56 protein-coding genes, 1 tRNA gene, 1 pseudogene and 1 riboswitch (1 of these 59 running past the window's edge) are annotated in these 57671 nt (G+C 44.1%); of the genes and pseudogenes, 29 read left to right on the top strand and 29 right to left on the bottom strand.

All coding sequences use genetic code 11. The features are described from left to right. The coding region (locus VK179_01845) for an ATP-binding protein (protein ID HLO57458.1) at window positions 1–378 on the top strand (378 nt) is incomplete at its 5' end. On the opposite strand, the gene VK179_01850 is transcribed toward VK179_01845, so the two are convergent. Continuing rightward, window positions 367–1203: a cyanophycinase gene (locus tag VK179_01850; GenBank protein HLO57459.1), complete on the bottom strand. Its 837-nt coding sequence runs from the start codon at window positions 1201–1203 to the stop codon at window positions 367–369. The two genes, VK179_01845 and VK179_01850, sit on opposite strands and share 12 nt — an antisense overlap. Further along, the gene (gene cphA, locus VK179_01855) at window positions 1160–3871 is read right to left on the bottom strand and encodes a cyanophycin synthetase (GenBank protein HLO57460.1); all 2712 of its coding nucleotides are present in this window, start codon (window positions 3869–3871) and stop codon (window positions 1160–1162) included. Before cphA ends, VK179_01850 begins: the two co-directional genes overlap by 44 nt. Window positions 3872–4021: 150 nt before the next feature. Between cphA and VK179_01860 the strand changes: the two genes are divergently transcribed. Beyond that, window positions 4022–4870 carry a cyanophycinase gene (locus VK179_01860; protein ID HLO57461.1) on the top strand — a complete coding sequence of 283 codons (849 nt, stop codon included), beginning with the start codon at window positions 4022–4024 and terminating at the stop codon, window positions 4868–4870. 107 nt (window positions 4871–4977) lie between these two features. After that, the gene (locus VK179_01865; GenBank protein HLO57462.1) at window positions 4978–5853 is read left to right on the top strand and encodes a HAMP domain-containing sensor histidine kinase; all 876 of its coding nucleotides are present in this window, start codon (window positions 4978–4980) and stop codon (window positions 5851–5853) included. Here the strand turns inward: VK179_01865 and VK179_01870 are convergent. Beyond that, window positions 5833–6717 (bottom strand): annotated as a pseudogene (locus VK179_01870) (isoaspartyl peptidase/L-asparaginase). The gene VK179_01865 and the pseudogene VK179_01870 overlap by 21 nt on opposite strands. Before the next feature lie 686 nt (window positions 6718–7403). Here VK179_01870 and VK179_01875 point away from each other — a divergent pair. From VK179_01875 to VK179_01970, 20 genes are all read left to right on the top strand, one after another. Next, window positions 7404–9875, top strand: a complete 2472-nt coding sequence (locus VK179_01875) for a sodium-translocating pyrophosphatase (protein HLO57463.1) — start codon at window positions 7404–7406, stop codon at window positions 9873–9875. Window positions 9876–10051: 176 nt separating this feature from the next. Further along, entirely contained in the window at window positions 10052–10597 is a 546-nt protein-coding gene (locus VK179_01880; protein ID HLO57464.1) for a 4Fe-4S dicluster domain-containing protein, read from the top strand. A 2-nt stretch (window positions 10598–10599) separates the two neighbouring features. After that, window positions 10600–11442: a CoB--CoM heterodisulfide reductase iron-sulfur subunit B family protein gene (locus VK179_01885; protein HLO57465.1), complete on the top strand. Its 843-nt coding sequence runs from the start codon at window positions 10600–10602 to the stop codon at window positions 11440–11442. A 5-nt stretch (window positions 11443–11447) separates the two neighbouring features. Further along, complete coding sequence (locus tag VK179_01890) at window positions 11448–13448, top strand: CoB--CoM heterodisulfide reductase iron-sulfur subunit A family protein (protein ID HLO57466.1); 2001 nt, start codon at window positions 11448–11450, stop codon at window positions 13446–13448. A 10-nt stretch (window positions 13449–13458) separates the two neighbouring features. Then, the gene (locus tag VK179_01895; protein HLO57467.1) at window positions 13459–13908 is read left to right on the top strand and encodes a hydrogenase iron-sulfur subunit; all 450 of its coding nucleotides are present in this window, start codon (window positions 13459–13461) and stop codon (window positions 13906–13908) included. Beyond that, window positions 13901–14701, top strand: coding sequence for a hypothetical protein (locus VK179_01900; GenBank protein ID HLO57468.1), 801 nt, complete (start codon window positions 13901–13903; stop codon window positions 14699–14701). Before VK179_01895 ends, VK179_01900 begins: the two co-directional genes overlap by 8 nt. Window positions 14702–14706: 5 nt before the next feature. Next, window positions 14707–15726, top strand: coding sequence for a 4Fe-4S dicluster domain-containing protein (locus VK179_01905; protein ID HLO57469.1), 1020 nt, complete (start codon window positions 14707–14709; stop codon window positions 15724–15726). Continuing rightward, window positions 15723–16562 (top strand): FAD/NAD(P)-binding protein, encoded by an 840-nt coding sequence (locus tag VK179_01910; protein HLO57470.1) that lies wholly within the window; start codon window positions 15723–15725, stop codon window positions 16560–16562. The genes VK179_01905 and VK179_01910 overlap by 4 nt, the downstream gene beginning before the upstream one ends. Window positions 16563–16665: 103 nt before the next feature. Next, on the top strand, window positions 16666–17016 hold the full coding sequence (locus tag VK179_01915; protein ID HLO57471.1) for an NADH-quinone oxidoreductase subunit A: 351 nt from the start codon (window positions 16666–16668) through the stop codon (window positions 17014–17016). 11 nt (window positions 17017–17027) lie between these two features. After that, on the top strand, window positions 17028–17585 hold the full coding sequence (locus tag VK179_01920) for an NADH-quinone oxidoreductase subunit B (GenBank protein ID HLO57472.1): 558 nt from the start codon (window positions 17028–17030) through the stop codon (window positions 17583–17585). 4 nt (window positions 17586–17589) lie between these two features. Next, a complete protein-coding gene (locus VK179_01925) occupies window positions 17590–18042 on the top strand; it encodes an NADH-quinone oxidoreductase subunit C (GenBank protein HLO57473.1) in 453 nt (150 codons plus the stop codon). Further along, window positions 18042–19169, top strand: a complete 1128-nt coding sequence (locus tag VK179_01930; GenBank protein ID HLO57474.1) for an NADH-quinone oxidoreductase subunit D — start codon at window positions 18042–18044, stop codon at window positions 19167–19169. The genes VK179_01925 and VK179_01930 overlap by 1 nt, the downstream gene beginning before the upstream one ends. Window positions 19170–19383: 214 nt before the next feature. After that, a complete protein-coding gene (gene nuoH, locus VK179_01935; GenBank protein HLO57475.1) occupies window positions 19384–20472 on the top strand; it encodes an NADH-quinone oxidoreductase subunit NuoH in 1089 nt (362 codons plus the stop codon). 3 nt (window positions 20473–20475) lie between these two features. Beyond that, entirely contained in the window at window positions 20476–20955 is a 480-nt protein-coding gene (locus VK179_01940) for a 4Fe-4S binding protein (GenBank protein HLO57476.1), read from the top strand. After that, window positions 20955–21461, top strand: a complete 507-nt coding sequence (locus tag VK179_01945) for an NADH-quinone oxidoreductase subunit J (protein ID HLO57477.1) — start codon at window positions 20955–20957, stop codon at window positions 21459–21461. Before VK179_01940 ends, VK179_01945 begins: the two co-directional genes overlap by 1 nt. A gap of 169 nt (window positions 21462–21630) precedes the next feature. After that, entirely contained in the window at window positions 21631–21948 is a 318-nt protein-coding gene (gene nuoK / locus VK179_01950) for an NADH-quinone oxidoreductase subunit NuoK (protein ID HLO57478.1), read from the top strand. 20 nt (window positions 21949–21968) lie between these two features. Continuing rightward, window positions 21969–23885, top strand: a complete 1917-nt coding sequence (gene nuoL / locus VK179_01955; GenBank protein HLO57479.1) for an NADH-quinone oxidoreductase subunit L — start codon at window positions 21969–21971, stop codon at window positions 23883–23885. Between the two features lie 15 nt (window positions 23886–23900). Then, complete coding sequence (locus VK179_01960; protein HLO57480.1) at window positions 23901–25415, top strand: NADH-quinone oxidoreductase subunit M; 1515 nt, start codon at window positions 23901–23903, stop codon at window positions 25413–25415. Window positions 25416–25450: 35 nt separating this feature from the next. Further along, the gene (locus VK179_01965) at window positions 25451–26851 is read left to right on the top strand and encodes an NADH-quinone oxidoreductase subunit N (GenBank protein HLO57481.1); all 1401 of its coding nucleotides are present in this window, start codon (window positions 25451–25453) and stop codon (window positions 26849–26851) included. Window positions 26852–27036: 185 nt separating this feature from the next. Continuing rightward, window positions 27037–27618, top strand: a complete 582-nt coding sequence (locus tag VK179_01970; GenBank protein ID HLO57482.1) for a YceI family protein — start codon at window positions 27037–27039, stop codon at window positions 27616–27618. Here VK179_01970 and VK179_01975 read toward each other — a convergent pair. Continuing rightward, window positions 27615–28367 (bottom strand): hypothetical protein, encoded by a 753-nt coding sequence (locus VK179_01975; protein ID HLO57483.1) that lies wholly within the window; start codon window positions 28365–28367, stop codon window positions 27615–27617. The genes VK179_01970 and VK179_01975 overlap by 4 nt on opposite strands. A gap of 214 nt (window positions 28368–28581) precedes the next feature. Between VK179_01975 and VK179_01980 the strand changes: the two genes are divergently transcribed. The 3 genes from VK179_01980 to VK179_01990 all read left to right on the top strand — a co-directional run bounded on the left by VK179_01980 (window position 28582) and on the right by VK179_01990 (window position 30528). Then, the gene (locus tag VK179_01980; GenBank protein HLO57484.1) at window positions 28582–29496 is read left to right on the top strand and encodes a J domain-containing protein; all 915 of its coding nucleotides are present in this window, start codon (window positions 28582–28584) and stop codon (window positions 29494–29496) included. A 10-nt stretch (window positions 29497–29506) separates the two neighbouring features. Next, window positions 29507–29809 carry a chaperone modulator CbpM gene (locus VK179_01985; protein ID HLO57485.1) on the top strand — a complete coding sequence of 101 codons (303 nt, stop codon included), beginning with the start codon at window positions 29507–29509 and terminating at the stop codon, window positions 29807–29809. An 86-nt stretch (window positions 29810–29895) separates the two neighbouring features. Then, window positions 29896–29994: riboswitch (TPP riboswitch) on the bottom strand. 162 nt (window positions 29995–30156) lie between these two features. Beyond that, complete coding sequence (locus tag VK179_01990) at window positions 30157–30528, top strand: hypothetical protein (GenBank protein ID HLO57486.1); 372 nt, start codon at window positions 30157–30159, stop codon at window positions 30526–30528. Here VK179_01990 and VK179_01995 read toward each other — a convergent pair whose 3' ends face one another. The 19 genes from VK179_01995 to VK179_02085 all read right to left on the bottom strand — a co-directional run bounded on the left by VK179_01995 (window position 30529) and on the right by VK179_02085 (window position 47333). Then, window positions 30529–32694 (bottom strand): glycogen debranching N-terminal domain-containing protein, encoded by a 2166-nt coding sequence (locus VK179_01995; GenBank protein ID HLO57487.1) that lies wholly within the window; start codon window positions 32692–32694, stop codon window positions 30529–30531. An 8-nt stretch (window positions 32695–32702) separates the two neighbouring features. Continuing rightward, window positions 32703–33761, bottom strand: coding sequence for a glycosyltransferase family 4 protein (locus VK179_02000; protein ID HLO57488.1), 1059 nt, complete (start codon window positions 33759–33761; stop codon window positions 32703–32705). 38 nt (window positions 33762–33799) lie between these two features. Further along, window positions 33800–34783: a permease gene (locus VK179_02005; GenBank protein HLO57489.1), complete on the bottom strand. Its 984-nt coding sequence runs from the start codon at window positions 34781–34783 to the stop codon at window positions 33800–33802. 58 nt (window positions 34784–34841) lie between these two features. Next, the gene (sigZ, locus tag VK179_02010; protein ID HLO57490.1) at window positions 34842–35405 is read right to left on the bottom strand and encodes an RNA polymerase sigma factor SigZ; all 564 of its coding nucleotides are present in this window, start codon (window positions 35403–35405) and stop codon (window positions 34842–34844) included. Then, complete coding sequence (gene arsB / locus VK179_02015) at window positions 35402–36448, bottom strand: ACR3 family arsenite efflux transporter (GenBank protein ID HLO57491.1); 1047 nt, start codon at window positions 36446–36448, stop codon at window positions 35402–35404. Before arsB ends, sigZ begins: the two co-directional genes overlap by 4 nt. Before the next feature lie 7 nt (window positions 36449–36455). Further along, a complete protein-coding gene (arsM, locus tag VK179_02020) occupies window positions 36456–37259 on the bottom strand; it encodes an arsenite methyltransferase (protein HLO57492.1) in 804 nt (267 codons plus the stop codon). Further along, the gene (locus VK179_02025; GenBank protein HLO57493.1) at window positions 37256–37681 is read right to left on the bottom strand and encodes an arsenate reductase ArsC; all 426 of its coding nucleotides are present in this window, start codon (window positions 37679–37681) and stop codon (window positions 37256–37258) included. Before VK179_02025 ends, arsM begins: the two co-directional genes overlap by 4 nt. Continuing rightward, window positions 37678–38451, bottom strand: coding sequence for an NAD(P)-binding domain-containing protein (locus tag VK179_02030; protein ID HLO57494.1), 774 nt, complete (start codon window positions 38449–38451; stop codon window positions 37678–37680). The genes VK179_02025 and VK179_02030 overlap by 4 nt, the downstream gene beginning before the upstream one ends. A 19-nt stretch (window positions 38452–38470) precedes the next feature. Further along, window positions 38471–39505, bottom strand: a complete 1035-nt coding sequence (locus VK179_02035) for a permease (GenBank protein ID HLO57495.1) — start codon at window positions 39503–39505, stop codon at window positions 38471–38473. A 2-nt stretch (window positions 39506–39507) separates the two neighbouring features. Next, window positions 39508–40209, bottom strand: coding sequence for an aromatic aminobenezylarsenical efflux permease ArsG family transporter (locus VK179_02040; protein ID HLO57496.1), 702 nt, complete (start codon window positions 40207–40209; stop codon window positions 39508–39510). A gap of 11 nt (window positions 40210–40220) precedes the next feature. Further along, a complete protein-coding gene (locus VK179_02045) occupies window positions 40221–40613 on the bottom strand; it encodes a nitrophenyl compound nitroreductase subunit ArsF family protein (GenBank protein HLO57497.1) in 393 nt (130 codons plus the stop codon). A 22-nt stretch (window positions 40614–40635) separates the two neighbouring features. Further along, on the bottom strand, window positions 40636–40929 hold the full coding sequence (locus VK179_02050) for a helix-turn-helix transcriptional regulator (GenBank protein HLO57498.1): 294 nt from the start codon (window positions 40927–40929) through the stop codon (window positions 40636–40638). 1 nt (window position 40930) lies between these two features. Continuing rightward, entirely contained in the window at window positions 40931–41179 is a 249-nt protein-coding gene (locus VK179_02055; protein HLO57499.1) for a thioredoxin family protein, read from the bottom strand. 378 nt (window positions 41180–41557) lie between these two features. Beyond that, entirely contained in the window at window positions 41558–42082 is a 525-nt protein-coding gene (locus VK179_02060; GenBank protein HLO57500.1) for an isoprenylcysteine carboxylmethyltransferase family protein, read from the bottom strand. Between the two features lie 122 nt (window positions 42083–42204). Further along, window positions 42205–43080 (bottom strand): NAD(P)-dependent oxidoreductase, encoded by an 876-nt coding sequence (locus VK179_02065; protein HLO57501.1) that lies wholly within the window; start codon window positions 43078–43080, stop codon window positions 42205–42207. Window positions 43081–43375: 295 nt separating this feature from the next. After that, window positions 43376–43462, bottom strand: a tRNA-Ser gene (locus VK179_02070). Window positions 43463–43577: 115 nt separating this feature from the next. Then, window positions 43578–44213, bottom strand: coding sequence for a VTT domain-containing protein (locus tag VK179_02075; GenBank protein HLO57502.1), 636 nt, complete (start codon window positions 44211–44213; stop codon window positions 43578–43580). A gap of 126 nt (window positions 44214–44339) precedes the next feature. Then, a complete protein-coding gene (locus VK179_02080; protein ID HLO57503.1) occupies window positions 44340–46394 on the bottom strand; it encodes a M13 family metallopeptidase in 2055 nt (684 codons plus the stop codon). Window positions 46395–46508: 114 nt separating this feature from the next. Then, window positions 46509–47333: a glycoside hydrolase family 16 protein gene (locus VK179_02085; protein HLO57504.1), complete on the bottom strand. Its 825-nt coding sequence runs from the start codon at window positions 47331–47333 to the stop codon at window positions 46509–46511. A gap of 64 nt (window positions 47334–47397) precedes the next feature. Here VK179_02085 and VK179_02090 point away from each other — a divergent pair, with 64 nt between their 5' ends. Beyond that, window positions 47398–48588, top strand: a complete 1191-nt coding sequence (locus VK179_02090; GenBank protein HLO57505.1) for a hypothetical protein — start codon at window positions 47398–47400, stop codon at window positions 48586–48588. Here the strand turns inward: VK179_02090 and VK179_02095 are convergent. Continuing rightward, window positions 48492–49232: a DUF998 domain-containing protein gene (locus VK179_02095; protein ID HLO57506.1), complete on the bottom strand. Its 741-nt coding sequence runs from the start codon at window positions 49230–49232 to the stop codon at window positions 48492–48494. The two genes, VK179_02090 and VK179_02095, sit on opposite strands and share 97 nt — an antisense overlap. Next, window positions 49233–51800 (bottom strand): phosphatidylglycerol lysyltransferase domain-containing protein, encoded by a 2568-nt coding sequence (locus VK179_02100; protein ID HLO57507.1) that lies wholly within the window; start codon window positions 51798–51800, stop codon window positions 49233–49235. Between the two features lie 84 nt (window positions 51801–51884). Here VK179_02100 and VK179_02105 point away from each other — a divergent pair, with 84 nt between their 5' ends. Beyond that, window positions 51885–52205: a multidrug efflux SMR transporter gene (locus tag VK179_02105; protein ID HLO57508.1), complete on the top strand. Its 321-nt coding sequence runs from the start codon at window positions 51885–51887 to the stop codon at window positions 52203–52205. A 222-nt stretch (window positions 52206–52427) separates the two neighbouring features. On the opposite strand, the gene VK179_02110 is transcribed toward VK179_02105, so the two are convergent. Next, window positions 52428–53453 carry a trypsin-like peptidase domain-containing protein gene (locus tag VK179_02110; protein HLO57509.1) on the bottom strand — a complete coding sequence of 342 codons (1026 nt, stop codon included), beginning with the start codon at window positions 53451–53453 and terminating at the stop codon, window positions 52428–52430. Window positions 53454–53554: 101 nt separating this feature from the next. On the opposite strand from VK179_02110, the gene VK179_02115 reads away from it, so the two are divergent. Beyond that, entirely contained in the window at window positions 53555–55411 is a 1857-nt protein-coding gene (locus VK179_02115) for a LysM peptidoglycan-binding domain-containing protein (GenBank protein ID HLO57510.1), read from the top strand. Here the strand turns inward: VK179_02115 and VK179_02120 are convergent. The 3 genes in view from VK179_02120 to zwf are tightly spaced (at most 2 nt apart) and all read right to left on the bottom strand, a layout consistent with a single transcriptional unit that may run on beyond the window. Then, window positions 55403–56746, bottom strand: coding sequence for a deoxyribodipyrimidine photo-lyase (locus VK179_02120; protein ID HLO57511.1), 1344 nt, complete (start codon window positions 56744–56746; stop codon window positions 55403–55405). The two genes, VK179_02115 and VK179_02120, sit on opposite strands and share 9 nt — an antisense overlap. Then, window positions 56739–57485: a 6-phosphogluconolactonase gene (gene pgl / locus VK179_02125; protein HLO57512.1), complete on the bottom strand. Its 747-nt coding sequence runs from the start codon at window positions 57483–57485 to the stop codon at window positions 56739–56741. The genes VK179_02120 and pgl overlap by 8 nt, the downstream gene beginning before the upstream one ends. Window positions 57486–57487: 2 nt before the next feature. Continuing rightward, window positions 57488–57671: the end of a glucose-6-phosphate dehydrogenase gene (zwf, locus tag VK179_02130; protein HLO57513.1), read on the bottom strand. The gene runs 1334 nt beyond the window's last position; only the last 184 of its 1518 coding nucleotides appear in the window; the start codon falls outside the window, past its right edge; it ends in the stop codon at window positions 57488–57490.

Raw genomic sequence — 57671 nt, forward strand, 5'->3', positions numbered from 1 at the left:
GCCATTTATGCTGATAAAAATATGGTGAATACCATTGTCCGGAACCTGATCAGCAATGCACTCAAGTTTTCATACCGGTCGGGCAAAATAAGAATAACCGCGTTTCCGGATCATGAATTTGTGGTAGTTTCCATCAGGGACAATGGCATGGGTATTCCCGCCGATAAAATTGATAAATTATTCAGGATTGATACCAAGTTCTCCATGCCTGGAACTGAAAAGGAACAGGGAACCGGACTTGGGCTGAAGCTCTGTAAAGAGTTCGTTGAAAAACAGGGAGGAAAAATATGGGTTCAGAGCCACGAAGATCAGGGTTCTGAGTTTTGTTTTACGGTGGCAAAAAAAACGAATCCCAAAGATGTTACTTCATTCAAGTAATCTGAATTTACGCGACTTTATTAAATAAGCCACACCTTCGGCAAGAATGTGCATGCGAATGTTTTCGATAAAAACCGGTTCCTTATCTGCAATTCTTGAATAATTGCTGTTCTTTGTCCGGTCAGATTCAAAGATTGTAACGGTTCCTGAACCTATGGCCCTCATTTCATTTCCTTTTGTGATAACCAGTGCCGTGTCTTCACTTAAACCGATTCCTACACAATCCGGTTTTTGAATAGTGGCTTCAATGAGCCTGGCAAATCTTCCACGGTTCAGAAAATGAGTATCTATAATTGTGTTTGGTATAAATGAAAATCCACCGTTTAGTTTAATCAATCCCTTTATTACAGAGCCTTCACTGGCACCGCTATAAATCATATGTTCGGATAAAATCATGGCCCCGGCGCTGGTTCCGGCAATCGTGAAATTCTCATTTTCGTAACGGCTCCTGAGGATCCTCAGGAATTCGGTGTTCATCAGCATATCCTTTAATTTAACCTGGTCACCTCCTGAAATAAATATCCCATCTGATTCCGTCAGTTTTTTAAGGCTTCCTTTATCATCCAGGTCTTTTTTGGTATTGGCAATTATGGCATCAATTTTCAGGTCAAGCCGGGCAAAGGCATCCCTGTAAATCCTGATCATTTCTTCCTGGCTCTTGCTGGCAATAGGAACTACAACAATGGAGGGATGATTGCCCCTTATTTCACGGATGATATCTTTCAAAACGCCGTTCTTGAAATCGATATGCTGGTCTTCCCTTGGTGCATCACTTTTAGCTTCATGGCCTCCTATAGGTATTAACTTTCCTTTTGGTATATTCATATACATTGTTTTTTCCTACCCTTAGCACATACCTGTTTTCCGGTACAAAATCAGGAACGAAATCATCATGTTTCGATTTAAAATCTTCCGCTATTTTGTGACAACGGCTGATGTCTTCAGCCATCAAAACAATCAACGTTCCTTCTGTGGCATTGGAAAGGGCATAACTTAAGGCGTCATGTTCGCGGGGAATGATTTCGATAAACATGTTTCTTTTCCTTTCTCTAATTCCGGCATGCAGCAGATCAATGATTTCCCTTGGTTTGCGTCCTCTTGTGTCCTCATCTATCCTGATGATAATCTTGTCAAAGAGTTCAGCTGAAATTTTGCCTACGTTAATAATATCCGAATTACGCCTGTCCCCCGGGGCGGTTATGATTCCTACTTTTTCACGGGCCTGTGTCTGTTTAACCAGTGTTCCCAGCGCTGAAATTCCGTGGGGGTTATGAGCATAATCAATGATCAGGCTGAAATTCCTGAATGAAATCATATTTAATCTTCCGGGTGTATTTTCATAATTGGGTTCGAAGGATCTCAGTGCTTTTTTAATGATGTCTACAGGCACATTATAATAGAGAACGGCCAGAAGAGACGCCATTGCATTTTCAATATTGAAAATTGCCTTGCCGTTAAAGGAAAGAGGTATGTTGATGACATTTTCTTCAAACAGAACCCTGGTACCTTCCGAAATGATAATCCTGTTCCCTGAATAAACAGCGGTCAACCCGCCTTTACGCATATGATCCTGGATTCGCCGACTTTTAGGATTTATACTGAAAAGGGCAACAGGGCACGACACGTTTTCTATCATGGCATAGGTGTATTCGTTGTTTTCATTCAGAATGGCGAGGCCATCAGGCTTTACGCTTTCCGGCACAATGGATTTGACCTTTGCCATTTCCTCAATGCTGTTAATATCCTTGAGCCCAATGTGATCTTCGGCCACATTGGTCACAATGCCAACATCACACTTGTCAAATGCCAGGCCCGACCTTAACATGCCTCCCCGTGCCGTTTCGAGAATAGCGAAATTCACTGACCGGTCTTTTAATACCGTCATGGCACTGTTGAAACCGGTACAATCGCCCTTTTCAACCAGGTTGCCGTTTATGTATATTCCGTCGGTAGTAGTGCATCCGGTTATATATCCTGCTGTTCTGGCTATATGGGCAATAAGTCTCGATGTGGTTGTCTTACCGTTTGTTCCTGTAATGGCTATAATCGGAATGCGACCGTTTTCCTTCCCCGGGAAAAGCATATCAATTACAGGTTTCCCTACATTCCTTGATTTTCCTGTCCATGGATGGGTGTGCATTCTGAATCCGGGAGCTGCATTCACTTCAATAACAACAGGCTTTCCTATATCCGCCGGTTGTGAAATATCTTCAGCGATCAGGTCGATTCCGCAAATATCAAGACCGGTTTGTCGTGCCGTTCGTTCGGAAAGCATCCTTATTTCCGGATGAACCTGGTCGGTAACATCTTCGGAGGTTCCGCCCTGGCTCAGATTAGCCGTATATTTCAATATAATATTTCTACCCCTTGCCGGTATGGAATCAAGAGTAACCGATTGCGCCCGAAGCAACGATTCAGTAGAGTGATCAATTTTTATCCGGGTAAGAACATTCTCATGGTCAATTCCCCTGTCCGGATGACGATTTGCTTTTTCAATCAGCTGCATCACCGTATCCTGGCCATTACCGGTTACCATTGCAGGGGTTCGCAATGCGACAGCAATAAGTTTGCAGTCGATTACAAGGAGCCGGTAATCATTACCAGTATGATACCGTTCAACCAATACGGAATCCGAATACTTCAACGCCTCTTCGAAACAGGATAGCGCTTCATTCATTTCATTGATGTTCACGGCCACACCTTTGCCCTGGTTGCTGTTGAGCGGCTTAATCACAACCGGAAAACCAATTGATTCGATTACTTGTGAGGCCTCCTGTACCGTATGAACGATTTCTCCTTCCGGTACAGGTATGCCTGAAGACCTTAACAGGATTTTTGTCCTGAATTTATCACCAGCCAGGTCAACTGCAATGTTGCTTGTGTTTTCAGAAATAGTGGCATCAATCCTTCTTGATTTTGCGCCGTATCCCAATTGTACCAGGGTGGCATTATCAAGCCTTATAAACGGAATGTCTCTTTCGACAGCTGCATTAATGATGGCTTGGGTGCTTGGGCCCGGACTGTCTTTAAAATAGATCTCCCTCAACCGTTTGATTTCTTTCTCTATGGCATAATCCCTTCCGGCAGCCAGGGCTTCGGCAATTCTAACTGCCGCTTCACCGGCATATATCCCCGCCCGTTCAATCTCGTACGAAATAGCCAGGTTATATACTCCGGTTTCACCCGTGCTCCTCGTTTTACCGTAATTCACTTTCATTCCGGCCATGTTCTGCAATTCAAGGGCAATATGTTCCACAATGTGTCCCATCCATGTCCCTGTTTTTAATCGCTCAAAAAAACCGCCTGTCCTTCCTTCAGAACAATGGTGATCGTTTAGTCCGGGCATTGCCGCAGCAATCCTGTCAAAGAAGCCCGGTATTTTGTTTGACGGCAGATTTTCAAATTTGCCTATGTTGAGTCGGATTGCAATAACTTTATGGCGGATAGACCAGTAGTTGGGACCCTTAAGTACCCTGATATCCTGAATTTCCATTCTTTAAAACCTTTGGTTTACCTAATAACTGCATATGAGATGCCAATTTAAAACCCGGCCTGAACAAATCATGCCGGAGGTGGTTTCATAAAAACACTTGTACATCGGGGTTTGTTAAGGGAATTCGAAAAAATAAACTGCAGGTAAAGCATGGGTATAAACGGAATGATCATAGCCATAGGAGGTAATGAGGATAAAGGATTGAGAAATACAAAACGCCTGCATGTGCAGGAAACCGATCTCGACTTTGCGACTTCCGGTATACTGTGCCGCATACTTTCCGAACTCGATAATGATCATGCTCCTGTTGAAATTATCACCAGCGCATCGGGGATTCCTGAAAAAGTGGGAAAAAACTATATAAAAGCCTTCAGAAAACTCGGTCATAAAAAGGTGAACGTACTTGATATCGGTGATCGCGAGGATGCAGAAAAGCCGGATATTATTAAGCATATTGAAGATGCGGCCTGCATTATGTTTTCAGGCGGCGACCAGTTTAAACTTATAAGCACGTTAAAAGAAACCCCTGTTGCCCGTATATTGAACCAGCGCTATATGAATGATAAAATAGTGATAGCGGGCACCAGTGCGGGAGCTATGGCCATGCCCGACCTCATGATCTACCCGGGGCCTGAACCCTTGAACATACGATCGAAAATAGTTCCTATCTATGAAGGACTTTCACTGATTCACGACACCATTATTGATACTCATTTTCTTGTAAGAGGACGTTTCAGGCGGCTGTCGGTTGCAGTGGCCAATAACCCTGATCACTTAGGAATAGGGCTTGAAGAAGATACGGGTATCATTATCCGCAACGGAACCAGGATTGAGGCGATCGGTTCAGGACTTGTAACCATTCTGGATGCAAGGAGCCTTCAGAAAGAAAACCCCTCGGTGAAGAAGAAGGAAGACCACGAGATTTTTATTGAAAACCTGCTTGTTCATGTGCTCAGTAACGGGGATCATTTTACGCTGAATAAAAAGGTCATCCATTGAAATACTACACACCTGAATGCAACAAAACCCCTTAAAAACTGTTGGTAATAAGCTTTGTGTATATACATGAAGCTACTTTTCCCCGTTATTCTTGTAATTCATTTAAAATGAATACTAAAATCAATGAAACACCACAGTCAAATAGTGCATCCGGTCCCAACCAGGCAGAACTTAAGGAGAACTACTTATCACTTAAATTAAAGGAATATGAACAACTGAATCACAAACTTGAGGAAAGGTTAAAGCAACGAACAGCGCGTCTTACAGAAATATTGGATTCAAAGACCCGTTTCATAAGTGTTATTGCGCATGATTTAAGAAGTCCTTTCACTGCCATTATGGGATCGCTTGAACTACTGAAGCACAAGCTTCATGAAAATAACGACGACAGCATGGAATACTATGTCGACCTTGCAATGCATGCGTCCTCAAGGGCACTTGGAATGCTCGACAGCCTGTTATCATGGACAATATCACAGAACATGGCAAAAAGCTTCAACCCGGTTTCATTTAATCTTTCGGAACTGATCCATGATGAGCTTGAAATGATCAATGAATCAGCAAGGCTTAAAAATATTCTCATATATACAGATGTTCCGGAAGATCTGGCAGTTGAAGCCGATCAGAATATGATCCGTACCATTGTCCGGAATTTTATAGGGAATGCCATCAAATTCACTCACCGGGGTGGCCGGGTAAGGGTATATGCCATGCGACAGACCGAAATTATTGAAATAGGTGTTTCCGATAATGGTATTGGCATATCAGCCGAGGCGCAAAAGAAACTCTTCCGCTTTAATTCTTTTCAGTCCACAAACGGCACCGAGCATGAGCAGGGTTCAGGCCTTGGCCTTTTAATCTGCAAGGATTTTGTCGACAGGCATGGCGGAATGATCGATGTCGAAAGTGAGCCCGGGAAGGGTAGTACATTTAAATTTCATCTGCCACAGTGCAGCCATGGGTCAATAAATAAAACACTGTGAAGCGGCGTTGTCTTTTTTATAACCCCTGTACATACCGTTTGAATTAAAAGCAAGTTCAACATTTCCAACCTTATCCACAGTAATTAATCCTCCGTCACCTCCCAGGGTATTCAATTTCTTTATTACCTCATTACAGGCCTCTTTAAGGCTGAATCCCCGGTAGTTAACCAAACAGGCTATATCATAGGCAGCAACGAGCCGGATGAAATATTCGCCATCCCCGGTACATGAAACTGCACAAAGCCCGTTATTCGCATAGTTTCCGGCACCGATCAGCGGGCTGTCGCCAACCCGTCCTTATTTTTTATTTGTTAATCCCCCTGTAGATGTAGCGGCAGCCAGGTTACCGTTTGAATCAAGAGCAACCGCTCCCACCGTTCCCCGTGAAGAAGATTTGAACCGGGCCTGCTGAAGCGATTCGTATTTTTCAGACGAATAAAAGTAATTGTCAGGTTCAAAGATGAGCCCGTTTTCATGGGCGAATTTTTCAGCCCCCTTACCATGAAGCAGAATATAAGGGCTCTTTTCAAGAACCGTCCTGGCCAGTTTTACCGGGTTCCTTACATTTTTGAGCCCGAGTGCTGCTCCTGCCTGCAAGTCGCTTCCATCCATAATCGATGCTTCCATTTCATGGGTAACATCGGCTGTAAAAACGGAGCCTCTGCCGGCATTGAATAGTACATTGTCTTCAAGCGCTGCAACAGCAATTTCCACGGCATCTACAGCTGATCCTCCTTTGTTAAGTACTTCGTATCCTGCATTCACCGATTCTTCGATACCGCTAAGGTATGATTTCTCTTCATCTGCTGACATGCTGCCTTTTGATGGCACGCCTGCTCCGCCATGTACAACTATGACATTCATAACAACCTTTTCTTTCAGTAAAAGCAATGATTATGCCATGAGAAAGCTTAATTTCATATAATTAATAACGGAAACCTCAATTATTGACGGTATATTATTTATATTCATTATGAATTGTAACATTTTAAGCGATATTTCAGTATATAATTTCAATAATTAATCTTACTCAATTATTTTTGTCGTGATTTTAGGGGGTTCGGGTGAAAAATTATAAACATACAATTTTTGGGTATTTTCTCATTGCACTTTTCGTTGCGTTAAGTTTATCCAGCGTATTCAAATCGAATGCCATTTATTCATATGTGCCTGAACCCGAAGTATCCGGGCTTTTTTACAGCATGCAAATGCCGTTTTTACCCGGAAGCATGTTCAGTGACCGGGTTGAACAGGTCTTACTGGATCAAAGCCATCATACTTCAAAATCCCTGGATAATTTAAAATACTCAGCAGTCCAGGTGCACAAAGCCTATAACAGGCATATCCAATATGTCCTAAAATATGACAATAAGCAGATAAAATCTATCTGTGATTTAAACTGTGTCATTCAGATATAGTTTAGATCAAGTCCTTCAGATTCCTTCTTTAGAATAAGGATCCTCTTTAAATGCCTCAGAAGCAGGGACGAATTATATACTGAGGTCAAAATAATCAAGGATATTCTATTATTCATTCAATTATAAATTCACATGAAATATATAAAACGTTTGTTGTTTTTTATGGGAATGCTGATTGCAAGTGGTATTCCTGCGATGGCCAGTGAAGCGGACCTCGCAATTCCTGATTTACACCAGGGTTTCTTTGCCAATTTTGGTTTAGACGCCTGGCATTTGCTACTATACGGTTCCATCGTAATAGTTTTTACACTTTCAGTAAGTCTTACACTTTTCAGGTCGGTTAAAAAACTTCCTGCACATAAATCGATGCTGAATGTGGCTGCAACCATTTATGAAACATGCAAAACTTACCTTATTCAGCAGGGAAAGTTCTTACTGATTCTTTTTGCCATTATCGGCACAGCCATGGCATACTATTTCTTTGCCCTTGTGGGATCTACATTTTCGGTAGTTCTGCTTGTGCTTCTTTTCTCTGTTATCGGTATGGCTGGCTCATACAGTGTTGCATGGTATGGCATACGCGTTAATACATTCGCTAACGCACGCACTGCCTTTGCTTCACTGCGCGGCAGACCATGGGATGTAGTTTCGATTCCCCTCAGGGCAGGAATGAGCATCGGCTTATTCCTCATCAGTCTTGAGCTCATTATGATGATCGTCATCCTGCTTTTTGTTCCCCGCGATATCGTTGGTTACTGTTTCCTTGGTTTTGCCATTGGTGAATCACTTGGCGCCAGTGCATTGCGTATTGCAGGCGGTATCTTTACAAAGATCGCCGACATTGGTTCGGATCTTATGAAAATCGTTTTCCACATTAAGGAAGACGATCCCCGCAATCCCGGTGTTATCGCCGATTGTACAGGTGACAATGCAGGTGACAGCGTAGGCCCTACAGCTGACGGTTTTGAAACATACGGTGTTACCGGTGTTGCTCTGATTTCCTTCATCACCCTTGCTGTAAAAGAACCCATGATCCAGGCTTCTCTTATCGTATGGATTTTTGCAATGAGATTTTTAATGGACTTCATGTCAGCCGTATCTTTTAGCGTTAACCAGGCTATCAGCAAGGCAAAATATGGAAACCGTAAGAACTTCAATTTCGAAGAACCTTTGGCTCGTCTTATCTGGATTGCCAGTATCATGTCAATTGCTACCACTTTCTTCATGAGTTATATGCTCATCGGTACTCTTACTGTTGACGGCGTTGCTTATCCTTCGATGTGGTGGAAACTTGCCTCCATCATCAGCTGCGGAACACTTGCCGCCGTGCTGATCCCTGAATTCACAAAAATCTTTACGAGTTCACAGTCGAAACACGTTCATGAGATCGTGAATGCGTCCAGAGAAGGCGGTTCATCACTCACCATTTTGTCAGGAATTGTTGCCGGTAACTTCAGTGCTTTCTGGAAAGGCATTCTCCTTGCTGGTCTTATGACTATTGCTTATGTAGTTAGTACGATGGGTCTGAGTGAGATTATCGGTTACTCTTCAATCTTCGCATTCGGACTGGTTGCTTTTGGTTTCCTTTGCATGGGACCTGTGAACATTGCTGTTGACAGCTATGGTCCGGTAACCGACAATGCCCAGTCAGTATTCGAACTGGCACAGACCGAACATATCCCCGGCATCAAGCATGAAATTGAAAAAGAATTTGGTTTCACTCCTGATTTTGAAAGGGGCAAACTGTATCTCGAAGAAAATGATTCAGCAGGTAATACTTTCAAGGCAACCGCAAAACCTGTGCTCATCGGTACAGCTGTTATCGGTGCCACAACCATGATTTTCTCCATCATTCTGCTTCTTAAAAAACTGGGTCTTCTTGCACTCGAATTAACCGAGGCTCCTGTAATCATCGGTTTTGTATGCGGTGGTGCTGTGGTATACTGGTTCAGCGGCGCATCCATACAGGCTGTTGCTGCCGGTGCTTACCGTGCTGTTGAGTTCATTAAACGCAATATTAACCTCGACAAGAAAGAAGCGGATATTGAAGATTCAAAGACTGTTGTTAAGATTTGTACCCAGTATGCTCAGAAGGGCATGTGGAACATCTTTATCGCACTGATGACTATCACACTGGCGTTTGCCTTTATTGATCCGAACTTCTTTGTATCATACCTGATTTCTATTGCCATCTTCGGTTTGTTCCAGGCTATTTACATGGCCAATGCAGGTGGTGCATGGGATAATGCAAAGAAATACGTTGAGGTTGACCTGAGAGAAAAGAACACACCGCTCCATTCAGCTACAGTTGTAGGTGATACAGTGGGTGATCCTTTCAAGGATACCACATCCGTGGCTCTCAACCCGATTATCAAGTTCTCAACCCTGTTCGGTCTTCTGGCTGTTGAAATTGCAGTGAACATGAAGCTCGCAGCCCGCGCTGCCGGTACATTCGATTTCACAATGATTATTGGTCTTGTTATGATGGCTGTTTCACTTGTATTTATTTACAGGTCGTTCTACGCCATGCGCATTACCGATGAAAAGAAGAAAAGCAACGATGTTCAAACCTCAAAACTCATTGAGGAAGAAAACGCTGCTTAGTGAGTAGTGATTAGTGATTGGTGATTAGTAAGTGGTTTTACTAATCACTAATCACCAATCACTAATCACTCTTTTTAAAAACTGAGAAAAATCTTGTTTTAATTTTCGTTATTCGTTTATTTTCGTTAGGTACTTCTTTGAAATTCTGTCGCCTGCGCCATTATTAAATTAAAGGTATGAAAGCTGATTTCAAACACGATATTTTGAAATCCACCGGTGTTCATGTGGATAAGTGCTACCAGTGTGGAAAATGCTCAGCAGGCTGTCCGCTTGCCGAAGAGATGGATTATCCGCCCAGTTATGTAATGAGGATGCTGCAGACCGGCAACCCGGAATTCCGGGAAAAAGTTATCCGGTCGTTCACCATCTGGGTTTGCCTCTCGTGCGAAACCTGTTACGCCCGATGCCCCATGAGCATCGAAATTCCCCGGTTAATGGACTATATGCGCGAATTGTCGTTAAGTGAAAAGAAGACAAATCCCAAAGCCCGTGAAATCATCTCCTTTCACAAATCTTTCCTCGATTCGATTGAAAAAACGGGACGACTCTATGAAATAGGGTTGCTTGCCGATTATAAAGTCCGCACCCTTAAACTGATGCAGGATGTTCAGCTTGCCCCGGCCATGTTCAGGCGTGGCAAACTGAATATTGTGCCTGAACTTATCCGTGACCGGAAACGTATGTCATCCATTTTTTCGAAAACGCTTAAAAAGAAAAAATAACAATGGCCCTTGGCTTTTATCCGGGGTGTTCCCTCAAAGGGTCTTCCCGGGAATATAATGAATCTGTCCTGGCCCTTGCCCGGGCATTTAATGTACAGGTTAAGGAAATCAGCGACTGGAACTGCTGCGGTGCCACGGCAGCTCACAACCTGAACAAAGAACTCTCACTGGCACTTCCGGCAAGGATAATTGCCCTTGCTGAAAAAGACGGATTCGATGAAATTGTCATCCCGTGCGCCGCATGCTACAGCCGGCTGGCTTCTACAATGCATGAACTTTACAGGCACCCGGAAACAAAGGAAAACATCAGCCGGGTAATAGATATGGAGGTGAAGGGCTCGGTTAAACTCCTTAATGTCATACAGTTTCTTGAGAAATATATTCTTCCTGGCCTTGAAACCCGGATCATCAACCGCTTTGCTCATAAGGTAGCCTGTTATTACGGATGCCTGCTTGTAAGGCCCCATGCCGTACTCCAATTCGACAGGGAAGAAGAGCCGCAGACAATGGATGTGATCATGTCGAAAATCGGTGCCGAACCCATCGACTGGGCATTTAAAACCGAATGCTGCGGGGCTGGTTTATCGGTTTCACGAACAAACACTGTTGCGCGTCTTTCGGGAAACATTCTCAGGGACGCATCTGACCGGGGTGCCGGGGCCGTGATTGTAGCATGCCCGATGTGTCATTCCAACCTCGATATGAGAAGAAACGATATTAACAAATCGCAGCATACCGATTATACTATGCCGGTAATTTATATCACCCAGGCAATTGGTCTTGCGATTGGTATTACCGGTAAAGAACTGGGTTTGCACAGGCACTTTGTTAAAGCTGAAATTTAAGAATTATGTCAAGAATTGGCGTATTTGTTTGTCATTGCGGCGAGAATATCAGTGCTACGGTTGATTGTGCCAAAGTTGCACAAACGCTGTCAACACATGAAGGAGTAGCCTATAGTATCGACTATAAGTATATGTGTTCCGACCCGGGACAGAGCATGATCAAACAGGCCATTAAGGAAAAGAATCTTTCCGGCGTTGTGGTTGCGGCATGCTCACCAAGGATGCATGAACCCACCTTCAGGCGGGCATGCAACGAAGCCGGTTTGAATCCGTACCTGTGTGAAATGGCTAATCTCCGTGAGCACTGCTCCTGGGTTCATGAAAAGAATGATGCTACCACCGAAAAGGCAATCGACGTGGTGAGAATGCTTGTTGAAAAGGTAAAACGGAATCATTCACTCTCTTCCATAAAGGTTCCTGTTACAAAAACTGCACTGGTCATTGGCGGCGGCATTGCAGGCATTCAAACCAGCCTTGATATAGCCAATACAGGTCATAAAGTTATTTTAATTGAAAAGGAGCCATCGATAGGCGGCCATATGTCGCAGCTTTCAGAGACTTTTCCCACACTTGACTGCTCCCAATGCATCCTGACACCCAGAATGGTTGAAGTGGCCCAGCATCCGAATATTACTTTGTACACCTATGCCGAACTCGAAAGCATTGAGGGATTCATAGGAAATTTCAAGGCAAAGATCAGGAAAAAGGCTAAAAGCATTGATGAGAAACTGTGCACAGGCTGCGGACTCTGCATTACAAAATGCCCTAACAAGAAAATACCCGGCGAATTCAACGAGGGACTTGGAACCCGCACTGCTATTTACGTCCCTTTTCCACAGGCTGTTCCGAATAAACCGGTTATCGATAAAAACAATTGTACCTATTATACTAAGGGGAAGTGTAAGATCTGTGAGAAATTCTGTCCGACTGGCGCTATCCGCTTCGACCAGGCCGACGAGATCATAGAAGTTCCGGTAGGAGCCGTTGTGCTTGCCACCGGTTTTACGGTTAAGGATACAGCATTCTTCCCCGAATACGGCTATGGCAAGTATGCCGATGTGATTACAGGACTTCAGTTTGAACGGCTTGCTTCAGCATCGGGTCCGACATTCGGGGAAATCAGGAGACCATCCGACGGAAAAATACCGGAGAAAATCGTTTTTGTAGCATGCGCAGGCTCACGTGATCCGGCCAAGGGAATACCTTACTGCTCGAAGATATGCTGCATGTACACTGCAAAACATGCGATGCTTTACCAGCATAAGGTACACCATGGCGAATCGTATGTGTTCTATATGGACATCAGGGCAGCAGGCAAGAATTATGATGAATTCGTGCGCAGGGCAATTGAAGAAGATGGAGTAAAATACATCCGTGGCCGGGTTTCTCGCATTTATGAAAAGAACGGGAAACTCATCGTAAAAGGGGCCGACACCCTGCTGAATGCCATGCCCGTTGAAATTGAAGCCGACATGGTGGTGCTGGCAACAGCCGGTGTGCCCAATGCCGGTGCTGAAGAACTGGCTCAGAAACTGCATGTATCGTACGATGAATACGGATTTTTCGCTGAGGCGCATCCCAAGTTGAAACCGGTTGAGACCAATACGGCAGGTATATTTCTTACAGGAGCCTGCCAGGCACCCAAAGACATTCCTGAAACCGTGGGAATGGCGTCAGGCGCAGCCGTTAAAGTGGCAGGGTTGTTTTCGCAGGATGAACTTACCCGTGAACCGCTGATTGCCGTCGTGAACCGGTCGGCACCCCCGCTTTACTCAACGTGTGTGGGATGCTTTATGTGTCAGACCGCATGCCCTTACCAGGCAATTGAAAAAGAAGACATAAAGGACCGGAAAGGCAACTATGTTAAAACAGTTGCCAGGGTGAACCCCGGACTTTGCCAGGGATGCGGAACCTGTGTCGCATTTTGCAGGTCAAAGTCGATTGATATCGAAGGGTACACCCATGAACAGGTATTTGCTGAGGTAATGACCCTGTTAAACAGTTAAATTTTTAATCATGGCTGAATTCGAACCGAAAATAGTGGCTTTTGTCTGCAACTGGTGTACTTACGCAGGGGCAGACCTTACCGGAACCAGCAGGATCAAATATGCCAGCAATGTAAGAATTGTGAGGTTCCCGTGTACAGGCCGCATTGACTATATGCTTATTCTCAAAGCCTTCGGGCAGGGCGCTGACGGTGTTATCGTATCAGGCTGTCATCCCAATGATTGCCATTACACTTCCGGTAATTTTCACGCCCGCAGAAGGTGGATCATTTTCAGAGGTTTGCTCGACTTTATGGGCATTGACGTAAACCGCATTAAATTCTCCTGGGTTTCAGCTGCCGAAGGCGCAAAATGGGCAGATGTGGTAAACTCAACTGTAGCCGATATTAGGGCTATGGGACCTTATAGCAACTATAAAGAAATAGCACAAATAACGGATAATAATCCTATCAATGAATGAATTAAGGCTCAAAGCCAGGGAATTGCTTGAATCAGGAAAGGCGGAGCTCATCATCGGTTATGAAGAGGGCTCATCACAAAAAGTGCATGCATCTTTCATTACAGCCGTTGAGGATACCGATAAACTGGTGTTTGATAGCCGGTGTGTCCAGAACCTGGCTGTGTACCTCACAAAACCAGAAATCAGGAAATACGAAAGTATTGCTGTTACAGCGCCAGTCCCTGTTTTAAGAAGCATTGTACAACTTACGGCTGAAAACCAGATCCGTAAAGATTTCCTTGTGGTACTTGGCATTTCGCCGGATGCTCAGCTTATCAGTTTTGAAACTCCCGAAGACATTGAACATTACCTGGAGCAGCATAAGCTTAAAACGGAACAGCGCGATCTTGAAATACTTCAGCGCATCAGCAGCATGGATAAAAACCAGCGGTGGGATTTCTGGGTGAAAACAATGGAACCCTGCTTTAAGTGCTATGCCTGCCGTGCTGCCTGCCCGTTGTGTTATTGCACTCAATGTACTGTTGATGGCAACCGTCCCCAGTGGATTCCGGTTCCGTCGCATCAGCTGGGCAACCTTGAATGGCATATTATGAGGGCCTTGCACATGTCGGGCCGGTGCACCGATTGTGAAGCATGTGCCAACGCTTGTCCGATAGGTATTCCGCTGAACCTCCTGACAAAGAAGATCAGGGAAGAACTCGTTGAAAATTTCGGGGAATTCCAGCCATCGGTAGGTTCAGGTAATATGATGTCGACTTTCAGACCGGACGACAAGGAAAATTTTATAAAATAACCGGCATGGATCAATATCTTATCAATAACGAAGGCCTGAAAAACCTTTTTGAAACTTTGAAAAGCAAGGGTAAGAAGATTACAGCTCCTGTGCTCAGGAATAATAAGCCGGCCTTTGCCCCTGTGAGTGATTATTCTGAAATTGCTTCCGGATTTGTTCAAACTGTCAATTCAGCCAAGGAAACTGTGTTTCCCAGGACCGAAAAGGTCTTCGGATACCAGAAGAAAGCCGATGGAATGTCAGTGCAGAATTTCAATCCTGATGATATTCCCGAAACCGTTCTGTGGGGCATCAGACCATGTGATGCTGCTGCCCTTGGTTCACTGGATGCTGTTTTTAACTGGGATTACAAGGACATAATTTTTAATACACGGCTTTCAAAAACAACAGTGATCAGTTTTTCCTGTGCCACTGCTGATGAAAACTGCTTCTGCACATCGGTGAACGGTGGACCGGGAAATACAGCGTACTGCGATATTCAGCTGACACAGCTCGGCGCAACTGAAGACTACCTGGCGGAAATTCTGACTGAAAAAGGAAAAGCCATTTATGACCTGTTACCGTCTGTTTTCAGTAAAACACAGGGCGTAAATAAGACCGAATACCTGGCAGATGTTCCGGTTAAATTCAGCCATACTGAATTGAGTGCAAAACTGGCTGACCTATTTGAAAGCAAACACTGGAAAGAACAGGCCATGCGATGCCTGGGTTGCGGAGCCTGTGCCTATGTCTGCCCAGTCTGTTCATGTTTCGACATACAGGATGAAGTCCACGGAAAGTGCGGCGAAAGGCTTCGCTGCTGGGATTCATGCGGTTTTTCACTTTTCACGTTGCATACTTCAGGACATAATCCGAGGGATCATCAGTCGCAACGCTGGAGACAACGAATGCTCCATAAGTTTTCATACATGCCCGAGCGGTTGTCGGTATACGGTTGCACGGGCTGCGGACGCTGTTCAAGGGCTTGTCCGGCCGATATCAATATTTTTGAAAATATTATTTCAATCGGGGAGGTAAAGCAATGAAATCAGACAATATCTACCTGCCGTATTTAATGCGTGTTGAAAAGATTACCCAGGAAGCTCCGGGAGTGAAGACTTTCAGGTTGAAATTTGTGGATTCCGCTGACGAGGACCAGTTCGCCTATTATACAGGCCAGTTCGGTGAGTACTCGGTTTTTGGGGTAGGAGAGTCTACCTTCTGTATCGCTTCTTCTCCTACGCGTAAAGGTTATATTGAATGCACTTTCAGGCAGGCCGGAAAGGTGACTACTGCCCTGGCTGATTGTGAAGAAGGATCTCTTATAGGCTTCAGGGGACCATATGGTAATGTTTTTCCGATTGAACAATGGAAAGGCAAAAACATAGTCTTTATAGCCGGGGGTATTGCCCTCCCTCCTATGAGATCAGTTATCTGGAATGTGCTTGACCTGAGAGAGGATTATAAAGACATCACCATATTATACGGCGCCAGAACTGTTGCAGACCTGGTTTACAAGGATGAGCTTCTGGGCTGGGGCAGCAGGAGCGATATCAAAATGGTTACAACGGTGGATCCGGGCGGAGACACACCCGAATGGAAGGGTGAAGTTGGTTTTGTGCCCGCTATACTTGAGAAAATTGCGCCGAAAGCCGAAAACACAGTGGCCGTGGTTTGTGGTCCTCCTATTATGATAAAGCTTACTTTTCCGGTGCTTGAAAAGCTTGGTTTTACGCCTGAAAGTATATATACTACTCTTGAAAACCGTATGAAATGCGGATTTGGTAAGTGCGGTCGGTGCAATATCGGAAGCACTTACGTTTGCAAGGATGGTCCTGTTTTTACCTATGAACAGCTGAAAAAGCTACCCGACGAGTATTAAAGCAACCTTGCATGATGACGAAAATCATCCCGATCAGGAATTAACAACATATTCAATTTTTTATATATTTGCGGCGACTTACGATGCCTAAAACTTTTCGTTTATGAGTAGTGAAACACTCGTTCTTTTCTTTGTGATTGGTGTAATCCTTGTCGGAGGAGCTATTCTGTTTGCTCACTTTGTGGCTCCTTCATCGGTTAATCCCGCCAAATCGGAACCCTATGAGTGCGGTATTCCGGTTCAGAGTCCTGCCTGGATACAGTTCAATGTCGGATATTACCTTTTTGCCATCATCTACCTGGTTTTTGATGTGGAAACCGTCTTCATTTTCCCATGGGGCGTTGTTATGCATGAAATCGGAATGAGGGCCTTCATTGAAATACTCATATTTTTCGTTATTCTCGGACTCGGCCTGCTCTATGCATGGCGTAAAGATGCTTTGAAATGGGTATAAAAATAAAATCAATGAAATATGAGGATTTCAAGGACAATGAATCCCTTGAACTCCTGAATAAGTCGGGCGGAAACGTAATTCTCAGCACCATTGACGACCTGGTGAACTGGGGAAGGTCAAATTCAGTGTGGCCGCTTACTTTTGCCACAAGCTGCTGTGGTATTGAAATGATGGCAACCGGTGCTCCGCGACATGACTTCGCACGGTTCGGCGTTGAAGTATACAGGGCGACCCCCAGGCAGGCCGACGTAATTGTTGTTGCCGGCACGGTGGTTCATAAAATGGCCCCTGTTCTCAAAAGGTTATACGATCAGATGGCCGATCCAAAGTATGTAATTGCCATGGGATCCTGTGCTATCAGCGGCGGTCCCTTCTATTATAATTCGTATTCCGTGTTGCGCGGAGTCGATCTTCTGATACCCGTTGATGTGTATGTTCCGGGATGCCCTCCCAGGCCTGAATCGCTCTTATACGGTATCATGCAGCTTCAGAGAAAGATTAAAACAGAAAAAAATTTTTCCGGGAAACGCGAACCGATAATCGTACCTCCCGATATCAATACAAAATAATTTAATGGATCAACTCTCATTAAAACAGCATTTAACTGCTTTACAAGCTGACCTGGCCTTCCCTGAGAACAAGCAGTATGCTGAAGCAGTGGTTCCCTGTGAACAGATGCATTCATTCTGTGAGAAACTGAAGTCAGATCCGGCTTTGCAGTTCGATTACCTCATCAGCCTTACTGCTGTCGACTGGAAAGACCATTTCATGGAAGTATGCCATCTGACATCCACCAGCCTGGAACATATGTTGGTTGTGAAAACGAAAATTGACAGGGAAAAGGCTGAAGCCGACACGGTTTCGGATATCTGGAAAACGGCAGAATTCCAGGAAAGAGAAGTATTTGATCTTTTCGGGATCCGGTTCAGAAATCATCCTGATCTTCGCAGGCTTTTCCTTGAAGATGATTACGGTTTCCCTCTCAGAAAGGACTTTTCCGACGAATCAAGAATGATAGTAAGGTAATGCAGGAAGAAATTGTAAAAAATATAATACTCGGTGAGGATGAGGACTACATTATTAATGTTGGCCCACAACATCCCTCTACACACGGTGTGCTTCGCTTTGAGGTTTCTCTTCAGGGAGAAATGATCAAAAAGCTGGTGCCGCATTGCGGCTATATTCACCGGGGTATCGAGAAAATGAGCGAACGGCTTACGTATCCGCAGATCATACACCTGACCGACAGGATGGACTACCTTTCCGCTCACATGAATAATCATGCCACCTGTCTTTGTGTTGAAAATGCACTCGAAGTGCAGGTTCCCGACCGGGTAACTGTAATCCGCGCCATGCTTGATGAGCTTACACGAATCGCTTCACACCAGCTGTGGTGGTGCGCAATGGGAATGGATATGGGTGCACTAACCACATTCTTCTATGGACTTCGCGACCGTGAGAAAATCCTTGATATTTTCGAGGAATCTTTCGGTACCAGGCTTATACAGAGTGTCAACACGCCGGGTGGACTGATGAACGACATTCATCCCGGTTTTCAGAAGAGGGTTAAAGAATTTATTTCCTATTTCAGGAAAAAGCTTCCGGAATACGACAACCTGCTCACGGGAAACGTAATTTTCAGGGAAAGAACCAACGGAATCGGTATTCTTTCTAAAGAAGATGCTATTCAGTACGGCGTTACAGGTCCAAGCGGCAGAGCTTCGGGCTGGTCCTGCGATATCAGGAAAACCGATCCTTACGGCATTTATCCGAAAGTGAAATTCAATGAAATACTCATGACAGGCTGTGATACGCTTACCCGTTACAAGGTGCGCGTGGCCGAGATGTATGAATCGATGAATATCCTTGAACAACTGGTTGATAACATTCCCGAAGGTGATTATACCGCTAAGATGAAAGCGGTGCTGAGGTTGCCGGCCGGTGAGTTTTACCAGAGAGTGGAGACAGCACGCGGTGAACTTGGAGTGTATATTGTCAGTGACGGTAATAAAACACCCTACCGGATCAGGTTCAGGACACCGAATTTTTCGAACCTGTTCGTCATCAGCAAGCTCGCACAGGGTTATAAAATAGCCGACCTGATCGCGATCAGCGGATCACTGGATTTGGTAATACCGGATATTGACCGATGAGATTGGATGCAAAAAGCACGTCATTGCGAGGAGCTTGCGACGAAGCAATCTGCCTGCACAGGCAGAACCAGGCCAAGACAGCAGGATGGCTTCAGTCCCTATCGTCCCTAAGGTCCCTGTCGTCACTGAAATGAATAATGAACAAGGAACATTGAAATACGATTTAAGAAGATTTACTAACAGCCTGATAGTCTAATAGCCTAATAGCCTAAAAATGAGCTTCAACATATACGATTTAACTGAATTCACACGGTCGATTGACTCCGGACTCAGATCTGCTCTTTCTCCCGGATGGGCCCAGTTTGCAGAGCTGGTGATTATAGGACTTGTATTCCTTATTTTCTACGCCCTTCTTGGACTCTTCCTGGTTTATGCTGAACGCAAGGTTTGTGCCTTCATTCAGAACCGACTCGGTCCTAACAGGGTTGGCCCGGTTGGCCTGTTTCAGACAGTCGCCGACCTGATCAAACTCCTCATGAAGGAACTTATTCCTATTAAAAATGCGGATCAGCTTCTTTTCAATATAGCACCTTTCATAGTTATTATAGCCTCGTTCATGGCAATTGCTGCCATTCCTTTTGCAAAAGGGCTGCATGCCATCGACTTCAATATCGGGGTCTTCTATGTGATAGCGGTTTCCTCGCTAGGCGTTGTTGGTATTCTGCTTGCAGGCTGGTCGAGCAACAGCAAGTATTCGCTTATCGGTGCCATGCGCAGCGGAGCCCAGGTGATCAGTTATGAATTATCGGTAGGACTTTCCCTGCTGACAATCGTAATTTTCGCCGGCACCATGCAGCTTTCAGGAATTGTGGAGAGCCAGGCAAACGGCTGGTGGATCTTCAAAGGCCATATTTCTGCAGTGACTGCGTTTATTGTGTTTCTTATCGCCAGCACCGCTGAAACCAACCGCGGTCCATTTGACCTTGCCGAAGCCGAATCAGAACTCACTGCCGGATTTCACACCGAATATTCGGGGATTAAGTTTGCTTTCTTTTTCCTTGCCGAGTTTATGAATATGTTCATTGTGGCTTCCATTGCAGTTACTGTTTTCCTGGGTGGCTGGATGCCCCTGCACTTCGGAACAGGAAACACATTCAATCATATAATGGATTTCATACCGCCTGTGGTTTGGTTCTTCGGTAAGACATTCTTCGTGATCTATGTGATGATGTGGTTTAAATGGACTTTTCCCCGTTTGCGTATCGACCAGCTCCTGACGCTTGAATGGAAATACCTTCTGCCCATTAATCTCGTCAACATTGTAGTTGTTGCATTTTTAACCCTTATGGGATGGCATTTTTAAATCATGAAAGCAGTATTTAACTATATAAAAGACATTTTTTCGGGCCTTAAGACCTTATGGACCGGAATGCGGATTACCGGGAGATATTTTGTATCACCGGGAGAAATTGTCACCGAAAAATACCCCGAGAACAGGGACACCCTGAAAATGTTCGACCGGTATAAGGGTGAGATTATTATGCCACACGATGAAAACAACCAGCATCGCTGCACCGGCTGCGGGATTTGCCAGATGAACTGTCCTAACGGTACCATTGAAGTGGTTTCCCGCAAGGAAATGAATGCCGAAGGCAAAGAAGTCAGGGTAATCGACAAACATATATACCACCTTGGAATGTGTACCTTCTGCGGACTTTGCGTTAAAACATGCCCTTCCGATGCACTGGCTTTCGGACAGGACTTTGAAAATGCCGTCTTCAACAGCAGTAAGCTTACTAAAATTTTAAATAAACCGGGATCATCCCTTAAAAAAGAAGTCAAGTAATGGGAGCCAATGTTTTCATGTTTTATCTCTTTTCAGCAACCTTCCTGGTTTTTGCTTTGCTGACAGTAACCAGCCGCAGGATTCTCAGGGCTGCAATTTTCCTGCTCTTTGCGCTGGTTGCCACATCCGGACTTTATTTTCTTTTACAGTACCAGTTCCTGGCCGGTATTCAGCTGGCACTGTATGCAGGCGGCATTGTGGTGCTGATCATTTTTTCGATTTTGCTGACGCACCATATCAGCCATAAATTTGATCGGCCTGCCCTGATGAAGATGTTTGCGGCTCTTTTTACAGCTGTTATCGGCGCCGGAATAACAATAATACTGATCTTAAAGCATCCGTTCCCGGCTTTATCTGCCCAGCCTATTGATGTCAATATGAATACAATCGGGTTGCAGTTGATGGGAACCGCAAAAAACGGCTATGCCCTTCCGTTCGAAGTCATCAGCATCCTGTTGCTCGCTGCCATGATTGGTGCTATTGTGATTGCAAAGAAGAAGAATTAAGAATAATGGATACTGGATACTGGATACTGGATGCTGGATGCTGGATGCTGGATGCCGCTGGTCCCATACGTCCCATAGGTCGCATAGGTCCCACACGAACACTGAACAAGGAACACTGATTTAAGATTTAAGAAGTTTACCTAACAGACTAAAGACTAAAAGACTAAACATGATACAAGGCATTCCCATAACACACTTCCTTATAGTAAGCACGATTGTGTTTTTTATCGGTGTTTACGGGTTTCTCACACGAAGGAATCTCATCACCATGCTGATGTCGATTGAGCTTATTCTCAATTCGGTGAATATCAATTTTGTTGTTTTTAACCGGTACCTGTATCCCGATCAGCTCCAGGGGCACTTTTTCGCCATTTTCATTGTGGCCATCGCCGCTGCCGAGGCATCAGTTGCCATAGCTCTTATAATTAATATTTACAGGCGGTTCACATCCATTGAATCGGATAATGTAAATGAAATGAAATATTGATCATTTGAATCAGTCACGATATGAATTTTTCCTATACCATTTGGATCCCGCTCATTCCCCTGGCTATGTTCCTTGCAACAGGACTGGCAGGGAGCCGTTTTAAGCCGCTTGTCTCGGGAATAGCAGGTACAACAGGATTGTTTGTTTCTTTTTTGCTTTCCATCATCACAGCATGGAAATATTTTTTTAGTGCCGGACTTTCCGAAGGATACTATCATACTATTATTGCCGCCAAAACAACCTGGCTTACGTTCACCGACTTCCTGCATATCGACATGGGAGTCATGCTCGATCCCATTTCGGTGATGATGCTTGTAGTAATTACAACCGTTTCCTTGATGGTTCATATTTACAGCCTGGGTTACATGAAAGGAGAGAAGGGATTCGAAAGATTTTACGCCTTTCTTTCTTTATTCACATTCTCGATGCTCGGTCTTGTTATTGCCACCAACATTTTCCAGATGTACATTTTCTGGGAACTCGTGGGCGTTTCATCCTACCTGCTTATCGGCTTCTATTATGAAAGGCCATCCGCAGTAGCTGCTTCAAAGAAGGCATTTATTGTAACGCGTTTTGCCGACCTCGGATTTCTTATCGGTATCCTGCTATTATCCTTCTATACAAAGACATTTGATTTTATCGAGTTAACTGATCCGCAAAGTCCGGTTTTTGCCAACCTGGCAGGAGCCAGTTTCCTCGGATTGTCGGTTATAACCTGGGCCATGTTGCTCATATTCATGGGAGGCGCCGGTAAATCCGCCATGTTCCCGTTGCATATATGGCTGCCCGATGCCATGGAAGGTCCGACACCTGTGTCTGCCCTCATTCACGCTGCCACCATGGTTGTTGCAGGTGTTTTCCTGGTTGCCCGCATGTTTCCGGTTTATTTTCATTACACACCCGACAGTCTCACTGTCATAGCGTGGGTCGGGGGTTTTACCTCTCTGTTCGCTGCGGTGATAGCATGTACCCAATTTGATATAAAACGGGTACTGGCTTATTCCACATTATCACAAATCGGTTATATGATGCTGGCGCTCGGTGTATCCGGCTATGAAGGTGAACACGGTCTGGGTTTCATGGCTTCCATGTTCCATCTTTTCACGCACGCCATGTTTAAAGCCCTGCTTTTCCTTGGCGCCGGTTCGGTTATTCATGCCGTTCACAGCAATGTGATGAAAGACATGGGCGGACTGAGAAAATACATGCCAGTAACCCATATTACCTTTTTAATTGCTTGCCTTGCCATTGCCGGTGTACCGCCATTATCAGGGTTTTTCAGCAAGGATGAGATTCTTGTGGCCGCGTGGGAACACAACCGTTTTCTTTTTGGCATTGAATACCTGGTGGCCGGACTGACAGCCTTCTACATGTTCCGAATCTATTTCGGGATATTCTGGAATAAAGATCCTCACTATCATCATACACCCCATGAGTCACCGCTTGTGATGACCATTCCGTTGATGTTCCTTGCCGCAGGTTCAATCCTGACAGGGTTAATTCCTTTCGGGAATTTCGTTTCAGCCGATCATGTTCCTTTTACCTCCCATATCAATTACAGTATTGCTATTCCCTCAGTGTTGGTTGGGGTTGTGGGCATACTGATCGCATGGGTATTCTACAAAAAGGAAAATACAATTCCTGAGAAAATTTCTGAAGGCCTGGGTGCCTTTTACAGGACTGTTTACAACAAGTTTTATATCGACGAGATATACCTGTTTGTTACCAAGAAAATCCTTTTCAACTTCGTTTCACGGCCGGTTGCATGGTTTGACAGGCATATCGTGGACGGTGCCATGAACGGAATTGCATGGGTTGTATCGACTTCATCTGAAAAAATCAAGGGAATGCAGTCGGGTCAGCTTCAGACCTATGCCCTGGGCTTTGTATCGGGCGCTATCATTTTAATTCTGATTGTATTGTATAATTTATCATAAAAGATATCCTGGTTTATGAGCTTTTTATGGTGTTTCATACTGATTCCTGTCCTCACTATCACAGGCATCCTGTTTACCAAGGACGGTAAATCAGCCCGGGTGGTTTCAGCAGCCGGAATGTTTGTACAGCTTGTGTGTGCTTTCGCGCTGCTTGCCATGTATTATGCGCAACGAAACGGCGGAAATACAGCAGAGATTATTTTCCTTACCGACCATATGTGGTTTCCCTCGCTGAATATTCATTTCACCACAGGCGTCGATGGCATTGCGGTTTCAATGATCATGCTTACCTCGGTGGTTGTATTTGCAGGAATCTTTGCCTCATGGGAAATGCAGGACCTGGCCAGGGAATTCTTCATTTCGCTGATTACTCTGGCAACCGGTGTTTTCGGATTCTTTATTTCGGTTGACCTCTTTACCATGTTCCTGTTCTATGAGGTAGCCGTTATACCGATGTACCTGCTGATTGGTATCTGGGGAAGTGGTCCGAAGGAATATTCAGCCATGAAACTTACCCTTATGCTTATGGGCGGTTCCGCTTTGCTGATGGTGGGACTGTTTGGAATCTATTACAATTCAACGCTTCCGAACGGAATGCACACATTCAATATTATTGAAATTGCCGGCCTGCAGCTGCCCGTCGCTGTACAGAAGTATTTCTTCCCGTTTACATTTGTGGGTTTCGGAGTGCTGGGTGCCTTATTCCCCCTACACACATGGTCGCCTGACGGTCATGCATCAGCTCCCACAGCAGTTTCAATGCTTCATGCCGGGGTGCTGATGAAACTCGGAGGATATGGTTGCTTCAGGGTTGCCATGTATCTTATGCCCGCCGCAGCCAATCAAATGGCCTGGATATTCATCATCCTCACCACAGTAAGCGTGGTTTACGGTGCCTTTGGAGCTATCTGGCAGAAAGACCTTAAATACATCAATGCGTATTCTTCAGTGAGCCATTGCGGAATGGTAATCTTTGCACTGCTGATGATGAACAAGACATCCATGAACGGAGCAGTTATCCAGATGATATCCCATGGTTTGATGACGGCCCTTTTCTTTGCCCTGATCGGCATGATCTACGGTCGCACTCACACCCGGAATATCAATGAAATGGGTGGTTTGATGAAGGTGATACCTTTTATATCGGTTGCCTATGTGATCGCCGGATTGGCATCACTCGGTTTGCCGGGCCTTTCAGGCTTTGTTGCCGAAATGACAATATTTACGGGAGCTTTCCAGCACACCGATGTATTCCACAGGGTAGCCACCATACTGGCCACCAGTTCAATTGTGATCACAGCGGTATACATTCTCAGGGTTGTGGGCATATTGCTGCTGGGGCCGATTAAAGACGATCATTTTGTTCATCTTGGCGATGCCCGCTGGTACGAAAGGCTGAGTGCCGGAACTCTTATTGTGGCTATTGCCGCTATAGGAATTGCGCCCTTATGGCTGTCGAACCTGATCAACAGCGGCCTGGCACCTTATGTAGCCCGGCTGACAGGAGCAATTGCAGGGATTAATTATTAACGGAGGTAAGGAAAATGAATTTTGCCGATTTATTCATGATGCGTCAGGAACTTTTGCTGATCCTGCTCACATTGTTTGTGGTAGTAGCCGACCTTGCCACAGTAAATGAAAGAAAACACAGGGTCATTAATATGACTCTTGTATTATTCGGGTTGTTCACTATTGCCGGTTTCCTTCCTACCACATCCGGAAACCTGTTCGGGGGTATGTATAATTCAACTCCACTGACAACCGGGATGAAGAATGTACTCAATATCGCCATGCTTATTGTCATGCTGCAATCCGTTACCTGGCTCGTTAAACCTGAAAATATTACTAAAGCAACCGAATATTTCATCCTGTTGTTCTCCACACTGATCGGGATGGATTATATGATCTCATCCGGTGATTTCCTGATGTTCTATATCGGTCTTGAACTGGCCACTATTCCGGCCACTGTTCTTGCCGCCTATGATAAAACAAGCAACAAAAGCGCCGAAGCAGGTATTAAATTCATTTTCTCGTCGGCACTATCATCGGGATTTCTGCTCCTTGGCTTATCATTCATATACGGAACCACAGGATCGATTTATTTCGAAGATATAGTTCAGTCATTCGGAAACAGCACATTGCAGTTACTCGGGTTTATTTTCTTCCTTTCAGGCATGGGATTCAAAATTTCACTGGTTCCTTTTCATTTCTGGGCCGCCGATGTGTATGAAGGTTCTCCTGTGAATATAACTGCCTTCCTTTCTGTAATTTCAAAAGGTGCTGCGGTATTTATTCTCACTATTCTGCTTTATAAGGTCTTTCATGCCTTACAGGCCACATGGGAAACATTGTTGTATGTGCTGGCCGTTGCTACAATGACCATTGCGAACCTTTTTGCCATAAGGCAGGATAACCTGAAACGATTCATGGCCTTTTCATCCATTGCACAGGCCGGTTTCATCCTGCTCGGAATCATGGGTGCCAGCCAGACGGGTATGACAACAGTTGTTTATTTTGTTCTGATTTATGTTTTCACCAACCTGGCCGCATTCGGGGTGATTTCTTCCATATCGCATCACACCGGTAATGAGACCATCACTTCATATAACGGCCTTTACCGCACCAACCCGATGCTCAGCCTCACCATGATGATGGCGCTTTTTTCACTGGCCGGAATTCCTCCTGTAGCCGGCTTCTTTGGCAAGTTCTTTCTTTTCACAGCGGTGGCAAGCCAGGGGTATTATATTCTCATCCTTATTGCGGTTCTGAACGCAACAGTTTCATTGTATTATTACCTGCGGGTTATCAAGGCGATGTTTATTGATAAGAACGACACGCCTATTGCCTGGTTCAGGAGTGATAATTACACCCGCATCAGCCTAATCTTCTGCGTTACCGGCGTATTCGTCATCGGTTTTCTGGGGTTTGTTTATGAATACCTGTATAGCCTGGCGGGAAGTTTGTAGTCCGTTGGCTGTTAGTTATTAAGTAAAAAGGTATTAAGGCGTAAGAGATTTTTCTTAAATCGTAAATCGGTGTTCGATGTTCGGTGTTTTTGTTTGATATTTGACGTTTCAGGCAAATAGTTAAAAACCTGTTAATGTTAAAACTGATGATGCTTTCATTTGTTTCCCTCAACAAAACATAACAAATGAAAACAACAACAATCGTACTGATTTTCGCCCTTTCAATCCTGTCTTTTTCTTTCAAAAAGGCCGCAGATTCTACATGGACACTTGATAAAAGCCATGCAAAACTTGGTTTTACGGTAACTCACCTGATGGTATCGGATGTTGAAGGTTTCTTCAAAAAATTCGATGCAAAAATTACCTCTGCCGGTGACGATTTTTCGAACGCCACCGTGGAAATGACCGCCGATGCCACAAGCATTGATACCGGGAATGAAATGCGTGACAACGACCTTAAAAGTGATAAATACTTTGACGTTGCCAAATTCCCTACTGTCACTTTCAAAAGTACTGCATTCAAAAAAGTTGATGCCACCCATTATAAAGTTACTGGCAATCTGACAATCAAGGGTGTAACAAAACCGGTTGAACTCGATGTGCTTGCCCGTACCGGTGTGCATCCGATGAATAAGAAGAATATTGCCGGTTTCAGAATCTCAGGAAAAATAAACCGGAAGGATTTCGGAGTTGGAAATGACGCGCCTGAAGCCATTGTAAGCAATGAAATCCAGCTTACAGCCAACGCTGAGTTTTCAAAGGATTAACCGATTTTTGTGAGGAAAAAAGCGGTTATGAACCCCACAACTGTGATCAAACCGGCAAAGTTGTGGGTGTTCTCGTATGCCTCTGGTATCATGGTATCCACTATCATGGCAAGAATGGCACCCGCAGCCAGGGCGGTCGAGAATGCAATAACATCCGGTGAGAACCCACTGAACAGTGTAAATCCGGCCAGGGAAGCTAAACCTGAAATCAATGCAATACTTCCCCATACACCGAAGATGTAAAGTGCCGAACGGCCTGCCTTTTTCATTCCTGCAGCACTCGACAATCCTTCTGGCAGATTCGACATAAAAATAGCTATTACCGCAACGGTACTGACATTGCCACCTTTCAGCATGGTGAGTCCGATAACAATGGATTCGGGAATGCCATCAATGAGCGCACCTACGGCCAGGGCGAGCCCTTTGTCGTCTTCCCCGTCGGCTTTAGGTTGCTGATGACCCGAGCGTTTCCTGTGTTTCGCGCCTTTTAGCGAAAGCAGGTAGTTTATGCCGGTATAAATCAAGGCCCCTGAAATGAAGCCGATGGCGGAAGAATCAATTCCTCCTCTCTTGAAAGCTTCATCCATCAGGTCGAACGAGAGCGCGGAAATTAATACTCCGCTTCCGAAAGCCATTACCGATGCGATGACCCTGTAATGAATTTTAAAGTAAAAACCGGTAAAAGCGCCGATCATCAGGGCACTTCCTGCCACCAGTCCCCATAATCCTGCCTGCAGATACAACGGCATGTTAAATGTTTATTGTTTGATGTTTGAGGCTTGACGTTCTGTCAGATAAAGGTAGTTCAAAAACCAAAAACAAACTGGCTTGTTTTTTATTTGTAATTTTGAAACAAAAAACCTAAAACTAAAAACCTCAAACTAAAACTAAAAACCTCAAACCTCAAATCTCAAACCTCAAACCTCAAACCTTAAACCCAAAACCTCAAACATCAAACCTTAAATGGAGTTCATCGATTATTACAAAGTACTGGGGGTTGCCAAAAATGCTTCAGAAAAGGATATAAAGGCCGCTTACAGGAAGCTTGCCCGCAAATATCATCCTGACCTGAATCCAAACGATAAAGATGCCAAGAGAAAGTTCCAGGAAATCAATGAGGCCAACGAGGTACTCAGTGATCCTGAGAAGAGGAAGAAATATGACCAGTACGGAAAGGACTGGCAGCATGCAGAGGAATTTGAGAAAGCACGAAACCGGCAGCAACAGCAGTACCAGAGACAGGGAACATACAGTGGAAATGCGGATTCCGGTTCGTTTGAAACCGAATTCGGAGAGGGAGGTTTTTCCGACTTTTTCGAATATATGTTCGGCGGAAGAGGCCGTTCAGGACGGCAAAGAAGAAGCGCGGGTTTCAGGGGAGAGGATTACACTGCAGAATTGCATCTTGACCTGATTGACGCGTATTCTACTCACAAAAGAACGCTGACAGTCAATGGCAGGAACATAAGGATCACAATCCCGGCGGGTATTGAAAATGAACAGACTATTAAAATACCGGGACATGGCGGACCCGGTGTTAACGGTGGCCCCAACGGGGATTTATATATAACGTTTCATATAGCCAATCATCCATCCTTCCGAAGATCGGGGAACGACCTCTATGCCACTGTTGAAATTGATCTCTACACCGCGGTCCTGGGTGGCGAGATTACAATTGATACTCTAACCGGCAAAGTGAAATTAATGGTAAAGCCTGAAACGCAGAACGGCACAAAAATAAAGCTTAAAGGAAAAGGATTCCCCGTTTATAAACATGAGGGTGAATTCGGCGATCTCTATGTTACCTATAAGGTCAAACTACCGACCAACTTAAGTGAAAAGCAGAAAAAACTGTTCGCCGAATTGGCAAAGTCGTAAAAACTGAAGTATGGAAACAACTTACCTGATCGCCATTTCTGAACTTTGCTCAAGTCATAATATTGAGCTGTCGTTTATTGATCTTTTGCAGGAATACGGACTGGTTGAATTCACCTGGGAGGAGAACAACCGCTTTATCCAGGCAGAGCAGCTTGAAACAATTGAGAAATACATACACCTGCATTACGACCTGGATATTAATATGGAAGGAATTGAAACGATTGATCACCTTCTCAATCGGATAACGGCGCTTCAACATGAAATCACATCGCTGAAAAACAGGCTGCGACTATATGAAGGAGAGGTGGAATAGATATAAAAAGAGGCTACCCGAAAAAGTTAAAATGTCGCCATAGCTTTCACTATTTTCGATTCTAACTTTATCAGACAGCCTCAAACAATCTGCATTCACTGTTTTCCTTTCGTCAGCATTACCTGATTCAAGTTTTGAGGATACTTTCTCAGATTTCCCTTTGGAAAACACTCCTTTCAGTGTATATCAGATTACCTTTTTAAGATCAATGAATATGCCATATTCAAATAGCCTGATAATCAGTAAAACAAAATTTAGTCATGGGAATTCTTTTTCACAGAAGTGGAAAAGATTACTCAGCACCAAAATCAAACGCACATTGTTATTTATTTAAACCGTATTCTGAAATGAAAAAACAAATAAAAAGTAAACAGTCAGAAGATCCTAACAGGCCTGATTACAAAGGAAAGAAAAAACACGAAGATGAAGCGGACCTTGAAGGTTATCCTGAATATCCCGCGGATGAAGATATTTATAAAAAGTACAGGCATGAAAGTGAAATAAATCCTGAAGAGCCTGCCAGACCAAAGATCTTCAATACACAGGATGATACCGGAGAAGCTGATAATGCTGAGCTGTCAGGCAAAGACCTGGATATTCCGGGCGCTGAGCTTGATGATGAACAGGAAGAAGTAGGGGCTGAAGATGAAGAAAACAATTATTACAGCCTCGGCGGTGAAAATCACGAAGATCTTGAAGAGAATGAGGATGAACAGTAGTCAGAAAATGGCTTCCAGTTTTACATGAACATCTTTATTGAGGAGTGCTATGCTTACACCCTGCGAGGTCCGGTTAAACTGGATGTCGAGTTTCATGTCGAGAAAGGATAGCCGCCTGATCTGCAGGGTATCAATGAAGTCTGGCAACGACGGCTTATTGAAACGAATTACTTTTTCATATTGATTGATTTCAATTCCAAGCATTGCCTGGATGATCATGAAAACCGACCCCACTGACCATGACTGGGGCGAGCAGGCAACCGGGTATGCCGTGGGGGCTTCACCCTTCCTTCGGGGGAAACCGCAAAACAGCTCTGGCATGCGTTGTCCTTCGATAAAAAGACTGGCGTCAAAAAGTCCTGCGGCTATCTTGTTCACCACATCCTTAAGGCCGTATTTTGAAAATCCATAAGCAATAAGCGCATTGTCATGCGGCCAGATGGACCCGTTATGATACGACATGGGATTATAGCGGATTTCGTTTGCGCTCAACGTGCGGATTCCCCATCCTGAGAACATATGTTTCGAAAGAAAGTGTGCACCAATACTCCTGGCCTGTTCACTTGTAGCAATCCCTGAGAAAAGACAATGCCCGGCATTGGAGGCTATGACATTGCATGGTCTTTTCTCAGCAGCCAGCGCAAGGTAGAAGATCTTATTTTCTTCCGACCAAAATTTTGCCTGGAAATTCCGGTATAATTCTTCAGCCTTGTTCTTAAGAGTCAGAGCTTTCTCAGGCATATTTAATAGCCCTGCCATGTATGAAGTATGGTTAAGGGCATCATAAACATAGCCCTGTACTTCGCAAAGTGCTATTGGTAAAGCTGCGAGCTCACCATTTGAAAAGAAGACTGAATCATGCGAGTCCTTCCATCCCTGGTTGTAGAGTCCGGATTGCTCTTTTCGTGCATATTCCACAAAACCATCTCCATCGATATCTCCATATTTGAAAATCCAGTCGATAGCCAGTTCAATATTGGTCCAGATACTCCTGATGAAATCGAGGTCACCTGTTCGCAGCAGGTAGTGTCCTGCCAGGACGATAAAAAGAGGCGTGGAATCAATCGACCCGTAATATTTTTTAAAAGGGATTTCGTTCAGGTTAGCCATTTCACCATTCCGAGCTTCATGCAAAATTTTACCCGGCTCTGCATCCCTGAAACTGTCATGTTCCCTTGCCTGGTTCAGGGCGAGGTACGAAAGCACACCACGGGCAATTTCGGGACTGATCCATAAACATTCAAATGCTGTTATAATGGCGTCCCGTCCAAACGGCGCACTGAACCAGGGGATTCCGGCATAAGGATAAGGACCTGAACTGGTATCGGTAATCATAGTGATCAGGTCTATTTTTGAACGTTCGATCCAATGATTGAATTGCTCGTTTGATGTGAAGATGTCACAGGTGAGATTATTTATGAAATCGAGACGCCTCACAAACTTTTTAATGACAATAGGGTAACTGAATATCTCTTTGTCCGTGTCGCCTTCAATGTTAAACCGGATAGTCATGGACCAGTTAAAACGCTGGCCGGGTGCAAGTCTTAAATTGTAAATCACTTTCTTCCCTTCAATCTGGTCAGGATTGGGACTGAATAAAATCTCCGATTTACGCGTTTTATTATCCAATCCGGCATACCCCAGTATGATTTGCTTATCTGAAATTTCTGCATCCAGCAGGTTGCCTTTATGGGATCTTTCAGTGCCTCTTACTTCAAAAATATCGCTGAAGTCGTTATCGAATTCCAGTGAAACAGAGGTTTCCACGATTTCGAGACCATAATTGACAAATAAAAGTTGTTCATAAAAGGCATTTTCCCAGAGCACTTTTTTTCGCATTATGTGAATGGTATCCTTCTCAAGCCTGAGTTTGTTGTTCTCCATAATATCAGGATTGGTAAGATCTACTGAAAACTGCTCGTTGTCTTCCCGGATGTCTGAACTCAGGAATAGGGGTTTCTGGTTTTCTATCTTTAACTGCAGGTTGGATAAAAACCGGGTTCCCTGGTAATAAATACCCTGAACGCTTTTGCCCCAGGGCATAATATCTCCGTATTTATTAAAGATGCCGAACGACTCATTGTGTTTCAGGACATACGTTTTTTCTTCAGTTAACGATGACGTGGCAATTACATAGAACTGATCATCCGGCTTTTTATGTTCCATGATCCATGTCAGTTTGTTTGTTCAACTATCTTTTTTCGTAATGAATTCCCGGTGAGTTTTTCATAAATGGCTATGTAATCCCTTACCATCCTTTCGGCTGAAAACCGTTCGATGAATTTTTTATAACAACCGGACCGGTCGATTGAGGATATTTTTTTAACGGCTTTTACAGCTTCCTCCATATCATTAACAATAAACCCTGTTATGCCCTCATCAATTACTTCAGGAACGCTACCGCAGTTGAATGCAATAACAGGTGTACCGCATGCCATCGATTCAATCATTGCCAGACCAAAGGGCTCGGGCCAGTCAATCAGGTACAGTGATGCCAGCGAATTTCCCAGGATAACATCTTTTTCCGCGTCATCGATTTCACCCAGGAATTCTACAAGTGGATCATCCAATTTTCTTCTTATTTCATTCTCAAAATATTCCTCATCGGCTTTATCCACTTTGGCCGCTATTTTAACCGGGATACCCGTCCTCCTGGCAAGGTCAATCACCCGGTCAACTCTTTTCTCGGGTGAGATCCTCCCGACAAAAGCCAGGTAGGGTTGCGGGATTTCATTAAAATGATACAGGTCAGAAGGCAGTCCGTGATAAACAGTTCCTGCCCAGTTTGAGAATAGAAGGGGCTTTCGTTGATCATTAGAAATGGAAACAACCGGAATATTTTTGAATTCTTTATAAATACCCTGGAGCTCAGGTATATCAAGCCTGCCGTGCAAGGTGGTCAGGTACTTGTGCTGGGTTCGCTTCATTACCGGGTAATACAGGTAGTCTATATGAGAATGGATGATGTCAAATTCGTGGGCCATTTTTTCCACCATTTCGATCTCCGTAAAGTGATTTCCAAGTCCGTCAACTGTATCGGGATTGGTTCTTGACGCTTTTTTAATAACCGGGATCAACCGGGCAGAAGTCTTTGAATCAGCCGATGCGAAAAGAGTCACCTGATGTCCGTCTGCTACCAATTGTTCAGTAAGATAATGAACCACTCTTTCGGTTCCGCCGTATTGTGCCGGTGGCACACTTTCATACAGCGGTGAGACCTGCGCGATTTTCATATAACGGTATTTTAACAGACAACAATTTTTGACCCCTGTTAGTTTAACAGGTTAAAAAGATAGCCCGCTATTATTGACCCGGTAAGCCCGAAGGTCAGGAACAGAAAGAACACTTTTGGTTTCACAATTCCCCACACGGCAGCCATTGCCGGTAAAGTGGTTACGGGTCCGGCAATTAAAAAGGCAAGTGCGGCCCCCTGGTTCATGCCCAGGGTCAATAACCCGCTGACAATCGGAAGTGCGGATGCATTGCTTGTATAAAACGGAATTCCTACAAATGTTGCGATCAATACGGAAATCGGACTGTCTGTGGCCATGTAACGGGTTATCAGGTCTTCAGGTAAATAAAATTTTATTAAAGCGTTCAGGAAGAATGCCAGGAGCATGAATTTTGATACCATGATAAAAGCCTTCATGCATTCATTCAATATTTTTATAAAGGTCGGCGTCACAGCTTCACTGCAGCCGCAAGGTTGTTCGGTCTTTGCTGCCATCTTTAAACCTGAAGTATGAATGAAATTATACTGTTTTACAGCCACAAGCACTGGTTTTAAAGCTGTTTGTGAGGACAGCTTTTGCTGACGAAGAATGCCTGTTCGTAAGAAACCTCTATTCCAGAGAAAATGAGTAATAAGTCCACCCGACAGGCTTATAAAAAAAGTTGAAGCCAGGCGCCAAACCGACAATTTCCAGCCAATTGTTGCCACACTCAGGAAAAAAATCTCCGGATCCATCGATGGTGAGGCAATCCAGAAAGACATCACCGGTGCAAGCGGTACGCCTCCGATAAGAAGGGATGCAATAACCGGTATCACGCCGCAGGAACAGAAAGGACTGAAGGCGCCGATTATTGTCGCCAGAAGAATGGCGACCAACGGTTTCTTACTTAGCGCACGGGTAATATACGCGGATGCGCCGGACAAATTTACAAAAGCGGCCAGTGGTACCGAAATCAGAAGGTAAGGCCAGATGTGAAGAAATGATTTTACTATAAAATCTGTAATCTGATAAATGTGTTCCATGATGTTTTTTTCTCATGGACGCAAAAGCGTTTAAACGGACTCAGATTTTCAGAAAAAATTAGTTGTGATTACAACAGCAGCAGGCATTCGGACTGATATTCAGAACAGTTCCGTATTTGTCAAATTGATAATGGCAGCATTGCATGAGCATATCCCGGAGCATTTTCCTTGAACGCTGAACCCTTGTTTTCACAGAAGAGTAGGGGATTCCCGCCTGCCGTGCATACTCAGCCTGGCTCATCCCCCCGATTTCTGTCTTGCACAGGGCATCGCAATAATGCCCGGGAAGCTCATCCAGCATGCCGATCATGTCATTCACCGCCGTTTCCATAATCCTGAAATCGGGTTCATTTTCCATTTGTTCATCTTCTTCATTATCGGAAACGGCAGACGCTTGTTTGTTTTTCCTGAAATGATCCGCAATCAGGTTGCGTGCAATCTGGTAAATCCATGATGTAAGTTTTTCATTATCCCTCAGGGTATCCACTTTTTCATGGATTCTTATAAAAACTTCCTGCAGGATATCCTCCGTCACATCCTTATCGTGAACCTTGCTGGAAATAAACGATCTGAGCCTGTCTGCGAATGTTGACCAGATTTGTCCCGTGCGTGTCAGATTCATGCCGTTTTCCAATATTTTCTTTTGAAGTTCAGTGCAACATTCACAAGCAAAACAAGGACCGGAACTTCAACAAGTGGTCCGATAACAGTTGCAAATGCAGCCTGTGAATTGATACCGAAAACGGCTATGGCAACGGCAATAGCCAGTTCAAAATCGTTGCTTCCGGCTGTGAACGACATGGTGGCCGATTTTTCGTAATCAATACCCATACGCCGGGAAATAAAGAAAGTGCTGAAAAACATAAGCGCAAAATAAATCGTGTAGGGTATTGCCACCCTGATCACATCAACCGGCAGCTGAATGATTTTTTCTCCCTTGAGCGAAAACATAACAAAGATTGTAAACAGCAAAGCAATTGGAGTCAACCATGAAGCGGCCGGGATGAAACGACTGTAATACCATTTGTCTCCTTTCAGCCTCCGTAGTACCAGGTTGGTTATTAACCCGGCCAGAAAAGGAACGCCAAGATAAATCAATACGGTTCCGGCGATCTCTGATATGGAAACTTCAACCAGGGAACCTTTTAAACCAAAAATAGGTGGAAGAACGGTAATGAAAACATAGGCATATACTGAATACAGGAACACCTGGAAAAGTGCATTGAAGGCCACCAGGCCGGCGGCAAGCTCGGAATCACCTTTGGCCAGATCGTTCCATACCAGCACCATGGCTATACACCTTGCAAGTCCAACCAGGATTACCCCTGTCATAAGTCCCGGTTGGTTATGCAGGAAAACAATGGCAAGCACGAACATGATAAATGGCCCTGTGATCCAGTTTTGGACCAGAGATAAACCAAGCAGTCTCAGGTTTTTAAAAACAAGCGGCAGCTTTTCATATTTAACCTTGGCCAGCGGCGGGTACATCATCAGGATCAGTCCGATTGCTATTGGAATATTGGTAGTGCCGCTGCTTAAGGAATTCCATAAATCAGGAATGCCGGGAATGAAATACCCCGCCAGCACCCCGGCAAACATGACTATAAAAATCCAGAGTGTCAGATAACGGTCAAAAGAAGATAGTTTTTTTGTTGCTGGTTCCATAGCCAATTTATTTATGGGCAATGACGGTTATACTGAAAATTCCGGTTTTGCCTGATTTGAATTCCTGCAGTCCTTTTTCATCAAAATAAGAAGATAATATCTCATCGGGGATATCAATTCTTTTTACTTTTTTAACCTCGGTTTTTTCAAAACCTGCTTTCTGTATGATTTCAAGGTACCGGTCCTTTTGCATGGCCCCTGCCACACATCCTGCGTACATGGCCGCATCATTTTTAAGAGATTCCGGTAACTCACCGGATAACACTACGTCGGATACACAAAAATGACCGTTCCTTTTCAGCACCCTGTAAATCTCCGAAAATGCTTTTGTTTTATCCGGAACCAGGTTGAGTACGCAATTGCTGATGACCACATCATAGGTATTATCGGGTAAAGGCATGGATTCAATATCGCCTTTTACAAACTCCACGTTGGAATAGTTAAGCTTTGAGGCATTGATGCGCGCTTTTTCAAGCATGGCATCGGTGAAATCAAGTCCTGTAACTTTCCCGTTTTCTCCAACAAGTGCCCAGGCGACAAAGCAATCGTTCCCGGCGCCGGAACCAAGATCAAGAACAGAATCACCGGGATTGATCCCGGCATGCTCTGTTGGCAGCCCGCATCCCAGTCCCAGGTCGGCATCAGGATTATATCCTTCAAGTGTGCTGTAATCGTCACTAAATATGGAATAGGCTGAATCACTGCAGCCACAGGTGCTGCCGCAGCAACTCGACTGATTCAGCAGTTTATCCTGTCCTGCTATTTCACTATATTTTTTCTGTATGAAGAGTTTTAAATCTTCCGCCTTCATAACAAGGGTTTTAATTGTTCCTTATAAAAATCAAAAAATGTATTCTTAATGGCATCCCTGATCCGGATGAATTCCCTTCGGATATGCTCCCGATCACCGGTTGCTTTTGAGGGGTCCTCAAAGCCAAGGTGCAAACGGTGTTTTACCTTTCCCAAAAAAACGGGGCAGGTTTCGTTGGCATGATCACAAACAGTAATGACGTAGTCCCATGCTTCGTGTAAATACTTGTTTACATTTTCAGGTAAATGGGAGCTGATGTCAATGCCGGCTTCTTTCATCACTTTTACTGCATCGGAATTGATTTTTGATGCAGGTTCGGTACCGGCAGAACGAACGGTGAGCCGCGGGTCAAACGACTGCAGGAAACCATGAGCCATCTGGCTGCGGCAGGAGTTACCGGTACAAAGGATCAGGATTTTCATGGCTTTATTTTTTCATAGATGGCGGATAATTTTGAATCATAGTATGATTTAATCGGCTCTTCATATTCAGCAAGAGGTTTTACCGGAACAAGATCCATTACCTCTGCAGGTGTTAAACCTGAATTAAATAACGTGGCTGCACTTCCTTTCAGCATTTCGCTAATGGTTTGATTTGCCTCGGTTTCTTCCATCCCGAATTTCAGAGCCAGTCTTTTCAGTTCCTGTATCTGAAACCAGAAATAAGTGGATCCCATAGCGCTTATGAGGGCATATGCTTCGATCTTATCTTCGCTTACAACCGGAACCTGTCCCAGGTTACCCAGCAATTCAAGGGTTTGCTTTCTGGCTTTTTCATTCATGCCCGGGCCGAAGGCAACCGGATTGATGCCGTCATTTATATAAGAGGTTGCACTGGGATTTACTCTTGCAATCGTTGAGAAACCGCCCAGTATTTCAGTCATTTTGGCAATGGTAACCTTGGGTGCAAGTGATATAAGTATGGTTTCAGGCTTGAGTGATGGTTTTATCTTCTGTAGGGTTTCTGCCATTACCGGTGGATGAACAGCAAGGAAAAGAACATCCGGTGTGAAAGCCGGGTAAAGCGATTCATGAGATATTTCGATATCAGTGAAGCAGTTTTTCAGTTTTCCAAGAGTTTCTTCAACCGGATCATATACAAAGATCCTTTCAAATTTCAGGTTTTTATTGGCAAAAGCCTGGAGGATAATTTTGGTTATTCTTCCTCCCCCGATGAATGCGATGGTTTTCATGGATAGTTGTTTTTAGTTTTCAGAATATAAAATTGAACAGGAATCCGACGATCATGATGCCTGTGGCCACAATGCCGGCAAATGCCAGGATCATCGGAAGTTTAAGTACTTTCCGGAGAATGATCATTTCAGGTAACGATAGACCTATAACCGCCATCATAAAGGCCAGGGACGTGCCCAATGAAGCGCCTTTTTCTATCAGCGCGGAAACAATGGGTACAATACCGGCAGCGTTGGAATAAAGAGGAACACCGATGAGCACTGATAAAGGGACGCTGTACCAAGCTGATTTACCCATGACCGAGGCCATAAAGTTATCGGGAACATAACCATGCACGGCGGACCCGACAGCAATTCCCAATATTACATAGAGCCAGACTTTACCGACTATTTCCTTCACCGCTTCCATGCCGGTTTTGATGCGTTGAGTAAAAGTAAGTCGTTCTTCTTCCAAACCAGTGTTGCCCATTTGTGCCTTATAGACCCAGTCTTCAACCCAATGCTCGAGTTTGAGTTTGCCAATGATCCATCCGGCGGTAATGGCTATAACCAGTCCCGTTACCACGTAAATTAGTGCCGTTTGCCAGCCAAAAAGTCCGAAAAGAAGCACAACGGCCACTTCATTGATCATGGGAGCTGCAATAAGGAAAGAGAATGTAACGCCAAGCGGAACACCTGATTCTACAAATCCCAGGAACAGGGGTATTGCGGAGCACGAGCAAAAGGGGGTAACTATGCCCAGTGAAGCCGCCATAACATTACCGGTAAACATTCTTTTACCACCCAGTACGCGGCGCGTTTGTTCAGGTGAGAAATAAGTCCGGACAATTCCCATTATAAAAATGATCAGTGTCAGAAGCAACAGAACTTTTGGCACTTCAAAAACGAAAAAGCGCAACGATTCAGTGAAATTTCCTCCCTGTGTCAACCCGGGAAGAACATCGATAAAACGGTTTGTCAGAAAGGGGAGATAATGGTACAGGGCGAACCAGGCAGGGAGCAGAAGGATCAGGATGGAAATCTTGAACTTTTCGTTATGAACAAACGCACTCATAATTATTTTATATAGTAGATGAAAACATAGTAAAATCCGGCCGCAATAAATGTGATTGCCACGATACGTCTTATCCAGGTTTCGAAAAACTTTATACGGTTGTAAAAAGTACCAATTTCCGATAAGCTGTAAGCTATAAGCCATGAAACCAGGATAACAGGCAAGCCGGTCGCCAGGGCGTAAACAGCAGGCAGGTACAAACCCGATGCACTGCTGATCGACATGGGAATGAGTATACCAAAATAAAGCACCCCGCTATATGGGCAAAAGGCGAGGGCGAATGCAAGTCCAAGAAAAAAAGCACCCGCAAAAGTTCCTTTTTTATTTACATTTATTTTGTCATTCAGCAGTGAAAGCTTCGGAAACCTTAGTTTAATGATATCCAGCATAAAAATACCGATAAGGATCAACAGGAAACCAAGGATTTTCTCTCCCCAGCCATGAAATATTTTAGCAACCTGGAATTTACTGGCCCCGGCAAAAAGGATAAGGCCCAGGACAGAATAACTTACTGCCCTTCCCAATGTATAGAACAGCCCGCTCAGAAAGACTTTTTTCTTCTGATCAATTTCCCTGCTTATGTAGCCAATTGCTGTGATGTTGGTGGCAAGCGGACATGGGCTTATTGCCGTCATAAGACCGAGAATGGCTGACGATAAAAAGGGCATTGTTGAGTTTTCAAGAAGCCGGTGCAGAAATTCCATGTACATAATAACTACTTGAGTAAAGGCTCTATGGCTGCTGTCAGGTAAGGCTTAAGTGCCTCGGGATTTTCACCATAGGCAAAGGCCTGTTCCGTCAGGTCCACTTTGCCTTTATCATTACCGACAGGTACAATAAGCAGTGTATTCCAGGCTACCTGGTATTTTTCGGCAAGAGCTTTATTTTTATCTTCTTCAATATTGATACTTTGGAATTTAATGATTCCTTTCTCCTGCTGAACCTTGTATACGGAATTCAGGACAGCCACCGTGGCCTTTTCCGCATTGATGCAGCCACTGCACCTGTGAGTGCCATGAAAAAAGTATACGGATATGGTGGGTTGCTGGGAAAATCCCGTTGAAGAAAGGGCCATTAACAGAATTGTAAGCAGACAGAGTTTTTTCATGATATGAAAGTTTTAATATGATTTATTTCTCAAGAAATTCACCGAAGCTTTTCTTGGCTAATTCCCAGTTGTCTTTATTGATACAATATTTTATAAAGGGCGGGTGAATATAGCCTTGGATTAACCCGGCATATTTCAGTTCCTTCAGATGCTGTGAAAGAGTTGAGCGGGCAATGGGCAGGTTTTCAAAAAATTCACTGCTTGTGCAGCATCCGTTCAGGCATGACAATTCGCGCATAATATACACACGTGCCGGGTGACTTAAAGCCTTGGCAAACTTTGCAATCAGGACGTCTTTTTCAGAAAATTCAGGCATATTAACCCAGGTTTTTTTGAATGATTTCTTTTAATTCGGACACAGCAGGTACTCTGCCATACAGAGCCACCTTTTCGTTTATAATCAGGGCCGGAGTTCTCATCACGCCATACGACATGATCTTCTGAATATCTTCCACTTTTTCAATGTCTGCTGCTATATCCATTTCAGCAAGCGCATTGCGGGTTTGCCTTTCAAGGTTTTTACAGTTGGCGCAACCCATTCCCAATACTTTAATTGAAATACTCATTTTGTAAGTTTTGCATTTCGCGAATATACGAAATGAAATCATAAACACAAATGATTTTTTAAGTTTCCCCGGGTCGGACCAGTGTTTCTCGGGGTCGGACCAGAATAAGTTTCTCGGGGTTTTCTCGGGGTCGGACCAGAGTAAGTTATTGATAAACAAAAAAATAAACCTGTTTTTTAGCCTTATTTAGGCCTTAGAGGTCCATTTTCAGGCCTGTTTTCGGGGCTCTAAGAAAAATAGGTTATCCTCTAAAAGGATTAAATTCCTTAGAAGGCCTTTTTTAATGCCAAAAATGATGCTCTAAGAGTAAAATAGAGCGTTTTTTACGGATCAATATACAATTAATCAAATAGTTAGTCTGGTCCGACCTCGGATTATTCAAAAAATCGTTTTCTTCCGGTAAGCCGGATAGCCGGGGAATCTTTCAATCAGTTCCTTTTCTTCAAGGTATCGCCAGAAAAGAACATTGGCAATAAAGGGAACAGCCAGGTAGGTAGCAATTATACTTCCTGAAAACAAGGGCATGCCTGTAATCCACAGGATAAATCCAAGATACATGGGATGCCTGAAAATGGAATAAACACCGTAGGAAACCAGGTCGCCTTCATAGGTTTCAAGAGATTTGATCGTAAACAGGGCTGTAAGGAAAAGCACTACTCCGGAGCCTGACAGGAAGAAACCGATATACCTGTAAATATTTGGTATTTCTTTTCTGAACGGGTCCATTTCACCCACGGCAAACCAGGATACCCATAATAGCATCATGTTGGTGAAAATGATCAGGAAAGAAAGCTTGTTGGGTTTAATCGTCTTCCGGTGTTTCAGGATTTCATAAATCGTGCGGACAATATGTGTCAATACACATAAAAGAATCAACGCATAAAAAAGCAGGTGATTTTTCATGGCAGGTTAGTTTTGGTGGGACTAATATACTAATTTTCAGGATTGCACCAGAATCTGAATACTATCCGCTGGTAGTGACGCGATTGATCGCGTCTCTGCAGAATGCATGAAAAGGGCGTCTATTACTGTCCCGAATTCTTCATTGCCAATCCCGCAATAGCTGACCAGTCCATTTTCTCACCGCCGTTTGCCATAAGTTCTACATAACGCTGGTGGAGGAGGTTGACAAGAGGCATAGGTACATGAAGTGCTTCGGACGCTGCCATGGCAAGTTTGACATCCTTTAGCCCTAGTGGTGCAGCAAAACCGGGAGGAGTGAATTGTTGTTCGATAACCAGTTTTCCATAATACACATAAATGGGTGATGAGAACAGGGTGGAAGTAAAAATGTCGAGGCATTGTTGACGGTTCATTCCGGCTTTATTGAAGAGTGCCATTACTTCTCCGAGCGATTCAATGACAGTGGCTATCAGAAAATTTCCGCTTAGTTTGAAGAGATTTGCATCACGGGGGTTGGTACCTAAATAGAATGTTTTTTGGCCGAGGGCATCAAAAACCGGCTGAAGTATTTCGAATGAAATCTTGTTTCCGGCTGCAACGATAAAAAGTTTTGCGGCCGCTGCGGCTTCAGGTCGGCCAAAAACGGGCGCTGATATGAAATTTTGTCCTGCGTTCTGATGTTCAATGGTAAGTTTTTCACTTAAGGCCGTGCTGATCGTACTCATCGACACATGAACCGATCCTTTTTGCATACCGTTTATGAGGCCGTTTTCACCCTGTGTAATGTTTAGCAGGGCATTATCATCCGACAGCATGGTGATGACGACTTCGCTTCCCGCGAGGCCGGCCGGATCATTAACCAGCCTGCCGCCGGCATCGGCAAGGGATTGCGTTTTTTGAGGCGTACGGTTGTATATTGTCACTTCAAATCCTGCTTTTAGCAGGTTAGCGGCCATAGGTCTTCCCATACTTCCGATTCCGGCAAATCCGATTTTCATGATGATGTTTTTTAAAGGACAAAGATACGGTGGGATTGTTCGAAAGTTCGGCTCAGGCTGTGCCTGAGTCGGATTATAGCTGCAGGCTTCAGCCTGCTTCCGGAATGGAATCTATGGAAGAAGGGGGATTACTGGCATGATCCCTTTCAGGGAGATCCCTGCAAAAGTTCAAAAATCCCTTCCGTCGCTGTCGCGCCGGCAGGCTTTTAAATTTTACAGGGGAACTGCAAGCGAGCTTGCGTTCCCCTGTAAAATTTAAAATCCCGGGCTTCGCCACGGGATTTTTGAACTTTTGCGGAGAGGGGGGGATTCGAACCCCCGGAACCCCGAAGGGTTCAACAGTTTTCGAGACTGCCCCGATCGACTACTCTGGCACCTCTCCTTAAACTGGTTGCAAAGATAATGGGTAATTCGGGAAATCAAAAAATGAAGTTCGTTTGTTCAGAAATAATGAAGAAATGAAGAATGAAGAATGAAGAATGAAGAATCAATACCGATTACTTGTTTTCTTTTTTAATCTTCAACTTAATGGCGTTGAACACAAAAGGAATCGATGTGATCACGATTAGGAAAATGACGATGTATTCGAGATAATCTTTTGTTTTGGGCACATAAATTCCCAGGTAATAACCGGTCAGAACCAGGATGTTAACCCACAAAAGAGCGCCGACAAGGCTGTTGAATAAAAACTTATGATACTTAATTCTGACAATACCCGCTACAATCGGGGCAAAAGTCCTGACTATCGGAAGAAACCTGCAAAGAATAATTGTTTTGTTCCCATGTTTCTGGTAGAACCGGTTTGCCGTTTCCAGGTGTTTCTGCTTGAAAAAGATACCTGATTTTCGCCTGAACAGGTAAGGTCCGACCCTTTTTCCAAAATGATACCCGACAATATTTCCCAGTACTGCCGCCAGGATGATAAGAAGAATAAGCCATATAAGGCCAATCTTCAGGATTCCGGTGGCACAAAACAATCCGGCTGTGAAAAGAAGCGAATCTCCGGGAAGAAAGAAACCGACGAATAACCCGGTTTCAGCGAATACTACAATAAGCAGCAGGTAAATGCCACCATAACGGATAATACTTTCAGGATGCACCAGTTCTTTAAAAAATTCAAATAGTTGATCCATCCGTTCGTATTAGGGTATTAAAAATATAAAATTTATGGGTCAACAGCAAATTCCTATTGCTTGTTACCTAAAAAGAAAGCGGTTATAGCCTGAAACCATAACCGCTTCTTATGTCACCCTGAATTTTTACCAAATCACCGGTCTCTCATTTTCCGGCCTGTATAATTTATTTCCCTCCTTCACGTTCGGGAAGGCAACATAGAACTCAGGCATGTTGAACACAGTGCCGTTTACCCTGTATTTTGCAGGCGAATGTTCATCCGTGAGCACTCTTTTGCGCAGAGCCTGGTCACGCATATTGTTCCTCCAAATCTGTCCGAACGACAGGAAAAACCGTTGGTTTCCGGTGAATCCGTCAATCAGTGCTGGAGCCGGTTTGCCCTGCAACGAGAGCTGGTAGGCGTTGTATGCAACCGTTGCACCGCCAAGATCAGCTATATTCTCACCAAGGGTCAGCTGACCATTGATGAAAAGGGAATCCAGCACTTCAAATTTGCTGTACTGATCAACCAGTATCTGTGTATGCTCTTTAAATGATTTCACGTCAGCTGGTGTCCACCAGTCGCGCAGATTGCCATCCTTGTCATACTGGCGGCCCATGTTATCGAAACCATGTGTCATTTCGTGACCGATAACCAGTCCGATTCCGCCGTAATTTACGGCATCATCAGCGTTCATATTAAAGAAAGGAGGCTGCAGAATTCCGGCAGGGAATACAATCTCGTTTTTGCTGGGCTCATAATAGGCATTCACGGTCTGAGGTGTCATTCCCCATTCGGTTTTATCAACCGGTTTGCCCACCTTGTTCATTGAATAAATGAATTCAAAGTTTCCTGAGTTTAAAACATTGGTAATGTATGTATCGGTAACTTTCAGTGTCGAATAATCCCTCCATTTGTCGGGATAACCCACTTTCACATTCATCTTTTCGAGTTTTGCCAGTGCTTCCTGCTTGGTTTCGGGACCGATCCATGTGAGGTTCTGTATCCTCTGTTTGAGTGACTCCTTCAGGTTTCCAACCAGTTCAATCATTTTCTGCTTGGCTTCCGGGGGGAAGTATTCCTTTACATACAGCTGACCGATGGCTTCGCCCAGGCTTCCGCTTGTCATGTCAAGAACTAGTTTCCAGCGGGGTTCGGGTTTTTCCTGACCCGACAGGGTTTTATAATAGAAATCAAAATTCTGTTTTTCGAAATCACTGCTCAGGTAAGCGGATGCATGATTGATCAAAGACCATCTCAAAAAGGTTTTCCAGTCGGCAACCGGAACCGATTTCATCATGCCGCTCAGCTCTTTCAGGAATACAGGCTGATATACGTTCATTTCACGGATCTGGGGATAGCCGATGTTCAGCATATATGCCTGCCAGTCTACTGCCGGCGATAATTTTGCCAGCTGTTCAATTGTCATTTTGTTATAGGTCTTCTGAGGATCCTGGTTTTCTACATTGGTGAAAGAAGCTTTGGCAAGCCTTGTTTCCATGTTCATAACCGTCTCAGCATTCTTTTGGGCAACCTCGGGTTGATCTTTCAAAAGGGTGAACATTTTTGTCAGGTGCACGAGATAAGCATCGCGGATTTTCTTGCTTTCTGCATCCGTCCTGAAATAATAGTCGCGATCAGGCAGGCCGATACCTGACTGGTAGAAATTGGCAATGACCATTTCACTGTTTTTCTGATCGGCATTCGGGAACACAAAGAAGAACGGGCTTATACCGAGAGTCTGAAAGTAAGCACCAACCTTCTGCACGTCAGCGATGGTCTGAATGCTGTCGATTTTTGCAAACAGGCCCTTAAGCGGATCAACACCTTCTTTTTCAATTTTTACAGTGTCCATACCGGCATTGTAATAATTGCCAATCTGGGCGCTTACACTGCCGGCGGTTGTATCTTTTTCTTTTGCTGCATTTTCTATGATTTGCCGGATCTGTTCCCGGTTTCTTTCATCCAGTTCGGTGAAAGCTGACCATGAATTTTTGTCGGCCGGGATCGGGTTATTCTTTACCCAGGTTCCATTCACATAAAGGAAAAAGTCATCACCCGGGTTCACCGTTGTGTCCATATTCTGAACTTCAAAAGCCGGGTAAACTTTCTTTTCTGCTGTTTCCTTTTTATTTCCTGAACAGCCGGAAAGTAAGGATATCGCTGTCACTGCAGCAATAATTGAAAAGGTATATTTCATAGAGTATGTTGAGTTTTTTATGGAGGCAAAGGTAATGATTTAATGTGCTAATAAGCCAATGTGCCAATATGCTAATTAAAAAACGCTTCATTGGCACATTAGCACATTAGCACATTACTTCTCATACACCCTCACATATTCCAATTCCATCCTTTGCGGCCAGATGGAATCGTCAATGCCTTTCTGTCCGCCCCAGCCACCGCCAATGGCAATGTTCAGGATGAGGTAAAAGGGCTTGTCGAACGGCCATGCTTCCCAGCCGGTGCGATCATTGGTCGAGGTAAAGTATAATTTGTCATCAAGGAAAATCTGCATGGTATCAGGTCCCCATTCCAGAATGTAATTATGAAAGGCATCCGAAACATCCTTCATGAAAATTGTGTCTGTTCGTTGAGTACCTGCAGGCCAGTTGTATTTTTTACAATGGGTGGAGGCATGAATAAAACCAGGATTGAATCCAACATGCTCCATAATATCAATTTCGCCGTTGTCAGGCCAGAACGCATCGCTGTAACTCTGTTTTGCCGGCATCATCCAGATAGCAGGCCATGTGCCCACTCCTTTCGGAAGTTTAGCCCTGATCTCAAATCTTCCATAGGTCCATTCCTGTTTTCCCTTTGATATTAACCGTGCAGAAGTGTATTGATTTGTATCCATCTTTTCTTTTCGGGCTTCAATGATCAGAACACCATTTTCAACCCTTGCATTCTCAAGCCTTGAACCGGTATAATATTCCCGTTCCTGGTTACCCCAGCCATGGCCGCCAATATCATAAGACCATTTTGTTGAATCGGGCAAACCGGTGTAATCAAATTCATCCGACCAAACAAGTTTCCATCCCTTTGACGCCAGGTCATCTGTGCTTTTCGGCTGGGTATTACAGCCAGCTAAAAAAGAAACAATGGCCACTGCCAAAACTGCATTCAATAAACATTTCATGGCGAATAGAGGTTTTTAATTTAAATCCGTTTTGTTAAGGAATAAATGTACTAAATTTATCATTATGGCAGATTTCCACATCAATAAGGTACCTACTTTTCCGATTCTGCAACATGAAAACTGCAGAAGTATGGAGTCGAAGGTACTTAAAGCTTCTGAACGGATACCGATAGGAATTCTTATTCCGGCTCTTTATTCTGATCTTTCAGGTGCCGCCATGCGCCATATTATTGAAGTGCTTGCAGAAACCGGTTATGTAAGAAAAGTATACATATCACTCGACAGGGCTACCGCAGAGGATAACGCCAGGGCTGTTGAAATTGTTGCACCGCTCGGAAAGAAAGCATCTTTAGTTTGGAACGATAAGCCGGAGGTACTGTCTGTAATTGAGCAGATTGAAAAGCAACTCTCCCTCGGAAGCCGTGGCAAGGGCAGGGCAGTGTGGACCTGCCTGGGGTATATTATCGGAAAAGGCGAAATATCGGCTGTTGCATTCCATGACGCGGATATCCTTACCTATGACAGGGATTTTCTTACAAGGCTCCTTTTCCCTATGATGTACCTCCGGTTTCAGTTTGTGAAAGGGTACTATGTCCGTTATGATAAAAAGTTGTTCGGCAGGGTTTCCAGGCTGTTCTATTTTCCGCTTGTCAGAACCCTTAAGGATATGTTCGGAAGTACCGAATTTCTAGACTATATGGGTGATTTCAGATATCCTTTGTCAGGAGAATTTGCCACCTATATCAGCCAGGCACGCATGATGCAGTTCCCGTCTGACTGGGGTATCGAAGTGGGATTGCTTGGTGAGATTTATCGTCTTGTCAGGGAATCACGCATTTGCCAGATTGAACTCACAAGCCGTTACGATCATAAACACCAGAATGTGGGTTCACAGAATGAAAAAGGTTTGTATAAAATGGCTTCCGATATTGCACGGACGTTCTTTACCCACATGGCAAGCAACGGAGTAGCGCTGAATTCCGAGGTATTCAGGACAGTGCGTCTCACTTACCTTAAACATGCACGTGAAATGGTGGGTATATATGAGTCACTGGCTGAAATGTATGATGAACGCATTTCATTTGATTTTCATGAAGAACTGAAAACCGTCGAGGTTTTCGCCAGTGCCATTGATTCGGGAGTGCTTGATTTCTGCGATCAGCATTTCGGCTCGCCGCTGATACCCGATTGGAAACGAGTGGAATCAGCTATCGACGGAATATTGAATGACCTTGTTAACGCGGTTGAATTATAAAAATAATAGTGTCTGAAAGCTATTACCAGCAGAAACAGATAGTAGTTTACCTGGAATGATCGTTGCCATAAACCCACCAGTTTTTCCGCCCATCCCAGCCAATTAAGCTGAAGCCGGGCTGTTACAAAAAAGAACCAAAGAATAAGGCCTGTAAAAACTACAAATATCAGATAGGCAAAAAAAAGAGGGTTATTTTTCCTGTTATGCCTGTTCATAAAAATAAATGGCAAAACAAAAATTGCAGCAGTACCTGCGGCGCCTAAAATATAGTGCATTGTTTCAGACAGACTGAGATGCCCCGGGTGATAAACTCCGGGAAATGCTCCCGAACCAAACACATCACAAATGCCATAGACAGCTATCAGCCATGCAGCTATACGCTCACGGGAAGCCGGTTCTGCACTTTTAAAATAGGCAAATGCAAAAACAACAAACAAAATACCCAGGAATATCCAGATCCAGGAGATTTCGCGGCCTATGGGACTCGCTGAAATACCCATTGCACTTATGGTTTGTGATAGCGGACGATAGCCCGGATAAAAAAGCGGGAAAATAAATGAAGTAATCATATCACCGGTGCAGGCAATAATGCAGGCGATGAAAGCCGTTTCTGACAAGCGCTTTATATGCTGAACAGTTGTCACTTATTTCTGAATTACTCTTGATAACACAACAGGAACCTGGATCAGGTCATAATCATTATCGTACACCAGGTACCTGTTTTGCCAAACGGGTTCAAACTTGTCCTTGTACTCCCGGAGACCCTTGTATTGGGCAAGAGCTCTTATTTTTTCATAGGCAAACCTGATCGATTTATCTTTTATCGTTTGTCCTTCGTTTAATCCCGAAAGGGGTGCGAATCCAAGATTAAGGTAATGAATGCCGTTGCTTTTGAGGTAATTGATGAGTTCAATGAGTATAAAATCCATTATACCATTCGGAGCATCCGCTGTTTTTCTTAATAAATCGTATGTGCCTTCGTTCGGAGCATAGTCAGGTATTACATTCAGGAAGGCTATCACCTTTTCTTCACTGTTTTCGACTGTAATTATTGTCTGACCTTTCAATTCCTTCCATTCAAAACTGCCTTGAGAAAAAATGATTTCCTTTCTTTCAGTAAGTTCCAGCCATTCATCAGAAACTGATTTAATTTTCTGTAATATGCCGTCCTTAACAGGAGGCTGGTGAATCTGCACCCTGTAACCCTTATCGCGTATCTTGTTGATTGCATTCCGGATTGATTTCCTGCTGGTGCCTTCAAGACTGAATTTATCAAGATTGACGACTGCTTCCTGTCCGATAAACATATTCTTTTTTCCGCAGCCTGAGAAAATACCCAGGCTTTCAACCGGAACTCTGTAATAAATGCTTTTTAACCCGTTTTCATAACAGTAGCGGTCGAATTGTTTTGCACATTTTATTGCATCATTCTCATTTGCCGCAACAGGATTTTCAAGAACAACAGCATAATTGCCTGTTACCCTGTATGCAATGAAAGCTTCAATTCCTTCTGGGAAAAAGATCAGTTTATCTGGCAGAATCTTGAAATAGTCGAGTGCAGATTTTCCATGTTTGCCGAGCAGTACCTTTGCTTTGGCAATATCTTCTTCTGAAGCATTTTCTTTGTATACATAAGGCAGGACCAGGCAGTAAACAAGAAATGCAATTGACAGCAACCCGCCGGCATTGATTGATAGTATAAAATCATGCCCGAATTTGTCCATAGGAACAAGTTCGTTACTTCCTATCAGGAAATAATTGGCAAATGTATACCGGATTGAATCGGCTATGCTTAAATCACCATTAAAGTGTTTCTGGTGCAGTAAATAAAAGCCGACTGTTCCATAAATAAAAATTACCGCTGCACTGATAAGTGCAGTCTGCAGTCCCAGATTCCGTAACCGCGGATTATTTTTTACATAGTATTCTTTGCGGGTAAAGAGCAACAGGATAATGATAATAAAGGCCACCGATGCTTCTTCATAGTCAATGGCCTTTGTTATATGGCCTACAAGAGATACTATGCTAAGAAGCAGCGCCATCCACCATGCCGAACGAAGTCCTTTCATCATAAACGCTGCCGTTACAAGGAGAAAGAAACCTGCAATCAGCACAAAAAAATTGGAGGCGTGAATGGCATCAAGCATAATGTATTCCTTAAGCGTTTCAATTCGCCAGTGTATTGCCGGTGTAATGGCTGAAATAATGTTGATCAGACCAAGCAATAGGATTGCAAGCGCCGGTATGGTACGCATGAGTAACTTGTTAATCTTTGACACGAAGCTTATGATTCCTGCAAACAGGGGAAGCCAGAATTCAAAAAACCGGTACAGAAGGGTTACCGACAAAGCTGTGACATTTGAGAAGCCGAACCTGACAAGGATGATGCTCATGGATACCTCAACGGCGCCCAAACCTCGTAAAAACGGCGAAATAATCAGGAATACAACCGAGATAATATAAGCCATTACGGCGGCCATCATTGAAGGATCGGCATTCAGTGCCTTCATTGCGATAAAGACGTGAGCAATTCCTGCAAATTCAATAAATATGGAAACCACAAGGGTAAGCAAAAGCCGTCCGGATGAAATGTTTAGCTGAAGAATATCCTCAATTGTAGCTTCAACCGCCGGGAATCGCCTGATCAGCAAGGAATAAATGCGGCCTTTTTTATAGAGTGAAACAAGCAACACACCGATAAGAATCGTTATACCAATGAGCACAAGAAGCTCCGTAATTTCGGCCGAACCGGTTTTTCCTTCCATAAAGGCAATTACAAAAGCCGGAATCGCTACTACAATAACTGAAACAATTCCTATGAATGCATAAATGCTCGATGCATAATGGATTTGATTTTTACTGATCCCCTTTGATTCAATCCTTCCGGTAAAAAAAGCAAGTGAAGAAACGCCTCCTGCCGGCAAAAAAACGCTTATAAAATTTCTTTTCAGGAAAAGATTAATGGTGTCTATAAGCCTTACCCTGGTTCCGATTGCATGGAAACAGGTTACATAAAGCAGCCCCTGTAAAATGAGATAGGCTATCGTAACCAGAAGTCCGGCTACAACCCAAAACCAGTGAGCTGTTACAAGTGCCGTTTTAACGTCGGAGAGCTCTGCTTTTTCATGGCGCAGAAACCATATACCCATACCAAAAAAAACAACAGTGAGCAAAAATTGAACGATCAGCTTGCCGTTTGGTGACGAGTTCATATTTTCAAATTAACTTTCAACAAAATTACATCACAAACTTTTGTATTATGCAAGGGTTGTATTAACAAATGTTAAATTGATATTATGAACTGGATTTATCTGTTAATAGCAGGAGCGTTTGAAATTGGCTGGCCTCTTGGGTTTAAATTATCACAAACCACTCCGCACCGGTTCTTCTGGATTGGCTTTGCCATTGTGTCAATGGGTTTGAGCGGTCTGTTTTTATGGTATGCCCAGAAGACAATCCCCATAGGTACCGCATATTCGATATGGACCGGAATTGGCGCCTCAGGAACACTCCTTATCGGAATATTCTTCTTTAAAGATCCGGCAGATATAGGACGGCTTTTCTTTGCCTCGCTTATTATAGTAGGGATTATCGGGCTTAAATCTCAGACAGCTTAGGCTGTAGTCTGTAGTCTGTAGTCTGTTAGTCTGTTAGTAAAAGTTCTTAAATCTTAGATCGGTGTTCCTGTTCGATGTTTTTGTCAGCGTTTTAGTAATAAGGTTTTCTCTTCCGCCATCGTCCTGCCTGTTCAGGCAGATTGCTTCTGATCGTAGGAACCGATCATCGCAATGACGGCTTCGATTTACGACTAACAGACTAAGAGACTAACAGACTACAGACTATTGCGCTTCAACCGGTTTAACCAAAACCGTTCTTTTAACCCCCTTTTTCAGGATGTTCATTTCAACCGTTTTGCCGATTACCTGCTCATTAAGCTGTAAATACAATTCATCCACTGACCCTACATCCACATTGTTAAACCGTATGATGACATCACCTGTGTTTACCTGGCTTACATCGATAAGAGCCGGGTTTACGATCGTATGAATAAGGATACCCCTGTTTTTTCTCAGGTTGTTGAACACAGTGACCCGCTGGGGCAGTATGATCGTCTGTCCTGCAATGCCCAGCGCCGATCTTGTTACTTTGCCTGCCGTAATAAGCTTGCCAACAACATATTCTGCAACCCTTGATCCGACGGCAAAACATAGTCCCTGAGCCTGTGCTATAATCGCTGTATTTATGCCGATCACTTCTCCTGATGTATTGATCAGCGGACCTCCTGAATTACCCGGATTCAGCGGGGCATCGGTCTGTATGACCCCGTCGATCAGCCGGCCTGAATAGCTGTACATTGAACGGCCCAGCGAACTGACAACGCCTGTTGTCACTGTTGATTGAAAACCGTAAGGATTTCCGATTGCAATCACCAGCTGACCTGTTCTGAGCCGCCCTGAATCACCAAACACGGTGTGGATAAAATTCCTGCCGTAAATCCGGATTACCGCGGTATCGGTTGAAGGATCCTGTCCCACCGGTTCTGCCTGGTAACTTGTGCCATCGGGCAGGTTCACCTGTATTTGCTTTGATCGGTCGATGACATGACTGTTGGTTACAATAAATCCCTCAGGTGATATTATAAATCCTGACCCTGTTGCGCCTTCAGGGTTTGTTCCCCGCTGCCTGGTTTCTTTCTTTTCAACAATTATCTGAACAACGGCAGGACTAACCTTTTCAACTGCCCGGATGATCATTTGTGAAAAAGGATCCGTTTGGCTGCGGTTATCATTATTTTCAGAGGCATCGGTTTCCCATGCCTGCGTGTTATTATAGGTATCTGCTGAAATATTGGCAACTTTTCTCATAACTTGCATTTTAATGTATATGGCGAAAACCACGCCAGAAGGATTTCGGTGACATTTTGTCATTTTTTTACTACTTTTGAAACCTGTAAAAAGAAATGAAATTGAAGAAGAACATTTGTTTTCTTTTGATACAGCTTCTGATTGTTCTTGGTCAGGGAGTTGCCGCCCAGTTTCAGCCTGCGCCTGTTGTACGTTCACAGGAAAAAACGATTGTAAACGGGAAGATTTTTTACATACATACTGTTCAGAAAGGCCAGACGCTTTATTCGATCAGCAAAGTTTATGAAGTTGCACAGGATGACATTAAAAAGGCAAATCCCGATGCTGACCTTGTTAACCTGCGGGAAGGCCTCGCATTAAGGATTCCTGATTCGAAAAATGCAACTGCTGCAGTATACCCCGAAAACAGGGAGGACTTTGATGCACATGTCATCAAACGCAAAGAGACGATCTATTCTCTTTCAAAAAAATATAAAGTTTCGGAAGACGTCATATATTATTATAATCCGTGGGCCAAATACGGAATAAAGCAGGATCAGACACTTTGGATCCCAAAAAACAAAGAATTGCATGATATAACCCCGGAAGCCAGGGTTGACGATCAATATTACTATTATACAACCAAGGAAAAAGATACGCTTTATTCAATTGCCAAAATCTATGGCGTTGAAGTGGCCGACATTATAGATGCCAATCCCGAATTACGAAACGGACTAAGACCGGAACAGGCAATTAAAATTCCAAAAATCAGGCAGGTCACTGAAACGGTTCCGGAAACTTCCCTGCCTGATACCACACCGTGTGTCCCCCCTCAACAGCCCTATACTTTTGAAGTAGCTCTTATGCTTCCTCTTTATGCAACCTTCACAGCTGAGGAAACAGATGCAGACTCCGTTCAGCGGCGAGGACTAAGAGGACGCAATTTTGCAGAATTCTATGAAGGATTCCTGCTGGCTGTGGATTCGCTTAAGAAAACAGGTTTTTCAGTTAATCTTCACGTGTATGACACGGAGCGGGACACTATGAGGACTCACAGAGCTGTTAAAGAGCTGGCATCAGGTGAACCCGACCTCATCATCGGGCCGGTGTATCCGGAGGATGTAAATATAGCCGGCCGGTTTGCCAGTTTTAAAAATATTAAACTTATATCACCACTGTCAACCCGGTCATCACTGGTTGAGCGGTATCCGGGCATAGTGCAGATAGTGCCTTCGCGGCAATCAGAAAGCTACGCTCTAGCCAATTTCATAAAGCAATATAAACAGGGAAGAATACTTCTGGTCAGAGGCTCTGACAGTCTTTCAATGCAGAGCAGCTGGCGGTTCAAAAAATACCTGGCTCAGAATATGCCTTCTGATGAATCCGGGAAGCCTCTTTACTTCCATGAATACCGGTTGAACGACAGCCTTTTCACCAATTTGAATAAAATCCTTGCCCGCGATCAGCAAAACCTGCTTGTTGTTTTTTCAGATAATGAGGCAGAGGTTATTCCCCTTGTCACACGGCTTATCCAGCGAACTTCGCTATATCCTGTTACAATGTTCGGTATGCCATCGTGGCAAAGCTGGACCAATGTAGATCTAAATTTCCTGCATAATCTTCAGCTTCACATTGTTTCGCCTTTCTATACGGATTTCACCAATCCTCAGGTTAAGAATTATCTATCGAAATCACGCTCCGTTTATGGCTATGAGCCCTATGAAATCAGTCCCCAGGGATACAATTACAGTATGCTTGGATTTGATATCGGACTTTATTTTCTTTCTGCCCTCAGGCAGTACGGGAAAAACTTTATGCCCTGCGCTGCTGAAAACCAGGGCGACCAGTTGCTTACCAGGTACCGGTTTATCCGGGATGGTAACGGGGGCTATATGAATAACAATTTCAGCGTGATTGAATACAAAACTGATTTCAGTGTTCAGAAAATCGCTACGGTAACAGGAGAAGCTTTACCGTAAAAGGATTTTGTTGATATACCGGTTTACATCGAATTTCCGCTCGCAACCGGCCCTGTTCATGTATCTTATTTTCCCGAAAACACTTCTGTCAGCCCACGCCCTGTCATGTATTCCGCCGATTGACCAGGCACAGCCTGTATAACCGTTTGGATCACGGCCGTCAAGCTGGTATTTGTCATTGAGGTAAATAGCGGTTTTTAGCGCTGTTTCAGGATTTTCAGACCATTCAAGTATCTTCTTCGCCCAGTACATTCTCATATATCCATGCATTTTGCCGTTCTGAAGCAACTCTGTCTGCGCTGCATTCCAGAGAGTATCATGGGTTTCAGCCTGCTCAAACTGTAAGGTACTGTATAAAAACTCCCTCTTATCATCAAGATGTTCCTCGAGTGACTTTAGAGCCCAGGGCTTAAAGCCATGAGCTGTATCGTAATCGGAATTATAATAACAGAAATTGTCTGCCAGTTCCCGCCTCACGATCAATTCTTCAAGAAAAGTGTCCGTATTCTCATCTTTCGGATGTCGCAGGGCAATTTCCAGCGCAATCCGCTGAGCGCTGATATGGCCAAAGTGAAGGAAGGGTGAAAGTCCTGATACGTAATTTTCATTTGGATCATTTCGCTTGGCTGCAAAATCGCTGATCCCATGTTGTATGAACTTGTCAAAAACCGCACGGGCTCCCTTTTCACCCGGTACAAGGTATTCAACCGGCCTTACAGCGTGATTGATTTTAAGAGCGATTAAAATAGCTTCCCATTGTGTTCTCTTTCCCTTAAGAGTTTGACGCTGTTTTACAAGCGGCGGATACTCGTCCATGAATTCAGGCAGCAGCCTCCCGATTTTCGGCCGGAATGTGGCGGCTGAAAATTCTTCTTTATCTGATGCTGCAAAACAGGGAACTATATTGTGCGCATCCACAATATCCACGCTTATTTCAACCATGGAGGCTACCTTATTCTGCCACTCCCTCTTAATCCTGAGCGGATCGAAATCCATTACAAGGTGACTAATCTGATTCGATTTAATATAACCGGGAATTGTAATCTCAGGATCACCAATCAATACGGAAAAGGATATATTCAGATCGGCAAGCTGTTGTTCTGTTTTCTTCAGTCCCCTTATCATGAAATCGTACTGTCTCCAGGTAGCCCCAAGGAAATTGTCTACCAGGTTGAATACTACCATAATCTGCTGATTGTTATTTTCAGCCAGTTCAATGGCATAAGCAAGTGCCCAGTTGTCATTCACCCGCTGATCCCTGCTCATCCAGTAAAGCACCGGACCAACGGCAGGCCTTCCTTTCCTGAGGGTCTTAACCCTTTTAATGTTAACCACGGCATGAAATATTTAGGTGTTCTGCAGCCTCACGATCCAGGTAGAGCTCTGTATTCCGGCTTTCAGAGTATATATAAGTTGCCGGGTATTTTTCAGAATCGGGTGAATGAAGCGCTATGTCATTAAGTATCCTGCTTTTGTTTTTGCCGGTGACAATGAAAGTTGTCCTTGATGCTTTGATCAGCGTGTTCCCGGTGAGTGTTATTCTTGATTGACCTGTCACCGGATGGTTGCTGACTTCACAAACCGCATCGGAATTTAACAGGTCCATCCGGTCCGGAAAAATCGATGCAGTATGCCCGTCTTCACCGATACCAAGGAAAATCCAGTCGAAACCAGGAATGCCATTGTCCGGCTTAACGTGATTAAGTATTTCCTGTGAATAGCGCTTTGCTTCCTCTTGCGGGTCTTCCTCACCCCTGATCCTGTGCGATTGGATAGTACCGGGCGCAAATTTCCTGATAAAGACCGTGTCAAACAACCCGAAATTGCTTTCGGGATGATCCTGTGGGACACATCGCTCATCCACCCAGTAAAAGTGTATTTTTCTCCAGGGAAAACTTTTACCCGTTATATCTCCTGTTTTAGAAAGTTCTTCAAAAAAAAGCTTTGGAGTATTTCCCCCTGAGATGGCAATATTTACATTATCTTTATGAGTAACCAGTTCCATTATCGTTTCATGAAAACGATCGGCAAGCTTTTCAACCAGGTCATGAACCGATGGATAACATTTAATCATATTTATAACTCACAATATATTCCTTCAGCCAGGTTTTTGCAGGGATACCTCCATGTCATCGTCGAATCATCAATCAGACCGTCGGCTTCCTGTGGCCCCCAGGTTACCGCAGGATATCCGAAAATCGGTATTGACTGATCATTCTCCCATGCCCTCAATATAGGATCAACTATCTTCCACGATTGT

The sequence above is a fragment of the Bacteroidales bacterium genome, assembly GCA_035299085.1.
Lineage (GTDB): Bacteria > Bacteroidota > Bacteroidia > Bacteroidales > UBA10428 > UBA5072.

Coding starts and splice junctions, on each gene's coding strand:
- VK179_01850 (HLO57459.1), bottom strand. CDS start 1,203: ATGAATATACCAAAAGGAAAGTTAATACCTATAGGAGGCCATGAAGCT.
- cphA (HLO57460.1), bottom strand. CDS start 3,871: ATGGAAATTCAGGATATCAGGGTACTTAAGGGTCCCAACTACTGGTCT.
- VK179_01860 (HLO57461.1), top strand. CDS start 4,022: ATGGGTATAAACGGAATGATCATAGCCATAGGAGGTAATGAGGATAAA.
- VK179_01865 (HLO57462.1), top strand. CDS start 4,978: ATGAATACTAAAATCAATGAAACACCACAGTCAAATAGTGCATCCGGT.
- VK179_01875 (HLO57463.1), top strand. CDS start 7,404: ATGAAATATATAAAACGTTTGTTGTTTTTTATGGGAATGCTGATTGCA.
- VK179_01880 (HLO57464.1), top strand. CDS start 10,052: ATGAAAGCTGATTTCAAACACGATATTTTGAAATCCACCGGTGTTCAT.
- VK179_01885 (HLO57465.1), top strand. CDS start 10,600: ATGGCCCTTGGCTTTTATCCGGGGTGTTCCCTCAAAGGGTCTTCCCGG.
- VK179_01890 (HLO57466.1), top strand. CDS start 11,448: ATGTCAAGAATTGGCGTATTTGTTTGTCATTGCGGCGAGAATATCAGT.
- VK179_01895 (HLO57467.1), top strand. CDS start 13,459: ATGGCTGAATTCGAACCGAAAATAGTGGCTTTTGTCTGCAACTGGTGT.
- VK179_01900 (HLO57468.1), top strand. CDS start 13,901: ATGAATGAATTAAGGCTCAAAGCCAGGGAATTGCTTGAATCAGGAAAG.
- VK179_01905 (HLO57469.1), top strand. CDS start 14,707: ATGGATCAATATCTTATCAATAACGAAGGCCTGAAAAACCTTTTTGAA.
- VK179_01910 (HLO57470.1), top strand. CDS start 15,723: ATGAAATCAGACAATATCTACCTGCCGTATTTAATGCGTGTTGAAAAG.
- VK179_01915 (HLO57471.1), top strand. CDS start 16,666: ATGAGTAGTGAAACACTCGTTCTTTTCTTTGTGATTGGTGTAATCCTT.
- VK179_01920 (HLO57472.1), top strand. CDS start 17,028: ATGAAATATGAGGATTTCAAGGACAATGAATCCCTTGAACTCCTGAAT.
- VK179_01925 (HLO57473.1), top strand. CDS start 17,590: ATGGATCAACTCTCATTAAAACAGCATTTAACTGCTTTACAAGCTGAC.
- VK179_01930 (HLO57474.1), top strand. CDS start 18,042: ATGCAGGAAGAAATTGTAAAAAATATAATACTCGGTGAGGATGAGGAC.
- nuoH (HLO57475.1), top strand. CDS start 19,384: ATGAGCTTCAACATATACGATTTAACTGAATTCACACGGTCGATTGAC.
- VK179_01940 (HLO57476.1), top strand. CDS start 20,476: ATGAAAGCAGTATTTAACTATATAAAAGACATTTTTTCGGGCCTTAAG.
- VK179_01945 (HLO57477.1), top strand. CDS start 20,955: ATGGGAGCCAATGTTTTCATGTTTTATCTCTTTTCAGCAACCTTCCTG.
- nuoK (HLO57478.1), top strand. CDS start 21,631: ATGATACAAGGCATTCCCATAACACACTTCCTTATAGTAAGCACGATT.
- nuoL (HLO57479.1), top strand. CDS start 21,969: ATGAATTTTTCCTATACCATTTGGATCCCGCTCATTCCCCTGGCTATG.
- VK179_01960 (HLO57480.1), top strand. CDS start 23,901: ATGAGCTTTTTATGGTGTTTCATACTGATTCCTGTCCTCACTATCACA.
- VK179_01965 (HLO57481.1), top strand. CDS start 25,451: ATGATGCGTCAGGAACTTTTGCTGATCCTGCTCACATTGTTTGTGGTA.
- VK179_01970 (HLO57482.1), top strand. CDS start 27,037: ATGAAAACAACAACAATCGTACTGATTTTCGCCCTTTCAATCCTGTCT.
- VK179_01975 (HLO57483.1), bottom strand. CDS start 28,367: ATGCCGTTGTATCTGCAGGCAGGATTATGGGGACTGGTGGCAGGAAGT.
- VK179_01980 (HLO57484.1), top strand. CDS start 28,582: ATGGAGTTCATCGATTATTACAAAGTACTGGGGGTTGCCAAAAATGCT.
- VK179_01985 (HLO57485.1), top strand. CDS start 29,507: ATGGAAACAACTTACCTGATCGCCATTTCTGAACTTTGCTCAAGTCAT.
- VK179_01990 (HLO57486.1), top strand. CDS start 30,157: ATGAAAAAACAAATAAAAAGTAAACAGTCAGAAGATCCTAACAGGCCT.
- VK179_01995 (HLO57487.1), bottom strand. CDS start 32,694: ATGGAACATAAAAAGCCGGATGATCAGTTCTATGTAATTGCCACGTCA.
- VK179_02000 (HLO57488.1), bottom strand. CDS start 33,761: ATGAAAATCGCGCAGGTCTCACCGCTGTATGAAAGTGTGCCACCGGCA.
- VK179_02005 (HLO57489.1), bottom strand. CDS start 34,783: ATGGAACACATTTATCAGATTACAGATTTTATAGTAAAATCATTTCTT.
- sigZ (HLO57490.1), bottom strand. CDS start 35,405: ATGAATCTGACACGCACGGGACAAATCTGGTCAACATTCGCAGACAGG.
- arsB (HLO57491.1), bottom strand. CDS start 36,448: ATGGAACCAGCAACAAAAAAACTATCTTCTTTTGACCGTTATCTGACA.
- arsM (HLO57492.1), bottom strand. CDS start 37,259: ATGAAGGCGGAAGATTTAAAACTCTTCATACAGAAAAAATATAGTGAA.
- VK179_02025 (HLO57493.1), bottom strand. CDS start 37,681: ATGAAAATCCTGATCCTTTGTACCGGTAACTCCTGCCGCAGCCAGATG.
- VK179_02030 (HLO57494.1), bottom strand. CDS start 38,451: ATGAAAACCATCGCATTCATCGGGGGAGGAAGAATAACCAAAATTATC.
- VK179_02035 (HLO57495.1), bottom strand. CDS start 39,505: ATGAGTGCGTTTGTTCATAACGAAAAGTTCAAGATTTCCATCCTGATC.
- VK179_02040 (HLO57496.1), bottom strand. CDS start 40,209: ATGGAATTTCTGCACCGGCTTCTTGAAAACTCAACAATGCCCTTTTTA.
- VK179_02045 (HLO57497.1), bottom strand. CDS start 40,613: ATGAAAAAACTCTGTCTGCTTACAATTCTGTTAATGGCCCTTTCTTCA.
- VK179_02050 (HLO57498.1), bottom strand. CDS start 40,929: ATGCCTGAATTTTCTGAAAAAGACGTCCTGATTGCAAAGTTTGCCAAG.
- VK179_02055 (HLO57499.1), bottom strand. CDS start 41,179: ATGAGTATTTCAATTAAAGTATTGGGAATGGGTTGCGCCAACTGTAAA.
- VK179_02060 (HLO57500.1), bottom strand. CDS start 42,082: ATGAAAAATCACCTGCTTTTTTATGCGTTGATTCTTTTATGTGTATTG.
- VK179_02065 (HLO57501.1), bottom strand. CDS start 43,080: ATGAAAATCGGATTTGCCGGAATCGGAAGTATGGGAAGACCTATGGCC.
- VK179_02075 (HLO57502.1), bottom strand. CDS start 44,213: ATGGATCAACTATTTGAATTTTTTAAAGAACTGGTGCATCCTGAAAGT.
- VK179_02080 (HLO57503.1), bottom strand. CDS start 46,394: ATGAAATATACCTTTTCAATTATTGCTGCAGTGACAGCGATATCCTTA.
- VK179_02085 (HLO57504.1), bottom strand. CDS start 47,333: ATGAAATGTTTATTGAATGCAGTTTTGGCAGTGGCCATTGTTTCTTTT.
- VK179_02090 (HLO57505.1), top strand. CDS start 47,398: ATGGCAGATTTCCACATCAATAAGGTACCTACTTTTCCGATTCTGCAA.
- VK179_02100 (HLO57507.1), bottom strand. CDS start 51,800: ATGAACTCGTCACCAAACGGCAAGCTGATCGTTCAATTTTTGCTCACT.
- VK179_02105 (HLO57508.1), top strand. CDS start 51,885: ATGAACTGGATTTATCTGTTAATAGCAGGAGCGTTTGAAATTGGCTGG.
- VK179_02110 (HLO57509.1), bottom strand. CDS start 53,453: ATGAGAAAAGTTGCCAATATTTCAGCAGATACCTATAATAACACGCAG.
- pgl (HLO57512.1), bottom strand. CDS start 57,485: ATGATTAAATGTTATCCATCGGTTCATGACCTGGTTGAAAAGCTTGCC.